Source organism: Rhodococcus sp. NPDC127527 (assembly GCF_042672245.1).
GTDB lineage: Bacteria > Actinomycetota > Actinomycetes > Mycobacteriales > Mycobacteriaceae > Rhodococcus_G.
In genome coordinates, this window is sequence record NZ_JBHXVP010000019.1 from 1 (window position 1) to 57,443 (window position 57,443).

The following is a 57,443-nucleotide window of genomic DNA, read 5'->3' on the forward strand; positions in this document are numbered from 1 at the left end:
GCGGCTCCGCCGCAGTGGTGCGGATGTGGAGTCCCCGGACTCCACATCCGCACCACTGCGCGAAGCGCCTACTTCTTGCGGACGACGAGGACGAGGTTCGAGACCAGCGCCTCGCGCAGCCACGGCAGCCGGACCATCCACCACGCCCACCTCGGGTGGTAGCGCGGGAAGGCGGCCAGCACGTCGCCTCCGGTCTGGGACTTCGCCCACCGCAGTCCGTCCGCCGCGCCGATCGCGAAAAGCGAGACCCCGTACCGGTTCTTGGGTTCGCGGCCGTTCTTGCGGGCGTACCGCCGAGCCGCGTACTCGCCGCCGAGGAAGTGCCACGGTCCGGTCTCGTGACCGCCGAAGGGCCCCCACCACAGCGTGTAGGAGAGCACCATCATCCCTCCCGGCTTGGTGACGCGGAGCATCTCCTCGGCCATCGTCCACGGCTCGGGGACGTGCTCGGCCACGTTGGAGGAGAAGCAGACGTCGACGCTGTCGTCGCGCAGCGGCAGCGCCATCCCGGACCCGCGGATGCCGCCGTGGCTGGGCAGGCCGGCCGCGTGCATCTCGGCCGGATCCGGCTCGACCGGCACGTACCGGGCACCGGCGCGGCGGAACGCGTCCGCGAAGTATCCCGGACCGCCGCCGACGTCGAGAACGGTCAGACCGTCCAGGCCCTGCCCCGTCATCCCCGCGTACAGGTCCTCGATCAGCTCCAGCGAGTCGCCGGCCAGCGCGCCGTAGAACCGGTCCGGGTCGGACTGCTCGTAGCGGAAGTCCGAGAGCAGTCCCACCGACCGTCGGAGGGTGGCCCGACGGGCGAAGATGCGGGTCACGGGGAGCGCGGTCACGGGAGGCAACCCTAGCGAGCGGCGTCGCGACCCCGCGCCGCGGCCGGAGGTAACGAAACCTCCGGAGGCCGCCAGCCGATATGGTGAGCAGCGGCCGCGCCGCGGTCGTGACATCCGACGGTCCAGGAGAAGTCGTGCGCGAGGTTCTGTTGCTGTGCTGGCGCGACACCGGGCACCCGCAGGGCGGCGGCAGCGAGCGCTATCTCGAGCAGGTCGGCGCCGGCCTCGCCGAGCGCGGCATCAAGGTCACCCTCCGCACCGCCCGTTATCCCGGCGCCCCGCGGGAGGAGACCGTCGACGGCATCCGGATCAGCCGCGGCGGCGGCCGGTTCACCGTCTACCCGCGCGCGCTGGCCGCGATCGCGGCGGGCCGGTTCGGCTTCGGACCGCTCAAGGGCATCTCGCCCGACGCCGTGATCGACACCCAGAACGGCATCCCGTTCTTCGCGCGGGTGGTCGCGGGCGCGCCGATCACCGTGCTGGTGCACCACTGCCACCGCGAGCAGTGGCCGGTCGCCGGACGACTGATCGGGCGCATCGGCTGGTGGGTCGAGTCGGTGCTGTCGCCGCGCGTGCACCGTCGCAACCAGTACCTGACCGTCTCGCTGCCGTCCGCCGAGGAACTGTCCGCCCTCGGCGTGGACACGGAGCGGGTCGCGGTGGTCCGCAACGGTGCCGACACCGTGCCGCCGACCGTCCGCTCCGGCGACGACGCCACCCGCACCGCGCACCCGAGCATCTGCGTGCTCTCGCGGCTGGTGCCGCACAAGCAGATCGAGGACGCCCTCGCCGCCGTCGCCGCGCTGCGGGCCCGCACCCCCGGGCTGCACCTCGACGTCATCGGCGGCGGCTGGTGGGAGGAGAACCTGCGCGGGCACGCCCACGATCTCGGGATCGCCGACGCGGTGACCTTCCACGGGCACGTCGACGAGGAGCGCAAGCACGAACTGCTCGCCCGCGCGTGGGTGCACGTGATGCCCTCCCGCAAGGAAGGCTGGGGCCTCGCGGTGATCGAGGCGGCCCTGCACGGCGTCCCGACCGTCGGCTACCGCAGCTCGCGGGGCCTGACCGACTCGATCGTCGACGGCGTGACCGGACTGGTCGTCGGCGGCGAGATCGCGGGCACCACCGACGAGGTGGGCGCGCTGACGGACGCGGTCGAGCTGTTGCTGGTGGACGCGGAGCGCCGCGCCGAGCTCGGCGAGAAGGCGCGCGGCCGGGCCGCGGAGTTCTCCTGGACGCAGACGGCGGCCGGGGTGCACACGGTGCTCGCCGAATCCGCTGCGGGCCGGTACGTCTCAGGCCTGATCGGACCGCTTCCGACGGTACCCGTCGACTACGCAGCCGAACGCGCCGCCGGCTAGCAGCGCGACCCACACCAGGTGCGCGGCAGTCGACGCGGCCCGTGCCGCGGACCGGTCCGGCCGCGGCACCAGCGCGCCGGGTACCCGGTACAGCGCCAAGTGTTCGTCGTCGAACACCGGTTCCAGCTGCGCGAGGGTGTGCTCGGCGAGGTCGAGCGGGCCTGCGCCGTCCCGTTCGACGAGCACCCAGCCGACGCCGAGGTCCGCCAGATACTGCGGGTCCATGCCGAAGAGCAGCATCGCCTCGACCCGTTCGGCGCGGTCGCCCTCGCCGCCGATCTCGATGTGGCCGGCGCCGGTGAAGGTCGGGTCGTGGTGCGACCCGACGAGCAGCCGGCCGGTCTGCGGCACGTCGAGCGGCAGCATCCGCGGCGCCGGATCGAGGACCGGCGCGGTCCCGGTGTACGGGAACCTGCGGAACGTCCCGCCGGGCAGCACCGCGACGTCGCCCGCCTGCCCGTCGAGCGCGGCCGCGACTCTCGTCCAGGACGTCGGGTAGTGCACCGGTCGCAGCGCCCCGCCGACGCCCCAGGCCAGGTCGGGCAGCGCGATCAGCAGCGCGAGGACCCCGACCGTCGCGGCGGCCGTCGATCGCGACGGTGCGGTCCCGGCGCTCGCCCGCAGCCCCGCACGATCGCGATTGCGCAGCGCCCCGACCCCGGCCGCCGCGGCCAGCGCGTAGAACGGGACCGCCAGCGCCACCCACTTCTGGGCGTCGCGCAGCAGCCCGGTACCGGGCACGTGCGTCACCGCCCACTCGCCCGCCTGCAACCCCCAGCCGGTGGCGCCCAGCGCGGGGAGCACGACGGCAAGGGCGGCGACGCCGGCCAGCGCGACGAGCACCGGGTTGCCGCGGCGTCGCCACAGCGCGGGCAGCCCGCACGCGACGATCGCCAGCACGACGAGGGTCCCGGCCAGCGCCCACCACGATGTCCGACTGCCCGGCACCGCCTCCGAGTTCCAGATCCCGCCGAGTCCGGCGAGGCTGCCGACGGTCCCGAGACCGGGTTCGGCGCGGGCGGCGAACGCGGCGACCCCGGACGGGTCCGAGCCCTGCGCCCCGGCGCCCGACAGTGCGGTGGCCGTCAGCCACGGCGCCGACGCGAGAAGGGCGAGGGTCGCCGTCACCGCCAGCCGCGACCAGCGCGCGCCGGCCCCGCCGGGCAGGGCAGCGAGGACCAGCGCAAGCGTCGCGGCGAGCAGGGCGCCGGTCGGGGTCAGGGCCGCCGCGGCCAGGGTCAGCGCGAGCGGACTCCACGACCATGGCCCGCGCGTGCGCCGCAGCCGCAGCACCGCCAGCACGGTCCACGGCAGCGCGGCGTAGCCGGTGAGCAGGCTCCAATGCCCCTGCAGCAGTCGCTCGGCGACGTACGGGTTCCACAGCGTCACCGTCGCCGCGAGCAGCTGCCCGCCGAGCCCGACCGTCGGGAGCAGCGCGGCCACCATCCGGGCCGCACCCCACCCGGCCAGCCACAACGCCGCCAGCAGGATCGCCTTGACCACCACCCCGCCGTCCACCACCGCGGACAGCGCCGCCAGCAGCGCGTCCTGCGGGACCGCGCGCGCTGCCGCGTCGGTCAGGCCCAGCGCCGAGTCGGTCATGTAGGACCGCGGGGTGCTCACGGCGTCGCGCAGCAGCAGGTGGCCGGGGCCGAGCAGCGGTCCGAGGATCAGTGTCGCCAACGCCAGGCTGTAGAGGGCGGGCACGGCCCGGTAGAGCCCCGCGGGCCGCGCGATCATGGCTCGACAGTAGTGGGTGCGATCATAGGCGGATGACGCCTCGGACCCCCGCCACCACCGCGGTGGCCGGGATGACGATGGTGACGATCGGTTCGATGACGGCGAACGCGGCCTCGTACCTGCTGGCGGTGCTGGCCGCGTGGTGGCTGCGGCCCGCCGGATACGGCGAGTTCGCGGCGCTGACGGCCTCGCAGTTGGTGCTCGCGGTGCCGGCGCTGGCCCTGCAGACCGTCGTGGCCCGTCAGGTGGTGCTCGGCGACGACCCCGCCGACCTGCGCCGGCTCGGCGCCCGCTGCGCGGTGATCGTCGCGGCACTCGCCGCGCTGCTCGTCGCGCCGATCGCGGCCCTCCTCGACACCGGTGTCGCGGCGACGGCGGCGGCGCTGCTGACCGCGCCGCTGCTGGTGCTGCTGTCCGGTGAGCAGGGCCTGCTGCAGGGCTCGGGCAGGTTCGCGGCCCTGTCGGTGGTGCTCGCCTCGGCCGGGATCGGCAAGGTGGCGCCCGCGGTCGCGGTGCTGGCCCTCGGCGGTGGGCCCGGCGCCGCGCTGACGGCGTCCGCCGTCGGGACCGGTGCGGTGGCGGTCGTGGCACGCCTCGTCACCGGGACCGGTCCGCGGCCGACGTCGGAGCGCCCCGCGGTCGGGGTGGCGGCGGTCCTGCGTGCCTCGCAGGTCCAGCTCGCGCTGATCGTGCTGTCCTCGGTGGACGTCCTGCTCGCGCGGGTGGTGCTCGACGACGAGTACGCAGGCCAGTACGCGCTCGGTGCCGTCGCCGCGAAGGTCGCGTTCTGGCTGCCCGCGGCGGTCGGAGTGGTGCTGTACCCGAAGATGGCGAACCCCGAACACTCCGCGGCGGCGGTCCGCTCCGCGCTCGGAGTCCTCGTCGGGGTCGGGGCGGTCACGGTCGTCGCGGCCGCCGTCGCGGCGCCGCTCGTGCCCGCGGTCCTGGGCGACGACTACGCGGCGGTGCAGGGACTGCTGTGGGTGTTCGCGCTGAACGGCGCGTGCCTGGCCGTGCTGCAGGGCGCGCTGCTGTCCGCGATCGCGCGCGAGCGCACCCGGTTGGCGGCGGTCGCCTGGGTGGGGCTGGCGGTCGAGGTGACGCTGATCCTCACGGTGGCGTCGAGCATGCGGCAACTGATCCTGATCACCGTGGCCTGTGCCGCGGCGACGGCGGCGGCGGTGAGTGTCGCCGCCCTGCGCGGTGTCACAGCGACACCCCGACCTCCGCGAGCCGACGGCGCAACCGCGCCTGGTGACCGCCCGGCCAGTAGACCCGACCGCAGTCCGGGCACCGACTGAACTCGGTCTGTTCGCGCGCGACCTGGGCGGGCACCTGCCCGGCCACCTGCTCGACGCCGACCGGCACGAGCATCCCGTTGCAACGTGCGCATCGAGTGAAAGGCATTGTCTGCGAATGTAACTGGAATCGATCGAGCACTTCGCGCAGTTGACGCCGGGGGTCGGTCTCGTGCACGAAGGCGCCGTGGGTGAGGGCGGCCCGGCCGAGCAGTCCGACGTCGCGGGTGAGCAGTGTCCGCGACTCGGCCAGCGAGATCGCCAGCAGTTCGTCGTCGTCGAGGTCGTTGCGGTAGCGGCAGTCGAATCCGAGCAGTCGCAGGTAGGACGCGAGCCGGCCGAGGTGCACGTCGAGGACGAAGCGGGGCTCGCGCAGCGGTCGCGGGCGCAGCCGGGTGACCCCGGTCAGGTCGAGCCGTTCGAACACCGGGTACACCGCGACCCGCTCGCCGCCGCGCAACCGACGGTCGAAGCCGACCGAGATGCCGTCCACGAGAACCAGGTCCACCTCGGTGTGCGGCACGCCCAACGACTCGATCCGGTCCTTGACCGAGGGCGTGCCGTCGAAGGAGTGCGGGAAGGTCCGCTTGCGCAGCGCGGGCGCCAGGAAGTCGTTCAGCTCCTCGTAGAAGCGGAACTCGCAGTGGTGCCGGGGTGCACGCATCGATCGACCGTTCCACCGCCAACGTACGCCTGCGGCGGGCAGACGAAAGGGCCCGCACTCGAGACGAGTGCGGGCCCTTTCGGTCGAAGCGTGGGTTACAGCCGGGTGGTCGGCGGATCCTGCTCGCGCGGGTCGACGGCGGGGAACTGCTCCGTCTGATCCGTGGTCCAGTCCTGCCGCGGGATCATCTCCGTCTCGGCGTCCTGGGAGTCGTAGCCGGAGTAGTTGCCCTTGTCGAGGTCGACGGCGGGCGCGTCCGGGGTGGTGGCGGGACCGTCCTCGGTGGCGGGCTGCTTCGGGCCGCGGCCGCGGGTCCCGAGGTAGATGCCCGCGATCAGTGCGATGACGCCGAGGATGCCCGCGACGATCGGCACGGTGCGGCCGAAGGTCGCCAGCTTGTCCTGGCCGTCCTTGGCCTGCTGGATCTGGTACTCGATGGTGTTCTCGTCGAACGGCAGGGTCGCCTTGAGCACCGTCACCTCGGGCTTGTCGGCCGTGCGGGCGTAGTACTGGTACAGCTTCTCCTGGCCCTTGACGACGACGCCGGTGACCGGGTCGACCCAGGTGTCGCGCTCGTTGGTGTACCACCGGCTCATCGTGACCGGGGCCTCGCCGCCCTCGACGCCCCAGGTGGCGGCGGGGAGGGTCAGCTTGTTCGTCGGCGAGGCGACCACCTTGGACAGGTCGACGGGCGCGATCTTCTGGTTGTAGTGGTACACCTTCATCCCGTTGATCTCGGTCTCCTCGACGAAGTCGATGTCCTGAGTCTTACGGGCGTTGATGTCGAAGTACGGGTAGGTCTTCTTCTCGGCGTCGAACGGCCACTTGTACTGCAGGCCGTCGCGCTCGACCTCGTCGGCGGGCTTGTTCGCGTCGGTCTGGATGGTGCTGACCCCGCCCGGGACCGGCATCGCGCTGACGCGGTCGTCCGTCACGGTGTCGACGGTCGCGGTGAGCAGGCCGGTGTCGCCCTGCTTGTCGGTGCGACGCAGCGTCTGACCGGCCTGCACGGTGATGTCGGTGGCGTTGGACGGGTCGACGACGGTGACATAGCGCTGCGCGACGAGCGGCACGTTGGTGTTGACGACGGCCTTGCCCGCGGCCAGCGACTTCGCGTCGAGGACGTCGCCGTTGCCGGTGGCGACGGTGGTGACCTCGAGATCCAGCGGTGTCTTCTTGAGCTTGCCCACCGTGTACGTCGGGATCAGCAGTGCGGCTGCCAGTAGGAATGCGCCGAGCCCCACCAGAATGCAGGCGAGTGTCCTGCTCGGCCCTGAGCGTTCCGCCATCTGTGAATCTCCTTCGTCTCCGATGAGCCGTCCCCGTGGCACGACTGTGCGCCGCGCCGAGCGCAGAGTGCCCGAATCGTGACACTCAGTGAGCCAGACAGTAACAGTGTCGGCGGTCCCGATGAGCTGGCACGCCGGATATCGGACGCCGTAAGGAAAGTCGGCTCCGTGCCGCGCTCCGGCCACCCAGGGGCACACTGGACGCCAAATGGATACCAATGCAACGCCCGCACCGCCGGTCGGACCGGTCCGGGGTTTCGTTCCAGCGCTCGACGGAATGCGTGGACTGGCCGCGATCGGCGTCGTGATCACCCACGTGGCCTTCCAGACCGGGTCGGGTTCGACCCCCGTGCTGGGCCGGGTGTGGGGGCGCTTCGACCTCGCGGTCGCGGTGTTCTTCGCGCTCTCGGGCTTCCTGCTGTGGCGACCGCACGCCGCCGCGGCCCGCGGGCTGGGCAGGTCACCGGCGACCGGGCGCTACTTCCTGCACCGGGCGGTGCGCATCCTGCCCGCGTACTGGGTGGTCGTGGTCGTGGTGCTGCTGTTCCTGCCCGCGGCGGGCACCGGCTGGCGGGTGTGGGCGGCGAACCTGGGCCTGGCGCAGGTGTTCGTGCCGCTCACCCTCACCGACGGCCTGACCCAGATGTGGAGCCTGTCGGTCGAGGTCGCGTTCTACGTGCTGCTGCCGCTGATCGCGCTGGCCCTGGCCCGGCTGCGCGGGCCCGCCGCCCGGTGGCGGATCCCGGTGCTGCTCGGCGCGGCCACCGCCAGCCTCGGCTGGGTGTTCGTTCCCGTACCCACGCCGGACGGCATCCATTCCGACAACTGGTTGCCCGGGTACCTGCCGTGGTTCGGCGCGGGCATGCTGCTCGCGGAGCTGGCCATGCTCCCGGACGGCCCGGTGCACCGGCTGGCCCGGCGCCGTGGCGTGATGGCCGCGATCGCCGTGACCGCCTTCGCGCTCGCGTGCACCGACCTGGCCGGTCCGGAGGGATTGGTGCGGGCCGCGCCGTGGCAGTACACGACGAAGATCCTGCTCGGTGCGGTGCTGGCGTTCGCCCTGCTCGCGCCGCTGGTCTTCGACTCCGGCCGGGCCCACCGGTGGATTGCGGGCCCGGTCGCCCTCGCGGTCGGTCGCTGGTCGTACGGAGTGTTCATCTGGCATCTCGTGGTGCTCTCGATCGTGTTCCCGGTCTTCGGCATCCTGCCGTTCCAAGGGCAGTTCCCGTTCGTGCTGGTGGTGACCGTCGTCCTGAGCCTGGCGGTGGCCTCGGCCAGCTACGCGCTGGTCGAGGAGCCGGCGCGGCTGGCGCTGAGCCGCCGGGAGAGCCGCCGTGCGGCGCGCACGGCCGGCCGCGACAACGGGACCGCGGCCAGCCCGACCGCGACCACCGCGACCAGCGCCGCGAACTGAACGGGTCCGGCGTGCCCGACGTACCCGCCGGGCGCGCGCCACGGCCCGGTGGAGAGCAGCGCGGCGCCGGTCACGGTGCCGAGGCCGGCAAGCCCGACCAGGGTCCGGGCGGCCGCGGCCGGTCCGCGGAGCCGTCGGACTGTCAGTGCGAGCGCGGTCACGCCGGCCGTGACCGCCACGCCGGGCCAGCCCGCGACCACCGTGGCCAGGGCCAGCACGCCGAGGTAGCCGGCGGTGGTGCTGCGCCAGGTGCGCGGGGCGGGGCCGAGCGGGGGTACCGCCGGCTCGGCGGGGCCTGACGGACGGCGCCTGCGCGGCCAGAGCGCGAGGGCGAACAGCGGGACCAGCGCCAGCAGTCCGCCCGCGATGCCCAGCCGGTACCAGCGGTCGGTCGGGAAGTCGAGGGTGACGGTGCCGTCGGTGCCCGCGGGGACGACCCAGCCCTGCTGCCATCCGTTGACCACCACCGGGGACAGTTCGGTGCCGTCGGGCGCGGTGGCGACCCAGCCGACGTTCTGCGACTCCGGGATCACCAGCAGCCGGTCGCGGTCGGCGGCGGTGAAGGCCAGCTCGCGGTGGTTGGCAGTCCAGGCGGTGGTGGGCACCGGCGTCTCGGGTCGGGCAGCCGCGGCCCGCGGGGACTCGGCGGCCGCCGTCGAGTCGAGGCGCAGGCCGTCGACGAAGAAGGCCGGTCCGGGGGAGACCAGCACGGACTGTTCGCCCGCGGGCAGGGCGGCGGCCGGGTCGCCGCACACGGTCGCGGGAACGGGTGCGCCGGAACGCAACTGCAGGGCCGTCGCAGTCACCGTGGTGCGTCGCACCTGGCCGGCGAAGGAGATCACCGGGCCGTCCGCGCAGCCGACGGTGACGGTCCGCTCGGTGACGGCCGCCGGGTCCGGTCCGGTGCCGGGCACCGGCACGTCCCGGCCGCCGGGTCCTGCGGTGAGCACGCCGATCTCGGCGAACCCGGTCGGCTGCGCCTGGGCGAAACCGAACGCGGTCTGGTCGAGCACGTCGTCCCAGGCGGTCACACTGAGCACGATGCGGTCGGTGACGGCGGGTTCGAGCCGCACCCGGTCGTCCCGGATCTCGCGGACCTGCGGTCCGGTACCCAGGTCCACGGCCACCGCGGTCGCCTTCGCGGGCAACGCGCCGAGGCTGGGCGTCAGGTCGAGGCCCGTCACCAGGACGGGGTGTGGAAGGTGCAGCGTGACAGTCGGTTTCGGGCCCTTGCCGGTGGTGCTGTCGGTGGCTGCGATCCAGCTGGTGCGGACGTCGCCGTCGGTCGCGGCGGCGGCCGAGCCGCGGACGTCGCCGACCTCGGACTCGCCGACGGACCGGACACGGGTCGGGTCGGCCAGCAGCGACTCCAGCGCCGGGCCCTGGCGCGAGCGCACCAGCAGTCGCGGGGTGACGGTGGTGTCGGCGGGCACCGACAGCGTCCGTTCGAACGAGCTCAGCTCCTCGGGCTGCATGGCCAGGCCGCGGCCGCAGCGCACTCGGTCGGCCGCGTCCACGCAGCCGGTGCGGCCGGGCAGTTCCTGACCGAGGTCCCAGGCGTCGACGGTCGCCCCCGCGGGAGTGGGCGGCAGCACGGTCCGGTGACGGATCGGCACGGTCACCGGGTGATCCCGGTCCGTGTAGTCCTCGACGGACACCTCGCTGATGCCGAACTGGGTTCCCACCGAACCGTCCTCGGTCCTGGTGGCGGTGATCTTGACCCAGTCGGTCTCACCGGGCGGCAGCGAGACGGTCAACAGGTCGCCCGGCTTGCCGACCCGAACCGCGGTGCTGCCGTTCGCGGTGGTGACCTCGAGCTGCTTGACCGGGACGCCGAGCGCGGCCGGGCTGGTCCGGAGGTGCAGCAGCCCGGCGCGGACGGGATGGTCGAAGTCGAGCCGGAGCCACTGCCCGAGTGCGCTCTCGAGGCCGTTGCTGAACCAGCCGGTGGCCTGGTCGTCGTCCACCACGGCGGCCGGGCCGCTGCCCGGTGCGGTCCCACCGAGCTGGGTGGCGTCCGCGGCGGAGCTGGACACGCTGATCCGGGCGCCGTCCCACACCCCGGTCACCAGCGGGGCGCCGTCGACCGGGTAGTCGGGCACCAGGTTGTAGGTGCGCCGCGGGTCGTCGGGTCCGCGCAGCGCGGAACTGTGGTTGTCGACCTGGCCGTAGTCGGTCTCCCGGTCGGTGGGGGTGTCGGTCACGGTGACGGAGCTGACCGGCAGTCCGGCGCGGGCGGCGTCGGCGGCGAGCAGCACCGGTCCGGCGGTCGGGGTGTCGCCCGGTTCGCGTCGGGAGTTCAAGCGCTGCAACGACTCCGGTCCGCCCTGCACGACGGGCACGGCGGCCATGTCGACGGTGAACGGGCCGGAGGCGACGGTGTCGTTCCGGTGTGGATCGCCGACGCGGTAGATCTCGACGGCGGGGTACCGGGGTCGCAGGTCGCCGTCGGCGACGAAGCCGTCCACGTGGCCCGGGCCGACGTCCTCGCCGAACTGCGCCACCCGGGACAGCCCGGGGGAGCCCTCCACCGCCTGGTGCACCAGCAGCGGTCGCGTCGAGCGGGACGTCTCGGGGTCCAGGTCGTTGCGCACCACGAGGTAGCTGATGCCCTGGCCCAGCAGGGTTTCGGCGAGCCCGTCGGACGGGCTGCCGTCGGCGATCAGGCGCTGCACCGAGTCGAGTGCCCGGATCGCGCCCGGCGGCACCAGCGGCACCGCGTCCCGCACCGCCCACGGGGTGGTCGCCAACGCCTGGAGGGGCTCGTCGCGGGTCAGGCCCCAGACCTGGGTGGCGAACGGCGCGCCGGGGACGACCAGCGCCCGCTGCGCGTCGGACCCGTCGGGCGAGGTGCCGCCCGCGTTCGCGCTCAGCCAGTCCGCCGCCTCGTGCCAGTAGCCCGGCACCGAGTCGTAGGCGCCGCGCGGCGCGAGCCGACCGGTCCAGGCCAGCGAGGTGGACAGGGTGAGCGCGACCAGGATCAGGCTGGTGACGGCCACCATCGGTTCGCGTTCGGGGTGCGCGAACGCGCTGCGCCAGCGGGCTGCCGGGACCGAGCCGGGCAGCGGGACCTTCGCGAGCAGGTGCGCGAGGCCGAGCGCGAGCGGGAGCCGGACCAGCGGTTCGAGCTTGTGCACATTGCGCAGCGGCGCGCCCCCGGAGTCGAGGAACACCCGCACGGTGTCGGCGAACGGGGAACCGAGTTCGCCGACATAGCCTGCCGCCAGTCCGGCGAGCCCGACGAACAGGACGAGCACCAGCCTGCCCTTGGCGGGCATGGAACGCATCGCCAGACCGGCCAGGCCCGCGGCGGCGATCAGCCCCGTCGCGACCACGGCGGCGGGCTGGGTCACCAGCACCGCGCCGGCGATGCGCTCGGGGGAGACGAACGGGGTCCAGCTGTCGGTGCCGCGCAGCACCTCGGTGAGGCTGGTCCACTGGGTGGTGACACCCGAGGACTCGATGTAGTCGAGGAACGGCGGGCTGACCTTGCCGAGCAGCAGCAGCGGCACGATCCACCAGACGACGGCGACCAGGCATAGCGGGATCCACCACGCGGTGAAGCGCCACCAGCGTCGGTTCGGCCGGTGGCTGGCCCACCACAGGCCGGCGACCAGGCAGGCGGCGCCGGTGGCGACTGCGTTGACGGCGCCCATCAGCGCCACCGCGACCGCGGACTGCGCCGCCAGGCGAGGCAGCTCCGCCACCCGTGAGTCCTTCCGGCCCCCCGGCGGGCCGAATGGACTCACCGGGCCGAGCGCCCGCACCACGGGTAGCAGTACCCACGGCGCCAGCATCATCGGCAGGGTCTCGGAGGAGATGGAGCCGAGGGTGGTCAGCACCCGCGGGGCCAGCGCGAACGCCAGTGCCGCGACGATGCGCGAGCTACGACTGCCGACACCGAGGGCTTCGGCGAGCCGGATCATGCCCCAGAAGCCGGCGATCAGCAGCAACGCCCACCAGACCCGCTGGGTGATCCACGGTGGAATGTGCGCGAGCTGGCCGAGGGCGAAGAACGCACCGTGCGGGAAGAAGTAGCCGTACGCCTGGTTCTGCACCTGGCCGAGGGGTGCCTGACTGGACCACTGGTGCGAGGCGCGGGCGAGGAACCCGAGTGGGTTCTGCGTGAGGTCGTACTTGGTGTCGGCGACGAGCAGTCCGGGGGACTGCAGGAACGCCAGTACGAAGGCGACGGCCGAGGAGCCGAACAGCCACCGCCGCGACAGCGGCGCGGTGTTCGGCACCCCGGACGTCGGGGACGAGCTGGAAGTCGTCTTCGAGGAGCTGTTAACGGCTGCCGTACTCAACCTGGTTCAGCAGGGAGGAATTGGCGTTGCCGCTGCGGTCGATCTCCGGACGGGTGTTGTCCGAGGCGGCAGCGGTGATCCCGAAGACGGTGCCGAGTCCGAGGACCGCGCCGATCACTGCACTTGCCACGCCGGGGACAAGGAACTTCATCTCGGATCTCCCATTTGTTTCTGCCTGGCTGAAAACGTTTCGCGTCAAGGTATCACCCGGGGTCCGCAGGGAGGGGCCGCTGGCGCTGTTTGGAGCGGCGTGGGCGTCTCGACCGACGGCGGTGGCCAGGCGGTCGGCTCCGGCGACGTCGATCTGCGCGGCCGCGCAGTGCCCGCCGGTCCCGCGCCGCCCGTCCTCGGACGGCATTCGAATTGAAATTCGAGTCGCTAATTGGGTCATGCAAGAGGCTTGACAAGCTGTGTGTTCATCGATAGAAGTGAATATGTACTAATCGAAGATCGCACCATCAGTTGGCGGCGGTTCCAGTCTCGTCGCCGCGCGGTCCGTCCTTTCGGAAGGGGCGGCCGGGGCGCAGTCACACGACCCGCGTCGGCAGCCGGAATCCGGCTGGTGCCGACGGGTCCGCGCTCCCGTTCCTCAACCTCACGTACCAGCAGGAGAGATGCCATGAAACGGACTGTCTACAACGCCGACCACGAGGCGTTCCGGGAGACCATCCGACAGTTCATCGCGAAGGAGGTGTCGCCGCACTACGCGGACTGGGAGGCTGCGAACCAGGTGCCGCGCGAGCTGTTCCTCGAGCTGGGCGCGCTGGGTGCGACTGGCTTCGACATCCCCGAGGAGTACGGCGGATCGGGCCCGACCAGCTTCAAATTCCAGGCGGTCATGCAGGAGGAAACCGCCCGTGCCGCGGTGAGCTTCGGCCACTACGGCGTCAGCATCGGCATCGTGCTGCCCTATCTGCTGCGGCTGGCGAACGAGGAGCAGAGAAAGCGCTGGCTGCCGGGTGTGGCGTCGGGCGAGACGATGCTGTGCATCGCGATGACCGAGCCGGGCACCGGGTCGGACCTGGCCGGCATCAAGACCGTTGCGCAGCTGTCCGAGGACGGTACCCATTACGTCCTCAACGGCGCGAAGACTTTCATCACCGGTGCCCGCAACTCCGAACTGTGTGTGGTTGCCGCCCGCACCGCCGCCCCGACCGAGGATCGGCGATTCGGTCTGAGCCTGTTGGTGGTGCCCATCGACAGTCCGGGCTTCGCATTCGGGCGCAAGCTCGACAAGATCGGTATGAAGGCGTCCGACACCAATGAACTGTCCTTCACCGATGTCGTGGTGCCGGTGGAGAATCTGCTCGGCGAGCAGGACAGGGGTTTCGACTACCTGGGCCAGAACCTGCCGCGCGAACGCCTGTCGATCGGTGTCGGTCAGACCGCGGCGGCCGCGGCGGCGGTCGAGTTCGCCCGCGAGTACGTGTCGGACCGGCACGTGTTCGGCAAACCCGTCGCGTCCTTCCAGAACACCAAGTTCGTGCTCGCCGAGTGCTCGACCGAGGTGACCGCGGCGCAGGCGCTGGTGGACAAGGGCCTGGAGCTGGACGAGTCCGGTGAGCTCACCGCGGCGGACGCGGCGGTGATCAAGCTGTTCTGCACCGAGACGGCGGGCCGGGTGATCGACAAGTGCCTGCAGCTGCACGGCGGTTACGGCTACATCCTCGAGTACCCGATCGCCCGCCTGTACGCGGACACCCGGGTCAGCCGGATCTACGGCGGCACCAGCGAGGTCATGAAGACGATCATCGCGAAGGACATCGGCCTCTAGTGATTCTGCATGGGGCGCAAGAGATTTCACTCGAACATCCGAAACGTACCAAGGAGCAACGATGAGTCGCAGAGTACTGGTGGCAGGCGTCGGCATGATCCCGTTCAGCAAGCCGGGCCGCAGCGAGGACTATTTCGAGATGGGGGCGAAGGCCGTTCGGGCCGCGCTCGACGATGCCGGCCTGGGTTACGACACGGTCCAGCAGGCGTACGCGGGCTACGTCTACGGTGATTCCACCAGCGGTCAGCGGGCCCTCTACTCGGTCGGCATGACCCGCATCCCGATCGTCAACGTCAACAACAACTGTGCGACCGGATCGTCCGCGCTGTGGCTGGCCCGCCAGGCCGTCGAGTCCGGCGCCGTCGAGTGCGCGCTGGCCGTGGGATTCGAGCAGATGCGCCCGGGCGCCCTGGTCAACCAGTGGGGCGATCGGCCCGCGCCGATGGGCCGTCACGCCGAGGTGCTCGACCGCACCTTCGGCGTGGACCGGGACAACCCGTCGATGGCCATGCAGTACTTCGGGGCCGCCGGGCGCGAGTACATCGAGCGGTACGGCATGGCACCGGAGACCCTGGCCAAGATCTCGGTCAAGTCCCGCCGGCACGCGGCGAACAACCCGTTCGCGGTGTTCCGGGACCCGGTCACCGAGGAGGAGGTGCTGGGTTCGCCCGCGCTGTACGGCCCGCTGACCCGCCTCCAGGCGTGCCCGCCCACCTGCGGGGCGGGTGCCGCGATCGTGTGCAGCGAGGACTTCGCCCGCGCGCACGGTCTCGCCCCGGGCGTGGCGATCGCCGCCCAGTCGCTGGTCACCGACTCGCCCGACGTATTCACCGAGGACGACATGCTCAAGGTCGTCGGTGCCGACATCACCCGCACCGCCGCCGCCGAGGTCTACGAGACGTCCGGGGTCGACCCCGCCGACATCCGGGTCGTCGAGCTGCACGACTGCTTCACCGTCAACGAGGTGCTCTGTTACGAGGCGCTCGGCCTGGTCGGGGAGGGCGGCGCCGAGAAGTTCATCCTCGACGGGGACAACACCTATGGCGGCCGGGTCGTGGTCAACCCCAGTGGCGGATTGCTGTCCAAGGGGCATCCACTCGGTGCCACCGGGCTGGCGCAGTGCGCCGAACTGGTGTGGCAGCTCCGCGGCGAGGCCGGGGCCCGGCAGGTGGACGGGGCGACCGTCGCCCTCCAGCACAACCTGGGTCTCGGCGGCGCCGGGGTCGTCACGCTGTATCAGAAGGTCTCGTAAAACTCACTGCACCAAAGCATTTCAGGCGCCGATTCGCGGCGTGACAGAAGAAAGGACACATCATGGGTCAATTGGACGGACGCGTCGCCATCGTCACCGGTGCGGGCGGCGGACTGGGACGCGAACACGCACTGCTGATGGCCGCCGAGGGTGCCGCCGTCGTCGTCAACGACCTGCGCGGTGCGCAGGCGGTGGCCGACGAGATCGTCGCCGCGGGTGGTTCGGCGGTCGCGGTGGAGGGCTCCGTGGCGGACATGGCCGTCGGCGAGCAGCTGACCGAGGCGGCGGTATCGACGTTCGGCACGCTGAACGCCGTGGTCAACAACGCGGGCGTGATCCGCGACGCAATGCTCTGGAACATGACCGAGGAGGAGTTCGACTCGGTGGTCGCGGTACACCTCAAGGGCGCCTTCTCGACCACCCGGGCCGCCGCCAGGTACTGGCGGGACCAGGCCAAGGCCGGTGTGCAGGACGTGCGGACCATCGTCAACACCAGCTCCGGCTCGGGCCTGCACGGCAACTACGGGCAGTGGAACTACTCCGCCGCGAAGGCGGGACTGGCAATCCAGGTGGTCAACGCGTCCCGGGAGCTGGAGCGTTTCGGGGTGCGGGCCAACGCCATCGCACCGGTCGCCCGGACGGAGCCGGTCAAGGCGACCCCCGGCCTGCAGGACATCGTCGGCGAGCCGGTCGACGCGGACGTGTTCGACCGCTACAACCCGGCCAACTGCGCGCCCCTGGTGGCATACCTGTCGAGCGCGGAGTGCGCGTTCACCGGCCAGGTGTTCGGGGTCTACGGCGGTTACGTCGGCCTGTACGGCGGCTACTCGATTTCTCACGAGGTCCGCGAGAACCGGCAGTGGGACGTCGCCGAACTGTCCAAGGTTCTCGGCGACGACTCGTTCCCCAAGTCGGTCGACACCCGGCGCGCGGGCATCCCGCCGGTCGAGGGAGCGACCAAGTGAGCTACCAGTTCCCGCTCGACTACAGCAAGATCCGCGAGTTCGCGCGCGCGGTGAAGGCGGAGAGCCCGGTCCATGACGGCGCGGACGCCGTCATCCCGCCGACGATGCTCACCAGCGCCCGGATGATCTGGGAGCCGGCCGATCAGTCAGGCTTCGCGAAACTGGGATTCGACCGTCGTCGCATCCTGCACGGCGAGGAGGAGTACGTCTTCCACGGTCCGCTTCCCCGCGCCGGTCGGACGCTCACCGCCGAGACCCGGATCGGCGAGACGTTCACCAAGCCCGGCAAGCGCGGCGGTGTGATGACCTTCGCGAAGATGATCACCGAATTCCGTGACGAGAGCGGAAATCTGGTCGCGGAACAGAACAGCACCATCATCGAGACCGGCAAGCCGGACGGATCCGAGGAGGGCAAATGACCACGACCACCAGCACGACGACAGTCGCGGTCGGCGACCAGGCGCCGCCCCGGACCTACCCGCCGCTGACGCGCACGGACTTCGTCAAGTACCAGGGTGCCTCGGGTGATTTCCATCCACTGCACCACGACGAGACCTTCGCGCGGGAGACCGGATTCCCCAGTGTGTTCTCCGTCGGCATGCTCCAGGCCGGCATGCTGGCCAGCTACGCCACCGAGTGGCTCGGCGTCGAGAACCTTCGTCGGTTCAAGATCCGCTTCGCTGAAAAGGTTTGGCCCGGTGACGAACTCACCTGCAGCGCGACCGTGGTCGAGGTATGGCAGGCCGCGGATGGACGTCGCGCCAGGGTCGAGGTGACGTGTGCGCGGCAGACCGGCGTCGCCGCGCTCGTCGGCGACGCGGAGTTCCTGCTGGACTGATGGCGAGGGTGCGATGCGGCCGACCGATCGATAGCGACTTTCGATCGGTCGGTTCGGCAATTGCTATTGGACTTCGTTCACGGAACACGGTTCCGTGGAATCGGAAACCTCCGACGTGGAGTGAGAGGAACTGTATGCACGAGTTGTTCCACGTGGACATGGTCGGCCCGGACGAGTTTCGCGGCATGTCCCGCGAGGGCTCGCCCGGCCGGGCATTCGGCGGCCAGGTCGCCGCGCAGGCGCTGGCCGCGGTGCAACGCACCATCCGGGACGGCCGGTCGGTGCACTCACTGCACGCCTACTTCCCGAGCCGGGGTCGCCCGGACCGCGAGGTCAGGTACGCGGTGCAGCGGATCAAGGACGGAAACTCCTACGATCTCCGCGCGGTCACCGCCTGGCAGGGGTCGGACGCCATCCTCACGATGACCGCATCGTTCAAGGTGCCGGAGAGCGATTCGCGCCGGCACACGGCGATGCCGAAGGTGCCCGAGCCGGAGCTCCTCGCCGATATCAGGGCCGTGTCGGATCGGACCTGGACGAACCTGAATGAATCCTCACCCGTCGGGCGGGCCGCCGAGATCCGGCCCGTTCCCGCGGAATCCCTGGCGGACGAACCCGGTGAGTCCCGACGTGCACTGTGGATCCGCTTCGCGGGGGATCCGTCGCCCGCGGGGCACGACTGCGCGCTCACCTTCCTGTCGGATCTGGCAATGGCCCGAACGGCGGTGGTCGGTCATTCGCCTTCGGCGGCGCAGGACCCCTCGACCGTGTTCTCGACCTCGCTCGATCACGCGATGTGGTTCCACCAACAGTGCCGTGCCGACCAGTGGATGCTCTACACCCAGCGCAGCCGGGTGTCCGGGGACGGGCGCGGACACACTTTCGGTGAAATCTGGAGCCGGCAGGGCGAATTGATCGCCACGACAACGCAGGAGATAGTCCTGCGTTCGCTCCGCGGATCGACACCGATCCCTGCCGGCGCGGGCTGAGCGGTTCAGATCCGGCCGCCGTGCGGCCGTCAGTGCGGCGCCACGCTCGGTTCGGCGGCGCCGACGGTACGCGCACGGTCCGAGACCGTCAGCAGAGCGGTACCGATCTCGGCCAGACGATCGGACAGATCTGCCCGGCGGCGGAGGCGCCCGGTGCGCGCGGCGTTCGCGATGACGTTGAGGGCGGCGCTGACGGCGATCTTCGCCTCGGCACCGTCGATGTCGGGCCGCAGGCCGGCGAGCACGCCGACCCACAGGTCCAGGTAGTCGCGATCCCGCTGCGCGCACGTTCTCCGAACGCCCTCCGGCAACTGGTCGAGCTCACTCGTCATCAGGCCGATGCGGTGGCCGTCCTCGAGGGCGAAGGTGATCTGGGATTCGAGCAGCAGGTCGAGTGCCTCGCGGTGGCCCGCGGCCCGGTCGAGCGCGGCCCTCGCGTCGGTGTCGCGTCGATCGAGACCGCGCGTGACCGCGGTGACGAGCAGGTCGTTCTTGGCCTCGAAATGGTTGTAGACGTTCGGTCCGGTGGTGCCGGCGGCCTCGCCGATGTCCTCGATGTTGACGGACTGGAATCCACGTTCGTCGAACAATCGGGTCGCCTCGCGCAACAACTGCTCGCGACGAGAAGCGTGGACAGTGACGCCCGCGTTCGCGACGGACCGTGACGGCTGGGTGACGCCGAGCGGGCACCGGGCGACATGTTCGGCCAGTCGCGCCAGCGTCGCCTCCAAGCGACGACGGGGGAGGGCGATCTTGTGTCCCGCCACGCTGCCGAACACGGCGAGAACCGAGAAGGCGAGAAGTTCGCCGTCCGGCTCGGTCAATTCCGGGCGGTTCGTCCGGATCAGATCGGCGACCTGCGCGGTGATCGTATTGAGTTGATGTCGAAACTCCTGACGCTGCACGGCGTTCAGATGCCGCGCCTCTCGCTGCCAGAGGGTCGCCAGCCCCCGGCGGGCCGAGACGGACTCGGACATCTCCGAGATCAGGGCATCGATGTCGCCTGCCGAGGCCACCGTCTGCTCGAGGGAGTCCAGGCCCATCCGCACCGTGCTCTCGAGCAGGTCGTTCTTGCTCCGAAAGTGCCGGTACAGGGCGGACGCGGTGATGCCCACCTCGGACGCCACGTCGGCGACGGACACGTTGTGGTAGCCCCGGTCACGGAAGAGTTCGCTGGCGGCGGTGACTATCTGTTGCCTGCGGTCCCGGGGCCTGCGCGCCACGGTCGTCTCCTTCGGTTGCGCGAGCGTGCGCACGTGGTCCCTGTGTGATCGAACCGCTCAATGCTAGTGGACATCGCCCGCGCGATGAGGAAGCCGCATGGGCCCTCGTAGGTGATCGATGGGCGTTGCCTATGGAGCGTGGCGCCATTCGCTCTTGGACAGTCGGGCCCGAACGCGGTTGCGTCGACCTCGGCGCAGGTACCCCGCGCCGAAATCGAGGAGGGATGCATGACGATGACACCGTCGTTGGAGGGACTCACCTGTCTGGTGACCGGTGGGGGCCGCGGAATCGGGCGTTCCGCGGCGCTCGCGCTCGCACGTGCCGGTGCCGCGGTCGCGGTGGCCGCCCGCACAGCCGACCAGGTCGAATCCGTCGTCCAGGAGATCCTGGACGAGGGGGGTCGGGCGATCGCGATATCGGCGGACGTCACCGACGCGGACCAGGTGGCAGCGATGGTCGCGCGCACCGTCGACGAGCTCGGCGGCCTGCACGTGCTGCTGTGCAACGCAGGCGGTGGCCTGACCTCGGGGCGTCTGGTGGACAGCCCACGGGACGAATGGGAGCGGACCATCGCCCTGAATCTGACCAGCGTCTTCCATTGTGCTCAGGCGGCGATACCGCCGATGTCCGCACAGGGAATGGGCAAGATCATCGTCGTCGGCTCGGGTACCGGCCACGCCCCCGGCCCCGGCGGGTCGGCGTACGCCGCAGCGAAAGCCGGTGTCGCACACCTGGTGCGGGTCCTCGCGCAGGAGGTGTGGCGGCACGGCATCGATGTCAACGAGATCGTGCCGGGTCCGGTCGCGACCGACCTGACCCGGGACGACTTTCGCCTCGGTGAGGTCCCTGCGCTGTCGAAGGCCGAGCGGGTGAAGCATCCGGACGAGGTTGCCGAGTTGATCGTCTGGCTGGCCGGCAGGCCCGTACAGGGGCCGACGGGGCAGACCTTCAGCCTTGCGCGCAGGCCGTTGTGAAAGTCGTTTCCCCGGAAGCGATGTGGATCACACCGATCGGTCCAGCCTATCCACAACATCACTGAGACGTTCTTGTTCGCCCCGACCGTCCGCGGTGTGATCACAGGGAGGCAAATTCTCTGCACTCGCGTGCATCTGCGGCGAGCGCTCGCAGCCGGACCGGTCGGATCGCCGCGTCGCCGCATTCACACAGAGCACCACCGGATCGTTGGGAGAACGAAGCATGGACTTCTCGTTGACTGTCGAAGAGCGCGACATCCAGATGTGGGTGCGCACCTTCGTCGACCGTGAGCTCAGGCCGCTGGAGGAGGAGACGCTGCGCAACGAACGCGCGGGCCGCGTCGGTGTCGAGCCCGAGACCATCCGGGCCTTGCAACTCAAGGCCAGGGAGGCCGGGTTCTGGGGCGTGCAGACGCCGGAGGAGCTCGGCGGAATGGGCCTGAGCGCGTTGATGGCAGCGCTGATCGAGATGGAACTCGGGCGCACCTTCATCCGATTCAGGTTCGGCGGCAGTGCCGACAACATCCTGTACGGATGCAACGACGATCAGCGCGCGCAGTACCTGCTACCCACAATCGAAGGCGATCGGATCTCGTGCTTCGCGCTAACCGAGCCGGGAGCGGGGTCGGACGCGACTGCGATCCGCACGTCGGCGCGGCGGGACGGCGACGACTGGGTGATCAACGGCGAGAAGGTGTTCATCACGCAGGGCAACGAGGCCGACTTTGCGATGGTCTTCGCGGTGACGGACCGGGATCGGGGTGCCAACGGTGGCATCACCTGCTTCCTGGTCGACCGGGACATGGGGTGGAAGTCCGAGCCGATCCACACCATGGGCGAGTGGGGACCGGCCTCGCTGGTGTTCGAGAACGTCCGGGTGCCGGCCGAAAATGTGCTCGGTGAAACGGGATTCGGCTTCGGCCTGGCGATGGAATGGATCGGAAAGGCCCGGTGGGGTGTGCCGGCGCGGGCGATCGGCGCCTGCGATCGGTTGATCCAGATGGGCGTGGACTACGCCAACACGCGGCAGACCTTCGGAAAGCCGATCGGGGACCGGCAGGCGATCCAGTGGATGCTTGCCGACTCCGCGGTGGAGGTCGATGCGGCCCGCCTGCTGACGCTCCGTGCGGCATGGGTCGGCGATCAGGGCAGGGATGCGCGGCACGAGAATTCGCAGGCCAAGCTCTACGGCGCCACCGTCGCGAACGAGGTCGTCGACCGCGTCCTGCAGATTCACGGCGGCATGGGCTACACCCGCGAGTTGCCGATCGAACGGTGGTACCGGGAGCTGCGTCTGGCCAGGATCTACGACGGGACGGACGAGATCCAGCGGAAGACCATCGCACGGAACCTCCTTCGCGGGCACGTCGTGATGGGCGAGCTGGCATGATCACGGCACCCGTCTACGAGCTGGCCTTCGACGAATACCTCGACCGGATCCGCCGGTTCACCGACGAGGAACTGATCGCCCGCGAGCCGGAGATGGTGTCCAAGGGCGAGGTGCCGCCGGACCTCGTCGAGAAGATGGCGTCGCTCGGGCTGTTCGGGATCACCTTGCCCAGACGCTGGGCGGGCCTGGAATGGTCGGTCGAGCAGCAGGTGCTGCTCACGTTCGAGTTCACCCGGGCGTCCTGCGTGTACCGCTCGCGGTTCTCGACCACCATCGGGCTGTCGTCGCAGATCCTGCTCGACCACGGCAGCGATGCCCAGCGTGAACGCCATCTGGCGCCGATGGCGCGAGGGGAGTGCGTCACCGCGTTCGCGCTCACCGAGCAGGACGCGGGCTCGGACGCAGGCGCGGTGCGAACGACCGCCGTGCGCGACGGCGACAACTATGTCATCACCGGCGCCAAGCGGTACATCACCAACGGCGCGTGGGCGGACCTACTCGTGGTCTTCGCCCGCACCGGAGGTGCAGGCGCTTCGGGCGTGTCCGCCTTCCTGGTACCGACCGACACGCCCGGAGTCAGCGCGAGCCTGCCCGAGCGGATGAACGGGCACGCCGAGGCGCCGGTCGCCGAGCTACGGTTCGACCAGGTCGTCGTGCCGGCGACCGCGTTGGTCGGCGGGCTCGAGGGGACGGGCCTTCGGTTGGCGATGCGCGGAATCAACCATGCGCGGATCCACGTCGCCGCGACGGCGGTCGGGCAGGCGACCCGGATCCTGGACGAGGCTGCACGCCATGCCGCCACCCGAACCCAGTTCGGCCGCCCCATCGGCGAATTCGGCAGCATCGAGGCGATGCTCGGATCGAGCTACGCAGAGCTGGAGGCCGGCCGAGCGCTCGTACTCGACTGTGCCCGTGCATTTCACGGGCAGTCGATTCCCCGGCATCGCATCGCGGCCGCCAAGTACTACTGCACGGAGATGGCGAGCCGGGTGGCCGACCGGGCGGTGCAGATCCTCGGCGGCGAGGGGATCGTCGGAGACAGCCCGGTTCCGCGGATGTGGCGCGACGTCCGGGCCCTCCGGATCTACGAGGGGGCATCGCAAATTCACGAGCGCAACCTGGGGCGACACGTCCGCGATACGGCAACGAGGGCCGACGGCTGCGGCCCTGCTGCGGCCACCGAGACAGAACGGAAACTCTGATGGACTTCGACACGATTCACCTCGAGATCGCGGACGGCATCGCCGTGATCACCCTGCACCGACCCGACAAGCTCAACGCCTTCACCCGGCAGATGAGCGCCGAGATCATCGCGGCGTTCGACGCGACGGACGCCGACGACGACGTCAAGGCCGTCATCGTCACCGGCTCGGGCCGCGCGTTCTGCGCCGGCGCCGATCTGTCCGGCGGAGGTGCGCGATTCGACTACGGCGATTACGGGGACGAGGTCCCGCGCGACGGCGGCGGCATGGCGACCCTGCGGATCTTTGACTCCACGAAGCCCGTGATCGCCGCGATCAACGGCCCCGCGGTGGGCGTCGGCACCACGCTGACGCTGCCGATGGACATTCGACTGGCGTCCGAGGACGCGCGCTTCGCGATGCCGTTCACCCGCCGTGGTGTGGTCCCGGAGAGCTGTTCGAGTTGGTTCCTGCCGCGGATGGTCGGGGTGCAGCGTTCGCTCGAGTGGTTGTACACCGGGCGGATGTTCTCGGCGGCGGAGGCGCTGGAGGCCGGCCTGGTCTCGGCGGTCCACCCGAAGGATCGACTCCTCGACGAGGCGCGCGCGATCGCTGCCGAGATCATCGACAACACAGCCCCGGTGTCGGTCGCGCTGACGCGACAGCTGATCTGGCGGATGCTCGGGGCCGCGCATCCGATGGAGGCACACATCGCCGAATCGCGTGGCATGGCGGTGCAGGGCGGAAGTAGCGACGCGCACGAGGGCATCACGTCCTTCATGGACAAGCGGCCGGCGAAGTTCGTGCGGACCGTGGGATCCGACCTGCCCGCCATCTTCCCGGGCTGGCACCAGCCGGAGTTCTGGTGAGTCGGGTCGCCGACAACGCCGACCGGAACCGTCGCACCAGCGGTACCCGGACCATCACAGAGAGCGGGAATAGTCATGCTGCGCACTAGATTCACCGAACTCTTCGGAATCGAACACCCGATCGTGCAGGGCGGGATGCAGTGGGTGGGGCGAGCCGAGCTCGTGGCCGCCACCGCGAACGCCGGTGCGCTGGGGTTCCTCACGGCCTTGACCCAGCCGACCCCCGAGGCGCTCGCCGCGGAAATCGCGCGTTGCCGCGAGATGACGGATCGCCCCTTCGGCGTCAATCTCACGATCCTGCCGGCGATCACCCCACCTCCGTATGCGGAGTACCGCGACGCGATCATCGAATCCGGAGTGCGCATCGTGGAGACGGCGGGCAACAACCCCGTCGAGCACATGCCGGCGTTCAAGGCGGCCGGGGTGAAGGTGCTGCACAAGTGCACGAGTGTGCGACACGCTCTCAAGGCGGAGGCATTGGGTGTCGACGCCCTGAGTATCGACGGATTCGAGTGCGCGGGCCATCCCGGCGAGGACGACGTTCCGGGCCTGATCCTGATTCCGGCCGCCGCACGAGCGCTGCGGATCCCCTTCATTGCGTCGGGCGGGTTCGCGGACGGCCGTGGGCTCGTTGCCGCGCTCGCCCTGGGCGCGGACGGCATCAACATGGGTACCCGTTTCATGTGCACAGTCGAGTCGCCGGTGCACGATCGGGTCAAGCAACGGGTGGTCGACGCCACGGAGCTCGACACCGAGCTGATCTTCCGGCCGCTGCGCAACACCTCCCGGGTGGCAAGCAATGCGGTCAGCCGTGAGGTGGTGCAGATCCTCTCTGCGGGAGGGGAGTTCGCCGACGTACGGGACCTCGTTGCGGGGGCTCGGGGAAGGCGGGTACACGAGGAGGGCGACCTCGACCTCGGTATCTGGGCGAGCGGCCTGTCTCAGGGGCTGATCCACGACATTCCCACGGTTGCGGAGATGGTCGCCCGGATCGTTCGCGACGCGGAGGACCTCGTCCGGGATCGACTGACTCGACTGTGCGCCGACCCGGTCGGTGCACACGCCGACTCATGATCGGCGTCAGCCTGTCTCGTTCGATCCAAGGCAAGTTGCTATTTACTTAATGGTGTATCATTGCAGCGTGAGTCCATCATTGGAATCGATCTGCATGCCGATACTCGTTCGGGTTGCCGGTTTCGGTCGCAGCCCGTCGGCAGGTGGACTCGGACACGGTCTCGCCGACCGTGCGCTGGGCGAGTCGGGTTGAGTCGCGGCCGTCCCGAAAAGTGTCCGCACTCGATCCGTATCACCTCTCTCGGAGGCTCCATGTCGCTCGATCAATCATCCGAGACGGCGCCACCGGCGACGTCCGACCTCGTAAAGGTTGGACGTCGCGCCTGGCTGGTAGTCGCGCTGATCTTCCTGTTCCTGTTCTTCAACTTCGCCGACAAGGCCGTCGTGGGCCTGGCAGGCATCGAAATGATCAAAGATCTCGGGATCACGAAGCAACAGTTCGGGCTCGTGCAGAGCAGCTTCTTCTGGCTGTTCGCCGTCGGCTCGATCCTGGGAGGACTGCTCATCGGCAGGATCCCGGCGCGCTGGCTGTTGGCGGCCACCGCCACGATCTGGGTGCTCGCCATCGTCCCCATGATCTGGAGCACGAGCTTCACGGTCCTCGTCGTGACCCGGATCGTCCTCGGCTTCGCCGAGGGGCCGTCGGCCGCCATGGCGATGTCGGTGACGCACAGTTGGTTCCCGGAGAACAAGCGCGCGCTGCCCAGCTCCATCATCGTGGCGGGCACCAGTGTCGGCCCACTCGTCGCGGCACCGGTGATCACCGCCCTCATCGTCAATCACTCGTGGCACATGGCGTTCGCCGTCACCGCGATCGCGGGCGCGGTGTGGGTGGTGCTCTGGCTGATCTTCGGCCGTGAGGGCTCGGAGGGGGACGCGCACTCCGATCGCCGTTCGGCGGGTGCCGACGAGGCCGGAGCGGTCCGGCTGCCGTACCGCCGGCTGTTGACCACGGGCACGGTGCTCGGTACGTGTGTGCTGTTCTTCGCCACCTACACCAACGCGGCCGTGAAGGTCAGCTGGCTGCCCCTGTACCTGCGAGAAGGTCTGGGGTACAGCGCCACGACCGCGGGCAACCTCATCACCCTGCCCTACCTGGCCGCGGCGGTGATGATGGTGGTGGCGGGCACGGCATCGCGCATGATGACCCGCCGTGGGGTGAGCAACCGTATCGCCCGGGGCGGATTCGCCGCCGCGCTCGTCGCTGTCGGGGGGCTGAGCACGATCTGGTTCTCGACGCTCGACCGCGGCGTACTCCAGATCGTGCTGGTCTCGGTCGGGGCGTCCTTCGTCGCGGCCGCCAACGGCGTCGCCTGGACCGCGGTGTCCGACCTGGTGCCCCACTCGCAGCGCGGACCGGTTTTCGGGTACATCGTCGCGGTCTACAGCGTGGGCGGCATCATCGGACCGCTCGTGCTGGGCAAGCTCGTCGGCAACGCCGCCGCCGCACCGCTCGAGGGCTACTCGCGTGGATTCCTCTGGCTCGGTTCGTTGCTCATCGTGTGCGCGGTGATCGCGTTCGTGACGATCCGTCCCGAACGTGACCTCGCGTCGATCGTGGCGCGCACCGCGGACACCGACTCGGACGCCGCCCGGAGCGCCTCCTGAGCATGCCCCGACGTCAGTCGCTGCTGCGGTCGCGGAGGTGCTCGACCGCCATGTCGAGAAACGCGGCGGCCGACGGCGACAGGTGACCGGACCGGCGCACCAGGCCGTAGGGCAGCAGGATGGGTGGGTCGAGATCCCGTACGACCGCACCGGTGCGGACCGCGTGGTCCACCTGCCCCTCCGGGCTGAACGCCATGCCTATGCCCCGCAGGACGAGTGAGCAGTGCGTCGATCTGTGCGCCGTGACTACGCCCAGGCGGGTATGCATTCCGGCGCGGCGAAGGGCCTTCTCGACCGCATCCCTGCCGTGCGCGCCGAGGGGAGCCGCCGTGATCGGAAGGTCGGGTAGCTGCGCGATCGGGAGTGGGTCGGACAGGGTGGTGCCGATTCCGGGGGGCATGACCAGCTTCATCCGCTCGACGCCGAGACGGACGAGCTCGAGCCGTCCTCGAACCGCCTCCCTGCGGATGTCCTCCTCGTCTTGGAACGGGAGAAATCCCAACTCGCTCCGGCCTTCTCGTACCTGGCGCAGGATGTCGGATTCCATCGCCGGTGTCTCGATGCCGATGAAGACATCGGGGTAGCGACGGCGGAACTCGCCCACCGCGGGAACGATGAAGTCGAGCGGGCTGCCCATCGCGGCGATGTCCAGGCGTCCGGTGCGGATGCCCGCGACCTCCGCGACCGATGCGCGCGCCGTCGCCACGTCCCGGATCAACTGGCGCGCGGGGCCGACGAGTGCCTCGCCGGCCGCAGTCAGGACCACCCCGTGACCCACCCGGTGGAACAACGGGGTCTTGAGCTCGCGCTCGAGGCCGCGGATGGTTTGCGACAGCGACGGCTGCGAAATGTGGAGTGCGGCAGCGGCGCGCACGAGTCCGCCGTGCTCGACGACCGAGAGGAACTGGGCCAGCTGTCTGAACTCCATCGCGCCTCCCGAGCACCCGGCGACTTCGGACCTGGATCCACTGTAATTCTGCCTGCTCCGATGATCATCGGGAGCGGGGCTCGTCGGATGAGTCAGGGGCGGGCTTCTTCGGTGCGCCTGCTATATCGTCGGGGTATGGATGCCCGACAGCTGCGCTATTTCCTCAGCGTAGTGGATCACGGTGGCATGACCCGAGCAGGGGAGGCGCTCTACGTCGCCCAGCCGTCGTTGTCGCAGGCGATACGGGCACTCGAGCGCGAACTGGACGTCGAACTCTTCCATCGACTTGGCCGCGGGCTCGAATTGTCCCCCGCCGGTAGGGCTCTGGTCGGTCCCGCCCGGCAGGTTCTCAGCGGAGTTCTGGAGACCTCGGATGCGGTACGGCGCGTCCAGCAGTTGGAGGAAGGGCGGCTCGACATCGCTGTGACCAGCGACCTCGCCGTCGAACCGCTGGCCGACTTCATCCGCGTCTTCCGCGACCTGCACCCTGGGGTGTGGATCAATGTGCTGCGAGCGTCGGACTCCGACGAGGCCACCGAACTGGTCAAACGTGCGACGTGCGAGATCGCATTGTGTTCCTTGCCCGTTCGGGTCGCCAGCGGGACGCAGGCCCTCCCGTTGGGACAGCACATGTTGGCACTTGCGGTGCCACCCGGGAGCCCGCTGTACGGCCGCGACTGTGTCCCGTTGGCGGGACTCGAGGAGATCGACCTGGTGGCGGGACCGCTCGGGGACGTTGTTCGGGACCTGCTCGAGGACGCCTGCCGGGCCGCGGGTGTGGACGTGCGGGTAGCCGTCGAAATCGGGATGTTGCCCGTCCATCCGCGCCTGGTGGCCAACGGTGCAGGCGCCGCGATTCTGCCGCCCGCGCAGGCCCGGGAGGCGGTCGAGCTCGGAGCGCACCTGTGCCGGATCGATCCTCCGATGGTCCAGGAGTTCGGCTTCGTGCACAGGAAGGACAGCCTCGACGCGGCGTCGCAGGCCTTCATGATGATCGCGCGTCGGTGCGCTGCGCAGCCGTAGTCGTTGTGCGCCCGCGGTCAGGCCGGCATCGAGCCGGTCTGACCGCGGGCGTGGATCTGTGTTGGCCGAGGTCCGCCGGGATCAGGCGGTGACGTCGGCGTTGTCCCGAGAGGCCTTGGCGGCCAGGCGCTTGACCTCCTTGTCGGGGTTGATGAGGAGGAACGCGATGATCGCCCCGACGATCAGCATGATGCCCAGGCCGAGGAAGCCGCGCGAGTAGCCCTCCAGCGGCGATTCACCGGCGTTGTCGACCAGCTTGCCCAGGATGAGCGGTGCGACGATCCCGCCCAGGCTGTACGCCGCAATGATGCACGCGAACACCGTTCCGCGCTGCTTGGCGGGTACCACGTCCGACACCGCCGCCCACGCGACCCCGTTCGAGGCGGCGACCAGCGACGCGCCCACCGAGATCAGCACGATCTGCAACGGTCCGCGGTCGATCATCGAGAATGCGATCGTGCTCAGGCCGCCGACGACGATGAGCCCGGAGGCGAAGCCGCCGCGGGCGACGCGGTTGCTCAGACCCCGCTTGGTCATCATGCGCGAGGCCAGTCCGGCGAGGACCATCATGATCCCGGTCGTCAGGTACGGCAGCGTGATCAGCTTTGCCGCGGTGGTCGCGTCGTAGCCGAGGCCCTCGCGCAGGTACAGCGGCAGCCAACTGATCTTCACCGCGGAGTTGCTGTAGGTGACGAAGAACAGCACACAGGTGCCGACAACGGTGCCCGACAGCAGCAGCCGCCGGTAGGGGACGTGTTCGGGGAGAACGGAATCGGTCATCGACGCCTGACCGGCGTGGGGATCGCCCGCTTCCTCCTTGCCCTCCTTGCCCAGCATCAGCCACAGGACCACCCAGCAAACTCCGGCCGCGGCGGTGACCGCGAAGGCCGCGTGCCATGAGTGATGGAGCACCAGGGCGGTGATCACCGGTGCCGCGACGAGCGGTCCCGCGGAGGTGCCCGCGGTGATGATCGAACTCGGCAGTGCCCGCTTGTCGGCGGTGAACCAGCTGTGCGCGACCGCGAGAGCCATTGCCGCGGTGGGTCCCTCGGCGAATCCGAGCAGCACTCGGGTGGCGACGAGAACGGTGAAACTGCTGCTCCAGATCATCGGGATCAGCGCGATCACCCACAGCGACGCGGTGCCGGCCAGCAGCCAGCGCGCCGGGATCCGGCCGACGAGTAGGCCACCCACGATGGCGCCGACCGCGTACATCCAGAAGAAGCTGCTCTGGACGATGCCGAACTGTTCCTTCGTGAGCCCGAGATCCTTGATCATCTCGACCCCGGCCAGCCCCACCACCGCCTTGTCGGCGAAGTTCATGAATGTGAAGAGGAAGAGCAGCCCCACGATCATCCACGCTGTGCGGGACTTCGGGACCGACCGCCGGGTGCCCGTGGGCGCCTCTGGTGGAGTGGTTGCGACGGACATCGGGTGCCTTTCTGACGGGGTAAGGATGTGTGTGGACACGATCAGGAACTGCTGCCGGTGAGCGAGTCCCGGAGCGCGGACTTGAGGACCTTGCCGGTCGGCGACAGCGGCAGGTCGTCGACGAAATGGACCTCGCGGATGCGTTGATAGGGCGCGACACGGTCACCGACGTGATGCAGGAGTTCCGTCGCGAGCTCGGTGCCGGACCGCGACTTCGGGTGCACCACGACGAAGGCGACCGGGATCTCGTCCAGGCCGGCACGCGGCACGCCGACCACGGCGGAGCGTGCGACCGCCGGGTGCCCGCCCAGAACCTGCTCCAGATGAGCCGGATAGACGTTGTAGCCCTTGTAGATGATCATGTCCTTGGCACGGCCGACGATGAAGAGATTGCCCTGCTCGTCGAACCGACCCAGGTCGCCGGTTCGCAGCCAGCCGTCGGCGAACTGTTCGCCGGTCTTCTCCGCATCGCGGTGGTAGCCGTCGGTGACCTGTGGGCCGCGGACACAGATTTCGCCGACATCTCCGGTGCGGGACAACGGGATTCCGCTCTCGTCGCGCAGCTCGATCTCGGTGTCGGACACCGGGACGCCCGCGCTGTCCGCGGGTGACGCCGACAGGGCAGCCGGAGGTTGCATGGTGACGGTGCAGGTGGCCTCGCTCAATCCGTACACCTGGATCACCTCGGCGGACGGGAACGCCGTGCGGAGTCGGTCCATCGTGCCGGTGTCGATCGGCGCGCCGCCGCAGGCGATCGAGATGACGGAGGACAGGTCCCGTTCGGTGACCGTCGGGCATTCGAGGAGCGCGTGGTAAAACGCGGCGGAGCCGCCGAGTCGTGTCACCCCGTAGCGTTCGATGTCCGCGAGGTAGCGCTCCGGGGAGAACCGGCCCTCGACGACGGTCGTGATGCCGAGCAGGGTGTTGCTGCACTGCCCGACCAGGCCCAGGCCGTGGAAGTAGGGCGCCACCTGGGCGGACGCGCCGTGGCCGAGCAGTTCGGTGCGCTCGTGCCGGACATCGGGTACCTGTTCGAGTGTGAATTCCCCACTGGCGTCGCGGGCGGGGATCACGCTGGCGCGCCGCAGCGCGCTCTGCAGGACATTGCTCACCAGATTGCGGTGCAGCACCCGAACGCCCTTGGACTGGCCCGTCGTGCCGCCGGTCAACTGCAGGTGCGCGACCGACCCGGGGTCGACAGGGGCGCCGTGCAGCGGATCCGCCGACAGCAGCTCGGACCAGGAGACCGTCTCCGCCGTACCCCGACCCGATTCGGGATCGGGTGCGGCGGCCGTGGGAGGGATGGTGGTGACCATCCGCAGGCTCGGCGGGCGGTGGGCCGCCACGACACCGACACAACTCGGATGGGTGATCACTGCGGTGGCGCCGAAATGCTCGAGCTGGCGGCGCAGCGCGTCTCCGGGCTGCGCCGGATTGACCGGGCACGCCGTCGCGCCGGCACACAGCACGCCGAAGTAGGCGACCGGGAACCACAGTGAGTTCGGCATGTGCAGGGCGACGAGATCGCCCGGGCGCACCCCCTGCTCGCGCAGCCCGCCGGCGAGTCGCCGGGCGTGGTCGTGCAGGTCGGCGAAGGAGAGCGTGAGGTCGCCGTCACGCAGCGCGGTGCGATCGGCGTAGGCGCGCGCGGCGAACTCGAGGATCGAGTCGAAGCCGATCCGGGGGTAGTCCAGATGCTGTGGCAGGTACTGGGAAGAGTCCATTTCCGAACGGTCCGGAACTGGCATCGGTCCTCCTCGTTCAACCGGGCGCCCGGGGCTCCCGGCATGGTTGGGGGATGTGGGTGGCGCCTCGAGGCGCCCGCGGTTCGATGTGATCGGGGTAACACCGCTGTGCGGTAGGCCAAAGATACGGCCACTCGCGCGAAAACTGAAGACCCATTCACGTACTTTCTTGAGATTTCGAGAATCGGCTGCCGCGGCAGGGGTCGAGGTTTCGGGGTCCGCATGACCGGTTGTCGAGGAAAGTGCAGGTTGGGCGCTACATCGGCGGCGGATCTTGGCCTGCTTCGGGTGCGGTCGGGAGGTTGGGGCGGGGCGGTGGAGGGGTGCGCGACCGACGTGTGCGGCACTTGCCCAACCCGTAAGTAAATTTCGCCAAGCTCATATTTGGGTTCGATGTGGGGCTGCGCCACGAGGTGCGGGGCTGATGTGCGTTCGAAGGCCGGCGCGGAGGGCGGAAGCGCCGCCGGGCTCGGGTCGAGTCTCTTGGAGATGAACGAGAGACCACTTCTGTGTTCGCTCAGAACCTTGACATGATCTGCGAATATCGCGTAGTAAATAAATCGCGACTTGCCATACGTGACGTTCTCTTGCGGCGGTGTCGCCCGGGTGGCGGCACGGCATGCGTGGGTTGCGGCTGCGTGTGTGGGTGGGTATCGGGTCTGCCCGTGCCCGTCGCCTGTGAACTCGATGATCAGTTGGGAGAATGATGAGCCTGTCCGAGGTCTACAAGAATTACGAGCACCTGGCGTTCGAGCGCACCGATGGGGTGCTCACGGTGCGGTTGAACCGGCCGGAGGTGTACAACGCGGTCAATCGGCAGTTGCACTCGGAGTTGTCGCGGGTGTTCGCCGATATCCGTGCGGATCGGGAGACCCGGGCGGTGGTCGTCACGGGTGCGGGCAAGGCGTTCTCGGGTGGTGGTGACCTGTCGAACATTGCGACGGGTTCGGGCGAGAGGCTGGACAACACGTTTGTCGAGGCCCGCAAGATCGTGATGGATCTGCTGGAGTTGCCGCAGCCGATCGTCTCGGCGGTCAACGGTCCGGCGATGGGTCTGGGTGCGACGTTGGCGTTGCTGTGCGATGTCGTGTTCGCCGGTGAGAGTGCGAAGTTCGCGGATCCGCATGTGCGGGTGGGTGTGGGTGCGGGTGACGGTGGCATCGTGATCTGGCCGTGGTTGGTCGGGATCAACCGGGCGAAGCAGTATCTGATGACGGGTGATGCGATGTCGGCGGTGAAGGCGGAGCGGCTCGGGTTGGTGAACGAGGTCGTGGCGGATGGCGAGTTGCTTGCTGCTGCACAGGAGTTCGCGGCTCGGTTGGCCGGTGGCTCGCAGCGGGCGATCCGGGGTACGAAGGCGGTGCTGAACAGCATCCTGCGGGACAACGCGAACCTGGTTCTGGATCCGAGTCTGATGATGGAGAAGGAGTGCTTCGCGTCGAACGACCACGTCGCGCCGATCGCCGCGTTCCTCGAGCGCAAGACCGCGAAGGCGAGCTAGCGGCGTGGGCAGGCTCACGGGTCGCGTCGGCCTGGTGACCGGCGCCGCCGGCGGACTCGGCAGTGCCATGGCGAAGCGTCTCGCCCGCGAGGGTGCGCACGTGGTCGTCACCGACGTGCGAGAACCGGAGGCGCGCAAGGTCGCCGACGAGATCACCGCCACCGGCGGACGGGCCGTCGCTCTCGCTCACGATGTCACCGATCCGGATGCCTGGCAGCACGTGATCGGCACGGCGGAAACGGAATTCGGCGGTCTCGGAATCCTGGTCAACAATGCCGGCATCGGCAACTTCGCCGGCATCGAGGAGATCACGATCAAGGAGTACGAGAAGGTCATCGCCGTCTCCCAGACCAGTGTCTTCCTCGGACTGAAGTCCGCCGCCGCCGCGCTGAAGGCGTCGGGTCACGGATCGGTGATCAACATCAGCTCGATCTGCGGCGTCACCGGAACCACCGGCCGCTCGATCAGTTATCACGCGGCCAAGGGTGCCGTCGGTCAGATGACGAAGAACACCGCAATCCGCTGGGCGACACAGGGTGTGCGCGTCAACTCGGTCCACCCGGGATATATCGGCACCGAGCCGGTGCTGGCCAAGAGCGAGGAGGTGCTCTCGGCGCTCGTTGCGAGCACCCCGATGGGTCGCCTCGGTGAACCGGACGAGATCGCCTCGGTGGTCGCGTTCCTCGCGAGCGACGACTCCTCGTTCGTGACCGGGACCGAGATCCACGTCGACGGCGGGTTCCTGGCCCGCTGACCAGCGGACCACCGAATCCCGTTGCCATTTCACCGAGAAGGAGTACCCCCCATGGGCAAACTGGACAACCGGACCGCGATCGTCTCCGGTTCGGGGCGCGGGATCGGGCGTGAGATCGCGCTGAAGCTGGCCGCCGACGGCGCCCGGGTCGTGGTGAACGATCTCGATGCCGGCCCGGCCGAGGACACCGTGGCAGCGATCCGGGCGATCGGCGGCGAGGCGGTGGCCTGCATCGGCAGCGTCACCGAGAACGATTTCGCCCAGCGCTTCGTCGACACCGCGCTCGAGGCGTACCGCGGGCTGGACATCGTCGTCAACAACGCCGGCTACTACTGGAACGACCCCATCGAGGACATGGGCGACGAGCAATGGGACGCCATCCTCGATGTGAACCTCCGGGCGCCGTTCCGGATCTTGCGCGCGGCGCAGCCCGTCTTCCGGAACAACGCGGTCGAGTACCACCGCAAGGTGGTCAACATCTCGTCGAACGCGGGCCTGGTCGGCATCGAAGGCCAGGCCAATTACAGCTCGGCGAAGGCGGGCGTCATCGGATTGACGCGGGCCCTCGCGAGGGAGTGGGGTCGCTACCGCGTCAACGTGAATGCGGTTGCCTTCGGATGGATCTCGACCCGACTGACCGAGCCCGAGGCGGTGGGCGAGTCGCCGCTCATCGATATCGGCGGGCGCCGGGTATCGGTCGGGTTGCGCGAGGGCAGAGCGGAAGCACTCGTGAAGACCATTCCACTGGGGCGGGCGGGCACCGCAAGGGAAGCCGCCGGCGCGGTGTACCTGCTGTGCACCCCGGAATCCGACTACATCAGCGGTCAGTGCCTGGCGTGCGACGCCGGCCGCAACTGATCCGCGACATCAACCACGAGGAGCCATCATGAAGCGCACGATCTACAACGAGGACCACGAGGCCTTCCGGAAGACCATCCGGGAGTTCATCGCCCGAGAGGTCAGCCCGGTCTTCGCCGACTGGGAGAAGCAGGGCTGCGTGCCGCGCGAGTTCCACCACAAGTGGGGTGAACTCGGGATCGCCGGATTCGACATCCCGGAGGAGTACGGCGGCGCCGGCGACGTCAGCTACCGGTACAACGCGATCATCACCGAGGAGGTGTTCGCGGCCGGGGTGAACTTCGGCAACTGGAACATGTCCAGCGGCATCATCCTGCCGTACATCCTCGACCTGGCGACCGAGGAGCAGAAGCAGCGCTGGTTGCCCAGCATCGCCGCCGGCGAGCAGCTCGCCATCGCGATGACCGAGCCCGGGGCGGGATCGGACCTCGCGGGCATCAAGACCTCGGCGCGGCGCGAGGGTGACCACTTCGTGCTCAACGGCGCCAAGACGTTCATCTCCAACGCGTCGGTCGCCACCCGCATGATCGTGGTGTGCCGCACCGCCCCGCCGAGCGCCGAGAACCGCCGCACGGGCCTGACCCTGCTGGTGATGGACACCGACACCCCGGGCTTCCAGGTGCACCGGCGCCTGGAGAAGATCGGGCTCAAGACCAGCGACACCTGCGAGATCTCGTTCGTCGACGTGAAGATCCCGGCCGAGAACCTGCTCGGCGAAGAGGGCCAGGCGTTCTCGTACCTCGGCCGAAACCTCCCGCGCGAGCGTCTCGGGCTCGCCGTGCAGACCTGTGCCCAGGCGGCCGCCGCGATCAACTTCGCCAAGGAGTACGTGCGGGACCGGGAGATCTTCGGCAAAACGGTCGCCAGCTTCCAGAACACCAAGTTCGTGCTCGCGGAGTGCGCGACCGAACAGGCCGCGGCCCAGGCGCTCGTCGACCACGCGATCGAGCTCGAGGACGCCGGAGAGCTGACGCCCGCGGATGCCGCGATGGCCAAGGTGTTCTGCACCGAGATGGCGGGCCGGGTGATCGACAAGTGCCTGCAGCTGCACGGCGGTTACGGTTACGTCCTCGAGTACCCGATCGCCAGGCTCTACGCGGACACCCGGATCTCCCGGATCGTCGGCGGCACGACCGAGGTCATGAAGACCATCATCGCCAAGTCGATGGGCCTGTAGGTGAGAAGTCGGCGGACCCGGGTGTTGCGATGAGCGAGGTGATGGATCGCGCCGCGATCTATGTCGACGGTGCCTGGGTCGACTCCACCGGCACCGGCCGGATCGAGGTCGTCGACCCGGCCACCGAGGAGGCCATCGCGGTGGTCGCCGCGGGTACCGCCGACGACGTCGATCGGGCCGCGGCCGCGGCCCGATCGGCGTTCCCGTACTGGTCGGCGCGTAGCGGCGCCGAGCGGGGTCGGTACCTGTGGGCGGCGCACGACGTGCTGCTGTCCCGTCGCCGCGAGTTCGCGGAACTGGTGTCCCGTGAGATGGGCATGCCGGTCGATGCGGCCGACGAGATCCAGATCGGCATGCCGCTCGCGCACCTGGCGGCATTCGCCGAGTTGGCGCAGACCTACCCCTTCGACGAGGGCACGGTCGACGCCATGTCGATCGTGAAGGAACCGATCGGGGTGGTCGGTGCGATCACCCCGTGGAACTATCCGCTGCACCAGGTCGTACTCAAGATCGGTGCCGCGCTCGCGGCCGGCTGCACGGTCGTGATCAAGCCGTCCGAGGTTGCGCCGCTGGCGGTGTGCGCCTTCGTCGAGATCCTGCACGAGGTCGGTGTGCCGCCAGGCGTCGTCAACCTCGTCAGCGGACTCGGTCCGGTTGTCGGAGAGGCGATCTCGGGCCACCCCGAGATCGATATGATCTCCTTCACAGGCTCGACGACGGCGGGCAAGCGGGTTGCGGTGACGGCGGCGGGCACGGTCAAGAAGGTGGCGCTCGAGCTCGGCGGCAAGTCGGCCTTCGTGATCCTCGACGACGCCGACCTGGAGCGTGCGGTGCCGTTCGGGGTGGCCAGGTGCCTGCGCAACTCGGGCCAGACCTGCTCGGCGCTGACCCGAATGCTGGTGCCGGAGGCGATGATCGAGGCTGCCGCCCGCATCGCGGTCGCGCAGGCTCGCAGCCATCCGACGGGTGACCCCGCCGACCCGGACACGGTGTTGGGACCGCTGGTCAGTGCTGCCCAACGGGATTCGGTACTGCGCCACATCGACGCCGGTCTCGAGGATGGCGCCACACTCGCCCTCGACGGGCGAGGTGTCGTGCACGGCACCGGGTACTTCGTCGGGGCGACGGTCTTCTCCGATGTCACCGCCGACATGACGATCGCCCGCGAGGAGATCTTCGGACCCGTGCTCGTGATCATGGGATATCGGGACGAGGAGGAGGCGGTGCGACTGGCCAACGACACCGACTACGGGCTCGCCGCCGCGGTGTGGTCGGGTGATCCACTGCGTGCCGAGGCGGTCGCGCGCCGGCTCCGAGCCGGTCAGGTCTTCGTCAACGGCGCTGTCCCCAGCGCCCGTGCGCCGTTCGGCGGCTACAAGCAGTCCGGGATCGGCCGTGAGGGCGGCGTGTACGGCCTGGAGGAGTTCCTCGAGATCAAGGCGATCCTGCGGTGATGACGCGTGACGAACGGGAGTTGCTGCGACTGGCCCTGATCTGGCAGCCCTACGGTGGTCCGCCGGAGGAGACGGTCTTCGAGCGGTTCGGGGTCGGCCGCTCGACCTTCGACAAACGGGTGAGGGCGGTCGCTCGCCGACTGGCCGTCCGGTGACGCCCGATCTCTCCGATATATTCCGACCACGGGTTTCTGCGGCGCGCAGATAGACTCGCCGGTATCGAAGTGGCTGAGGGGGCATGGGACGACGTGGCACGCAGGCCCCCCAACCGCAAGGAACAGATCAGTGCCGTCGCGAGCGAGATGTTCCTTGCCCGCGGCTACCACAACGTCTCGGTCACAGACGTGGCCGACGCGCTCGACATCACCCCGTCGGCGCTGTACCACCACTTTCGGAACAAGCAGGACCTGCTGTTCCACGTGGTGTGGAGCGGTCTCGAGAGGGTCGACTCAACGGTGCTGCGGTGCGATGACCTCGATGAGGCGATGGCGGCGCTGTCCTCGACGATCGTGCGGTCCACCGGTCTGGCGACCGTGTGGGAGCGCGAGGCGAGGAACCTCGAGGGCGCGCAGCGCGAGGAGATCCGCGAACGAGAGTCGCAGGTCATCTCCCATCTGGTGCCCCTGATCGTCGCGCGGCGACGGGAACTGGGACCGGGGGCGGGCGAGCTGGCCGCCCGAGCCGTGTTCGGTTCGCTCGGTGGTTTCCGGCGTCGGTACAGCCTCACGCGCCGCCGGGACGAGGCGATCATGGTGCGGCTGGGGGAGCTGATCGTCGCGGCGGACGTCTCGATGCTGGGGGAACCGGCGGCCGTCGGCGCCGAGATAGGCCAGGACGCCGCGGAGGCGGGCGGCGCACAGATCTCGCGCCGGGAACAGCTGCTCGAGGTCGGTACCCGGCTGTTCGACGAGTACGGGTATCAGTCGGTGACGATGAGTGACATCGGCAAGGCCGCGGGGATCGTCGCCTCCGCCGTTTACCGGCATTACAGTGCCAAGGAAGACCTGCTCGTCGCGGCCGCGACCCGGGGTCGCGAGCGGTTGCGGGCAGGCGCGGACCGCGCGCTGGCCACCGCCGTCGATCCGTGCGACGCGGTCGAACGGCTCGTCCGTTCGCACGTCGCGGTGTCCATGCAGAACCCGCACCTGATCGGGATCATCGCCAACGAGCGTGCGCAGCTCCCGCCGAAGGAGCGAACCGCGATGCGCCGGTTCCAAACCGACTACCTCGATGCCTGGCTGCAGACGATCGCGGCGGCGGCACCCGACCGGGATCCCGCCGAATCGCGCATCCGGGTCGCCGCAGTGCACTCGATGATCTACTTCGTCGTCCACGCCAGGGCCGGCCGGCCGCCGTGGCCGGGCCTGGACGAGTGGCTGACCCGGCTGGGAGTGTCCGCACTCCTGGACCGCTGACCGCGACGGCACCTCCCCAGCGAGTTCGCCCACGAACGATCTGTGACGGCACCCTGCTCGGATCCCGAGGCAGGGTCTCCCGACGTACCCGGACGCGGATCGTGACAAAACGCACATTGGGCAAGTCGGCATTTACATACTTTGCTATAGTCGCAGATAGTTACCGCTACACGGATTTGAAATGATGTCGTCGGCATTTCTCTGTGAAGCGGGCCGTCGGCGCTGTTGCCGCGGGACCCGGTCTGGCCGTCTCGGTGTGGAACCGGCGCCGCGCACGCAGCAGGTCCCTCCAGTCAGGAGCAACGCGCATGAACAACGCAGCCGCCATCGGTGATGGCATCTACCGGATCGCGGTGCCCATCACGGGCAGCCCGCTCGGTCACACCTGGGTGTACGCGATGGAGTCCCCGCGTGGTGTCGTGCTGGTGGACGCCGGCTGGGACGACGACGCTGCGTGGGATGCGCTGTCGGCGGGTCTCGGGGAGATCGGCCACGGTGTGGCTGACGTGGAGGGCGTCGTCCTCACTCACTTCCATCCCGACCATGTCGGACTCTGCGGCAGGGTGCGCGAGGTGTCCGGGGCGTGGATCGCGATGCACGAGTCCGATCGGGTGCATTTCGACGAGATGGTGGTCCCCCGGGACGCGGACTGGGCTGCCGCGGAGATGCGGACGCTGCGCCTCGCGGGTGCGTCTGCGTCCGATCTCGCGCAGTTCGAGCGCGACGTGCGGCGCACGCCGCCGGCTCGCCCCCAGTCGGCCCCCGACCGGACGCTGGTCGACGACGAGGTCATCGCGCTCGCCGGGCGTCGGCTCCGGGCCGTGCACACGCCGGGGCACACGCCCGGGCACGTGTGCTTCTACCTCGAGGACGTCGACGTCATGTTCACCGGAGATCACGTGCTGCAGAAGACGAGTCCGCATGTCGGCAGCTTCACGGTGCCGTTGGCGGAGCGCGATGACCTGGGCGCGTTCATGGGCTCGCTGGGCCGGGTCGGATCGATGGGGGTGACGCGCGGACTCGGTGCGCACGGCGCCGTGATCGACGACGTCGCCGGCCGAGCCGCGGCGCTCATCGACCATCACGAGGAACAGCTCGACCATTTGTACGCGGCCTTCGGCGACGACCCGATCACGTTGTGGCAGATCGCGAATCTGATGCGGTGGTACAAGCCGTGGGCCGAGCTGCCGTGGACCGGCAAGAGCCTCGCGCTCTCGGAGGCGGCCGCGCACCTGCGCCACCTGGTCGCGCGCGGGCTGGTCGCGCCGGAGCCCGGCGGCGGTGCAGCGCTTTTCCGGCGGCTCCCGTCATCGGATTCCCTTTTTCTGCAACAGGAATGCGCAGCGGATCCGCTCCGGGCATGAAGTGTCTGCGGCGGTTGCCGTCGGCGCGAGAGTTTCCCCAGTTCCACTGTGAACACCTCATCGAAGGGATGTTTTGTGACGATTTCGACGGAACGCGCTGCCCGGCACGACGGCGTGGAGGTCGCCTCGGTGCTGAGCTCGTACACCGACGGCGTGCTCACGATCACGCTCAACCGGCCTCATCGACGGAACGCCCTGCCGCGTGCCGGTTTCGAAGCTCTGGGTGCGGCTCTGCGGTCCGCCGAACGTGATCCCGACGTCCGGGTGATCGTGCTCCGGGGTGCGGACGGCCACTTCTGCAGCGGGGCCGATCTCGAGTCGGCGGGTGGCTCCGGGCATCCGCTCGACGGCATGCGCAGCGTCAATGCGACCGCGCGAACGCTCGCCGAGATGCCCAAGCCGGTCATCGCGTGCGTCGAGGGCTATGCGGTGGGTGCGGGCTGTAACCTCGCCTTGCTCTGTGATCTGGTGATCGCCACTCCGACAGCGAAGTTCAGCCAGATATTCGCCAAGCGAGGCGTGTCCGTCGACTTCGGCGGATCCTGGATCCTGCCGCGGCTGGTCGGACTCCAGCAGGCCAAGCGTCTGGTCATGCTCGCCGAGACGATCGAGGCCGACGAGGCGCTCGAGCTGGGTCTGGTCACCTGGGTCAAGGAGTCCGAGGAGATCGATGCCTTCGTCGGCGACGTCGCGCGGCGCCTCGCGGAGGGTCCGCCCGTGGCGCTCGCCCTGTCGAAGTCGCTGCTCGATCAGGGTTCGGGCCGGACGTTGGGGGAGGCGCTCGACGGCGAGGCGCACGCGTTCACGATCAACTTCGCCACCGATGCCCCGAACGCGATCGCCGCGTTCGTGGAGAAGCGCTCCGCGACCTTCGACGGTGGGTGGCAGGTGCCGTAATCGGTATCCGGTGAATTCCACTCCTGCCCAATAGTTTCGATGCACCGTGCGGTGCATCTCGCTGTCCGGATCGGTCAGGCGGCCGGGAGGGCCGAAGCCGATCTTCGTCGGGCCCGAGCAGCCGCTAACAGAAATCGTGAACCACATCATTCTACGATTGATCCTTGACATGAGCTGCGGATATTGAGTACTAAATAAATGACGACTTGCCGTGTGTGACGTACTCTTGCGGCGGCACGGCATGCGTGGGTTGCGGCTCCGTGTGTGGATGGGTGCTGGTTCGCGGTGCCCGTCGCCTGTGAACTCGATGATCAGTTGGGAGAATGATGAGCCTGTCCGAGGTCTACAAGAATTACGAGCACCTGGCGTTCGAGCGCACCGATGGGGTGCTCACGGTGCGGTTGAACCGGCCGGAGGTGTACAACGCGGTCAATCGGCAGTTGCACTCGGAGTTGTCGCGGGTGTTCGCCGATATCCGTGCGGATCGGGAGACCCGGGCGGTGGTCGTCACGGGTGCGGGCAAGGCGTTCTCGGGTGGTGGTGACCTGTCGAACATTGCGACGGGTTCGGGCGAGAGGCTGGACAACACGTTTGTCGAGGCCCGCAAGATCGTGATGGATCTGCTGGAGTTGCCGCAGCCGATCGTCTCGGCGGTCAACGGTCCGGCGATGGGTCTGGGTGCGACGTTGGCGTTGCTGTGCGATGTCGTGTTCGCCGGTGAGAGTGCGAAGTTCGCGGATCCGCATGTGCGGGTGGGTGTGGGTGCGGGTGACGGTGGCATCGTGATCTGGCCGTGGTTGGTCGGGATCAACCGGGCGAAGCAGTATCTGATGACGGGTGATGCGATGTCGGCGGTGAAGGCGGAGCGGCTCGGGTTGGTGAACGAGGTCGTGGCGGATGGCGAGTTGCTTGCTGCTGCACAGGAGTTCGCGGCTCGGTTGGCCGGTGGCTCGCAGCGGGCGATCCGGGGTACGAAGGCGGTGCTGAACAGCATCCTGCGGGACAACGCGAACCTGGTTCTGGATCCGAGTCTGATGATGGAGAAGGAGTGCTTCGCGTCGAACGACCACGTCGCGCCGATCGCCGCGTTCCTCGAGCGCAAGACCGCGAAGGCGAGCTAGCCGCGTGCCCCGCGAGATCAACGACAAGGAGCCATCATGAAGCGCACGATCTACAACGAGGACCACGAGGCCTTCCGGAAGACGATCCGGGAGTTCATCGCCCGCGAGGTCGTTCCGGTCTTCCCCGAGTGGGAGAAGCAGGGCTATGTCCCGCGCGAGTTCCTTCCCAAGTTCGCTGAGCTGGGCATCGCCGGGTTTGGGATCCCGGAGGAGTACGGCGGCGCCGGCGACGTGAGCTTCCGTTTAACGCGGTTCTCACCGAGGAGGTGTTCGCGGCCGGGGTGAACTTCGGCAACTGGAACATGTCCAGCGGCATCATCCTGCCGTTCATTCTCGACCTGGGGACCGAGGAGCAGAAGAGCCGCTGGTTGCCCAGCATTGCCGCCGGCGAGCAGCTCGCCATCGCGATGACCGAGCCCGGGGCGGGTTCGGACCTGGCGGGGATCAAGACGTCGGCGCGGCGCGAGGGTGACCACTTCGTGCTCAACGGTGCCAAGACGTTCATCTCCAACGCGTCGGTGGCCACCCGCATGATCGTGGTGTGCCGCACCGCGCCGGCGAGCGCCGAGGACCGCCGCGCCGGGCTGACGATGTTGGTGATGGACACCGATTCCGCTGGCTTCGAGGTCAACCGGCGGTTGGAGAAGATCGGGCTCAAGACCAGCGACACGTGCGAGATCTCGTTCACCGACGTGAGGATCCCGGTCGAGAACGTGCTCGGCGAGGAGGGGCAGGCGTTCTCGTACCTCGGCCGCTATCTGCCGCGCGACCGCCTGACGCTCGCCGTGCAGACCTGTGCCCAGGCGGCCGCCGCGATCAACTTCGCGAAGGAGTACGTGCGGGACCGGGAGATCTTCGGCAAAACGGTCGCCAGCTTCCAGAACACCAAGTTCGTGCTTGCGGAGTGCGCGACCGAACAGGCCGCGGCCCAGGCGCTCGTGGACAAGGCGCTCGAGTTGGAGGAGGCGGGCGAGCTGACGCCGGCGGATGCTGCGATGGCCAAGGTGTTCTGCACCGAGATGGCGGGCCGGGTGATCGACAAGTGCCTGCAGCTGCACGGCGGCTACGGCTACGTCCTCGAGTACCCGATCGCCAGGCTCTACGCGGACACCCGGATCTCCCGGATCGTCGGCGGCACAAGCGAGGTCATGAAGACCATCATCGCCAAGTCGATGGGCCTGTAGGCGAGACGGGGCGGCCCCTGCGGCGACCATCTCGGTGGTCGATTGTACGACTCACCCGCGCCGAACCCGTCAGGCGTCGTTCGCCGGACTCACAGGTGCCCGGGGTACCGCAGCAGCGGGGTGGTGAGCTCGATCAGACGTTCGCGCAGGTCTGGGCGTGCCCGTGCCGCCCGCATTCGCACGAGGCTGTTCACCACCATGAACACAGTGTCGATGACGATCTTCGCGGCTTCGGGCCCGAGGTCGGGTTGGCACTCGCGCAGCAGCCGCTTCCAGACGTTGAAGTAGTCCCGCTGGGAGCGCTGCGAGTGCTTGCGCTCCTTGTCGGGGAGTTCATCGCGTTCGCTGGTCAGGATCCCGATCAGACGGCTGTGGTCGAGAGCGAAGTCGATGTGCGAACGTAGCAGCAGGTCCAGTGTTTCCTCGGGTGCGCCGCCCTGCTGCAGGGCCGACGCCATCCCGGAGTGCATCCGCTCGTCCCCGCGCATGAGGGCAGTCGAGAGGATCTCCTCCTTGGTGGGAAAGTGCTTGTACACACTGGATCCGGTGATGCCGACCGCGGCGCCGATGTCATCCATCCGGACCGATTGGAAGCCGCGCTCGTCGAACAGTCGGGTGGCGTGCTTGATCAGTTGTTCCCGTCGGGGCAGCTCGACTCCCGCGTAGGCCTCTGCGGGAGTCGACTGTTCGGTGGTGGCCGGGGCCTCGGTCAACTCGCAGTGCACCAGGGTCGACAGTAGTTCGTAACGGAGCCGGAGGAATTCGCCCTTGGGCAGCGTGATGCGATGCAGGCCGAAGGAGCCGAACGCCGCTATGAGTGCCCACGTGAGAAGTTCGGTGTTGGCCTCGTCCAGATCCGGTCGCTCACCGGCGACGAGCACACGGACGAGGGCGGCGTTCTCGATCAGGCGTTGCCGCAGCAACGCGCGCTGGTCGTCGGGAAGGTGGCGTGACTCGCGCTGCCACAGCGCGGGCAGACCTCGCCGCTCCAGCGCGATGACTCCGGTCGCGCGCAGGTACTCGTCCATGTCCTCGGAGGCCCGGACGGACGAGTCCATCACCTCGAGTCCGGCGAGGACCGCCTGCAGCAGCAGGTCCCCCTTGCTGCTGAAGTGCCGGTAGAGCGCGCCGGCCGTGATGTCCACCTCAGCTGCGACGTCCGCCATCGACACGTTGTGGTAGCCGCGATCGCGGAAGAGCCGCGAGGCGGCGACCACGATCGACTGCTTGCGGTCACGAGGCCGACGGGCGCGCGGCTTGGCCGCCGCTGACTGAGTCACGGAATCCCTCCCTTGTCAAAGCATCTGCCAGGCACCCCGAGGACTCGAAGTGAATACCCGTCGCCAACGCGGTGTTCGATGGATAGGCCAATTCACCATCATATACGCCGTTCTATGTGAACAGTGACCCGCAACGATCGGTGAATGCTCAGGAAGGGGGCGCGGGTCCAGTGGCAGACGGCCCGGCGCCGGTCCGCGGTCGTAGCAGGTTATCCCCGGATCGCTCCGTCGATCCGGATGGTCTCGCCGTTGATCATCGGGTTGCCGACGATGGCCAGGGCGAGCTGGGCGAACTCCGCGGACCTGCCGAGTCGGGCGGGATGCGGGACCCGGTCGGGCACGCGGCGGACGCGTTCCTCGGAGAGGAGTCCGAGGAGCGGAGTGTCGAACACGCCCGGTGCGATCGTGGCGACGCGGATGAGCCGGCTCGCCAGGTCGCGGGCGGCGACGAGCGTCAGTCCGGTGACGCCCGCCTTGGCCGCGGAATAGGACGCCTGCCCGATTCGACCTTCGAACGCGGCGATCGACGAGGTCATCACGACGACGCCGCGTTCGCCGTCGACCGGCTCGTTCCGGGCCATCCGGGTGGCTGCCAGGCGCAGCACGTTGAAGGTGCCGACGAGGTTCCGCTCGACATCGTCGGTGAACAGCTCCAGGTCGCCGGCCGCGCCGTTCTTGTCGACCACCCGGACGCCGTGGCCGCCACCGGCGCAATGGATCACCGCCCCGAGCGGCGCCGACTGCTCCACCACGTCGAGCGCGTTCTCGACCGCCTCGGTGTCGAGGATGTCGGCCGGCGCGAAGGTCGCGAGTGCGCCCAGTTCCTTGGCGGCGATCTCTCCGTCGGAGTGGGGGAGATCGAGGATGACGGTGGGTACGCCACGCGAGACGAGTGCTTCCGCGCTAGCGCGCCCGAGACCGGAGGCGCCGCCGGTCACCAGTGCGGATCGATCGGTCAGGATCATGCTCGTGTCTCCCGCACGTCGTTGTGCCGCACCGCTACCGGCCCCGGGCTTCGCGCCGGATGACTTCCTGACCGCGCGGATCGATGATGCGATCGAACTGCTTCAGGTTGTGTGCGTGTCCCAGGTTGTGCAGGGCGAGAGCGGAATCGAGGGCGACGGACTGGCCCTGGGCATCGAGGCTGCGGTTGACCGCCTCCTTCGCCAGGCGCAGGCCGAAGGCCGGTCGGGCGGCGATCCGCTGGGCTAGCGCCAGTCCCGCGGCGTCGAGTTCGGATCGCGGCACCACCTTGTTGACCATGCCGGCCGCGTGGGCCTCGTGGGCGTCGATGGCACCGCCGGTGAACAGTAGCTCCTTGGCCCGTCGGGCACCGAGTTCCCAAGCATGAGTGAAGTATTCACCGCCGTTGACCCCGAAGATGGTGACCGGGTCCGAGAAGGTGGCGTCGTCGGACGCGATGATGATGTCCATCGGCCACAGCAGCATCAGCCCGCCCCCGATGGCGCGTCCCTGTGCCAGCGCGACCGTGGGCTTGGGGATGTCGCGCCAGCGCTTGCACAGCCCGAGATAGGCCTCGCATTCGAAGGCGTAGTGGCCGGCGGCGCCGGGCTCGTCGAGGCCGGACGCGATGGTCGCGGTGGGCGCGCAAGGGAGCACCGCGCCGCCGCCGATCTCGTGCCCGGACGAGAAGTTCGCGCCGTCCGCGGCGAGAATGATCACCTTCACCGCGGGATCGTGTCCGGCCTCCGTCAGCGCCGCATCCAGTTCGTAGAGCATGGTCGGGTTCTGCGCGTTGTGCTTCTCGGGTCGGGACAGGACGATTCGCGCTACGCCCTCGGCGGGGTCCTCGCGACGAATGGTCGGTGTCGCAATTGCTGTGAGTTCCGAACTCGTCATGACACTCCTGGTCTTCCGTGGTTACTCGGGGACATTCGTGGCGCCGCGGGCATCCGGGCGCCGATCCTGCACCGAGGCCGCAATGAATTCTTTTGTGGTGCAGAGGATCGAGACCCAACGCGCCCATGTCATGCGGTGGCAGCGGGTGATGTCACCGCCACCGGGACACGTGCCCGCGCGGCGGATGATGCCCGTGCACCCGACGTGCCCGTAGCTGGTCCGCGGTCACCTCGAAGTAAATCACCGTCAGCCTAGCGAGGCAATAGCTGCATCCCTGTGGCCCGGGGGATTGTGGGATAAGAAGTGAATCCGGTCGGGCCAGATTGGCGGCCTTGTGGCGCGTCGAGGGGTGGTGCATACTCGCGGCAGGTCGCAACAACAATCCCAGTAGCTCCACTTCCACACTGGTGAAGGGACTTTCATGACTGCCACAGATACCGCGCCGACGAGCGCGGGAACACGAGTCGTCGAGGCGGTGGCGCGGTGAACCTCGACAATGCTTCCGCCGTCGTGACCGGCGGCGCATCCGGGCTCGGCCTGGCCACCGCCGAGGCGTTCGTCGCGCGTGGTGTGCCCACCGTCATCGTCGACCTCCCGAACTCCGCGGGGCGGGAGGCGGCATCGGCGCTCGGTGAGGCGGCGGTGTTCGTGCCGGCGGACGTGCGCGACTCCGAGGCGCTCGATGCGGCGCTGGCCCGGGCCGAGGGGTTCGCTCCGCTACGCGCGGTGGTGCACTGCGCCGGACGCGGTGGCGCGGAGCGGATCGTCGGACTCGACGGCAGGCCGGGGGATCTGGACAAGTTCCGAGACACCGTTGCGATCAACCTCGTGGGCAGCTTCAACGTGCTTCGGCTCGCTGCCGCGCGGATGGCGCGTTCCGCACCCGTCGAGGGCGAGCGCGGCGTCGTCGTGATGACCTCCTCGGACTCGGCCTTCGAGGGGAATGTCGGCCAGGCGGCGTACGCCTCGGCCAAGGCCGGCATCGTTGGGCTCACGCTGGTCGCGGCCCGCGACGTCGCGGCCAGGTGTGTCCGGGTCGTCACGATCGCCCCGGGCATCTTCGAGACCCCGATCCTCGCCGGGGTCCCGGAGCGAGTGCGCCGGCGTGTTGCATCCGAGGTTCCGTTTCCGTCACGTCTCGGCGCGCCGGAGGAGTTCGCGCGGTTGGCCCTGGCCGTCGTCGACAACCCCATGATCAACGGGGAGACGATTCGCATCGACGGAGCCCTGCGGATGAGCTATCCCTGAGTGGATGCAGCCGCGAGAACGGTGAGCCCACCGTTCTCGCGGCTGTCAGGTCGCGGTCGGTCGGTCGTCAGACCGCCATGTCCTTGGCGATGATCGTCTTGAGCACCTCGCTGGTACCGCCGTAGATGCGGTTGACGCGAGTGTCGGCGTACAGGCGGGCGATCGGGTACTCACGGATGTAGCCGTAGCCGCCGTGCAGCTGCAGGCACTTGTCGATGACCCGGCCGGCGACCTCGGTGCAGAACAGCTTGATCCGGGCCGCGTCCGCCGCGGTGAGTTCGCCGGTGTCCTCGAGCTCGAGGCCCTTGTCCACCATCGCCTGTGCCGCCGTCACCTCGGTCTTGCATTCGGCCAGAACGAACTTCGTGTTCTGGAACGAGGCGACCGGCTTGCCGAACACGGTGCGCTCCTTGGTGTACGCGACGGCGAATTCGATAGCGGCGGTCGCCCGGGAGACGCCCTCGACACCCATCGAGAGCCGCTCGCGGGGCAGGTTCTGACCGAGGTAGGAGAATCCGGCCCCTTCCTCCCCGAGCAGGTTCTCAACCGGAACCCGGATGTCCGTGAACGTGAGCTCGTTGGTGTCGCTCGCCAGGTGGCCGATCTTGTCGAGTTTGCGCCCATACGTGAATCCCTCACTGTCCGTAGGGACCACGAGCAGGCTCAGGCCGGCGCGGCGGTCCTCGGCGGTGGCCGCCGACGTGCGGGCCGCGACGACGCACAGCTCGGAGTTGCGGGCCCCGGAGATGAAGGTCTTCGAGCCGTTGAGGACGTAGTGCGTGCCGTCCTCGGACAGCGTTGCCGTGGTGCGGATTCCGGCCAGGTCCGATCCGGTGCCCGGCTCGGTCATGGCGATGCACAGCAGGATGTCGCCGGCGGCAATGCCGGGGAACCACCGCGCGCGCTGTTCGTCATTCGCGAGGTTGAGCAGGTAGGGGAGCACCACGCCCTGGCTGATGCCGTAGTTGTACATCGCCACCGCGGAGAGCGCGGATTCCTCCGCGATGATGGCCTGATACTTGTAACTGACGTCGCCGGCCCCGCCGAACTCCTCGGGGATGTCGAAGCCGGTCACGCCCAGGCCTGCGAGCTTGCGGAACAGCTCGCGCGGGGGATATCCGACCTCTTCCCACTCGGCGAAGTACGGGGTGACCTCCTTCGCGATGAAATCGCGGATGGTGGCCCGGTAGGCCTCGTGGTCCTCGTTGTAGATGGTGCGCTTCATGCGATTCTCATTCCGGTTGGGAGACCTGCGTGGTGGCCGCGGCCGTGTGGGCGGTGCGTAGATCCCGCTTGAGGATCTTTCCCGCCGCCGACATCGGGAGGGTCTCGACGAATTCGATGCTGCGGGGGATCTTGTACCCCGCGATGTGCTTCCTGGCGTGGGTCTGGATCTCCTCGGCGGTGGCGTGGGCGCCGGGCTGGAGGACGATGACGGCGTGGACGCGTTCGCCCCATCTCTCGTCGGGCACTCCGATGACCGCACAGGAGGAGACACCGGGATATGTGGCGATGGTGTTCTCGACCTCGGCGGAGTAGACGTTCTCGCCGCCGGTGATGATCATGTCCTTGATCCGGTCGACGACGAAGAGGTAGCCGTCCTTGTCGAGGTAGCCGAGATCGCCGGTGTGCATCCAGCCGCCACGCAGCGCGTCGGCGGTCTCCTCGGGCTTGTTCCAGTACCCCATCATGACGTGGTCGCCGCGGGTGACGACCTCGCCGACCTCGCCGACGGGCACGACGTTGTCGTCCGGGTCGTGGATCTCCAGTTCCACGTGGGCGACGGTGCGTCCGGTTGCCTTCTGCTCGGGGCCCTCCGCGGGGTCGAGGATGGTCAGCACCGCCGTTTCGGTCATGCCGTAGCCCTGCCCGAATCCGGCCGATGGGAACGCCTTCATGGCTCGTTGTCGGAGCCCGTCGGAAAAGGCGGACCCGCCGCAGGTGATGCGACGGAGGCTGGTGAGGTCGTACGAGTCGATGTTCGGGTCGTCGCAGATGATCTGCATCATCGAGGGGATCAGGATGCACGTGGTCACCTGGTACCGCTGGACGGCGTCGAGGAAGCCCGTGGCCGTGAACGAGGGCAGGAACACGTGTGTGCCGCCCAGGATGTTCTGGGTGTGCCAGCTGGTGATCGCGGCGATGTGGAACAGCGGGGCGGTGTGCAGGTTGACCCCGCCGGCGATGGCCGCGAGGTTGACGACGTGCGTCCCCAGCAGCGACGTGAACAGGCCACGGTGGCTGATCATGACGCCCTTGGGCTCTCCGGTGGTGCCGCCGGTGTAGAGCAGCAGTGCCAGGGTGTCGCCGCCCCGTCGAACGTCGGGCACCGGTGCCGTGTCCGCGATGAGTTTCTCGTAGTCGAGCATGCCGTCCGGCGTGGGCTCGTCGCCGCAGTACACTACCGCGTGCAGCTGCGGACAGTGCGCGCGCAGCTGCACGGCCGCGGACACGTGCGCGTCGTCGACGATCAGCACCTCGGTACCGGAATCGTTGATCGCATAAGCGATTTCGGGGACACTCCACCGCGTGTTGATCGGAAGCGCCGCGGCTCCCGTCCACCAGGAGCCCAGGAAGCACTCGTGGTGCCGGTCGGAGTTGAGTGCGAGCAATCCGACGCGGTCACCCTCGCGCACCCCGATGCCGCGCAGGGCGCCGGCCAGACGGGCCACACGGTCGGCCACCTCGGTCGTGGTCCGGATCCGGTCGCCGCAGATTGTCATGATCCCGTTCGGCCGCTGCTGAAGTGAGCGGTGCAAGGGGAGTGTGAGGTACACGGGGTGCTCCTGAAGTGAGGGGTGCAGATGCTGACGATGCTCCAAGACGAACTCAGGGGGTCCGCCGGCCCGGCGGGTCAACGCGTCGCCGGGCCGGCGGGGTCCGGGATCAGTGCGTGCCGGCGTCGACGACCAGGCACTGACCGCTGACGTAGTTCGCGTCCTGGGTGCACAGCAGGTAGGCGGCACCGGCCGCCTCCGACGGGGTGCCCGGCCGGCCGAGCGGGATGCGGGTCGAGGCGCTGTCGGCGATCTTCTGGTTGATGCCGACGGGGAGCTTGCGCCCCTCGACCTCGATGAAGGCGTCCTCGCCGGCCACGGCCTCGGTCATCCTGGTGAGGATCCAGCCGTAGGCGACGGCGTTCACGTTGACCTTGTACCGGCCCCACTCGCGGGCCAGGGACTTGGTCAGGCCGATCACGCCGGCCTTCGCGGAGGAGTAGTTGGCCTGTCCCGCACCGCCCTTGGTCCCGGACACCGAGGACACGTTGACGACCTTGCGGTGGTGGTCGACCGGGTTGGTCTTGAAGTACGGCTGCGCCGCGCGCAGGATCTGGAACGGGGCCTTGAGGTGCACCTCGAGGATGGCGTCCCACTGCTCGTCGCTCATCTTCTGGATGACGCTGTCCCAGGTGTACCCGGCGTTGTTGACGATGATGTCGAGGCCGCCGAAGTTGTCGATCGAGGTCTGCACGAACCGGTCGGCGAAGCCCTCCTCGACGACGGACCCCGCGCACACGACCGCGGTGCCGCCCGCGGCACGGATGGCCGCCGCGGTCTCCTCGGCCGTGTCCTTGTCCAGGTCGTTGATGACGACGCTCGCGCCCTCGGACGCCAACTTCATGGCGATCTCCCGGCCGATTCCGCGGCCCGATCCGGAGACGATTGCCGACCTACCGTCCAGAGTTCCCATTGATTTCTCCTTGCTACTGGTTGATGGTGACGACGGCGGAGCCCCGCAGGGTCACGGTGCCGTCGGGAAGGGTTGTGGTCAGATCGAGGTGGGCCTGCGAGCCCTCGACGCGCACCACGGTGCCGTGGCAGGTCGGTTCGGCGTTGACCGGCGTCACCGCGGCGAAACGTACTGAGTACGAAACGATCTGGTGCTGGGGTACCCAGTCGGTGAGCAGGCGGCCGAGGTATGCCATCGAGAGCATGCCGTGCGCGAACACGTCGTCGATGCCGACCTCTCGGCAGGCGTCGATGTCGATGTGTGCGGGGTTGTGGTCACCGGATGCGCCGGCGTAGAGCGCGAGGGTGGTCCGGCTGACCCGGGGCAGCTCGAGTGTGCGGGTGTCACCGATGTTCATGCCGACACGCTCCCAACTACCTCGCGCAGTACAACGGTACTGCGCAGCGTCGCGACGAGCTCGCCGTCACGGGTCGCCTCGGCGGTGCGCACCAGGAATTCGAGGGCGCCACCCTTCTTGTCGTAGACGTCGGTGACCGCGGTGGAGAAGGTCACCGTGTCGCCCGCGTACACCGGCTGGTGGTACTCGAAGGCCTGCTCGGCGTGCAGGATGGTCACCGGGTCGATCCCGAGCTCCTCGAGGAACGCGAACGGGTTCGGCACCTCCGCGTTCAGGCAGAGCAGGAATGTCGGGGGCACCGGCAGGTCGCGATGGCCCGCCGCGTTCGCGGCGGCGAGGTCGGAGTAGACGGGGTCCAGCTGGCCGGTGGCCTTGGCGAAGAAGCGCAGCCGGCCGCGCTCGACGAACACGGTGTGCTCGGGCGAGCGCCTGCCGATGATCGATCGATCGAGCCTCACGTCACGACACCTTCTCGTAGAGGGTCACGACGCCTGCGCCGCCGAGGCCGAGGTTGTGCTGCAGGGCCAGGGTGGCGCCCTCGACCTGCCGGGCGTTCGCCTCGCCGCGCAGCTGCCAGACCAGTTCGGCGCACTGCGCGAGCCCGGTCGCGCCGAGAGGGTGGCCCTTCGACATCAGGCCGCCGGACGGGTTGACGACGACCCGGCCGCCGTAGGTGTTGTCGCCGGCGAGGACGAACTTCTCCGACTCGCCCTCGTCCACCAGGCCGAGGGCCTCGTAGCAGAGCACCTCGTTGACGGTGAAGCAGTCGTGCAGCTCGACCACCGCGATGTCGCGGGGGTCGACGCCCGCCGCCTCGTACACCTGGCGCGAGGCCTCGGTGGTCAGGCCGGCGCCGACGGCCTGGATCATGCTCTTCTCGAACGAGGACGGCCGGTCGGTGGTCATCGCCTGCGCGGCGATCGCGACATCCGTGCGCAGACCGTGCTTGCGCGCGAACTCCTCGCTGCACACGATCGCAGCGGCCGCGCCGCAGGTGGGCGGGCAGGCCTGCAGGCGCGTGACCGGGCCGAACAGGTGCGGCGAGTCCAGCACCTGCTGCTCGGTGATCGGGTCGCGGAACACCGAGTACGGGTTGTTCGCGGCGTGCGTGCGGGACTTGACGGCGACCTTCGCGAACACCGACGGGTCGGCGCCGTACTTGTCGAGGTACTCCAGTCCGGCGCCGCCGAACAGCTGCGCCGTCATCGGAATCGAGTTGTCGACCCCGTGCAGCTCGTTGAGCATCGTCACCGAGCGGCCCATGGGGCTGGGGCGATCGGGCCACACCGAGGCCAGGGCGCCGGGGCGCATCTGCTCGAAGCCGATCGCGATCACGCACTCGGCCGCGCCCGAGGCGACCGCCTGCCGGGCCAGCCACAACGCGGTCGACCCGGTGGCGCAGTTGTTGTTGACGTTGACCACCGGGATGCCCGTGAGCCCGACGTTGTAGAGCGCGCGCTGCCCGCTGCACGAGTCGCCGTAGACGTACCCGATGTACGCCTGCTGGACGAGCTCGTACGCGATCCCGGCGTCCTCCAGGGCCGCGCGTGCTGCGCCCTCGCCCATGACGTCGTAGTCGTCGCTCTTGCCCGGTTTGGTGAACGGCACCATCCCGACTCCGACGACGTGAACCCTGTTTCCCATCGACACTCCTTGATCAGAATCGTGTGAATGGGTTTTGAGTTTTTCTGGCATTTGCCCACTTGTCAAGTGTCAATTGGGGCTAGCTTCGAGGGCAGTCTCGTGTACATAATGCGAACAGGGGCGGGTCGGGAAGGGCCCGATTCCGGTAACCTTCGAGGAGATTCCATGCGTGATGCAGTCATCGTCGACGCCGTCCGGGCACCGGTCGGCAAGCGCAACGGCGCACTGTCGCGGACGCACGCCGCGTCGCTGTCCGCGCACGTGCTCAATGCGCTCGTCGACAGGACCGGTCTGGACCCCGCGGTCGTGGACGACGTGATCTGGGGATGCGTGGAGACCCTCGGCATGCAGTCGCAGTGCATCGCCCGTTCGGCGGTGCTGTCGGCAGGCTGGCCCGAGCACGTGCCCGGTGTCACCGTCGACCGGCAGTGCGGTTCGTCCCAGCAGGCCGTCCACCAGGCCGCGGCCGGGGTGATCGCCGGTCAGTACGACATCGCCGTCGCAGGCGGCGTCGAGCTGATGAGCGCCGTCCCGCTCGGCACGGCGGCCACCATCGGCGACTTCGGTGATCCGTACGCGCCGATGGCCCGGGAGCGCTACCGCGGCACCAACTACGCGAAGGGCGGCGGCCCGCAGGCGATCGCCGACGAGTACGGCCTCACCCGCACGGACATGGACCAGCACGCACTCGACTCGCATGCGCGCGCCGCCGCCGCGATCGACGAGGGCCGCTTCAAGGGCCAGATCGCGCCCGTCCCGGTCGTGGACGAGTCCGGCGCGCAGCGGCTGTTCGACACCGACGAGGGTGTCCGGCGCGGCGGCACCCTCGAGTCGCTCGGCGGGCTGCGGCCTGCCTTCGCCGCGGACGGCACCATCACCGCCGCCACCTCCTCGCAGATCTCCGACGGCTCGGCCGCCATCCTGGTCACCACGAGCGAGATCGCCCGCGCGAACGGGTGGGTGCCGATGGCGCGCATCCACACCGCGGTGGTGACGGGAACCGACCCGATCACGAACCTCAAGGGCGCGATCCCGGCGACGGCGAAGGCGCTGGCGAAGTCGGGGTTGTCGTTGTCGGACATCGGGACGTTCGAGATCAACGAGGCGTTCGCGTCGGTGTCGTTGTCGTGGTTGCGGGAGACGGGTGCCGACTACGACCTGCTCAACCCGTACGGTGGCGCGATGGCGATCGGTCACCCCGTCGGTGGGTCGGGTGCCCGGTTGATGACGACGCTGGTGCACCGGATGCGCGACGAGGGCATCCGGTACGGGCTCCAGTCGATGTGTGAGGGCGGCGGAATGGCGAACGCCACCATTCTCGAACTGCTCTGACATCCCGTGCGCCGATCTCGGTGCCGGCCGGCCAGGGACGGTCGGCCGACACCGAGATCGGCGCGGGCCCCCTTCGACGAGCTCCGAGACGAGGACGACACGTGCACACACCGCAGCAGGCACCGCGACGGGGCGTTTCGACAGCCCGCTCCGCCAACGAACGGACGTTCCTCGGCGGGTTGGGTGCCGCCCTCGTCGTCCAGGCGACCGCGGTCGCGTTCACCGAATTCGTCGACGTCGGCCACTCCGCGGTCGAGTGCGCTGTTGCGGCGCTTGCAGTCTCGCTGCCGTTGATCGTGTACCGCCGGTGGGTCGATGCGGAGCGGAGCGCCTGCAGCACCGCGCGCCCGACCTGACCGGTCGCGGCACCCCCGCCGAACGTCACGTACGTGCGTCGTCGCGGTACACCGAGCCCATGCCCGCGGTCGGACGGGTCTCGGAGTCGCCGAAGAGCGCGCTCGCGCCCGCGTGAATCTCCTCCGGCGTGAACGGCGCGCCGGTCTTCGCGACGGTGCCCGCCCGCACCCATCCCTGAATCCACTCGACCCCATCGGCACCCGTGACGAACACCTGCCCCGTCACCCCTCGTGACAGGTGGCTGGCCAGATAGCCGACCATCGGCGAATTATTCTCGGGCGCAGTGAGATCAAAGTCAGATCCAGGAGTGGGCCGCGAATAGCCCGGGTTGGATACGGTCATCCGCGTGCGGGCGCGCGGGCAGATCGCGTTGGCGCGCACGCCGAATTGCTCCAGGTCGCGCGCGATCACCACCGCCATGGTCGCGATCGCGGCCTTGCTCGTGGCATAGCCGAGGTACCCGGCGCTGCCGGCCAGGCCGGCTCGCGAACTGGTCAGGATGACGCTCGCATCGACCGACCCGCCCGTGCTCGCGCTGCGGTCGCGCCAGTACCGGGACGCGTCGCGGCACGGCAGGAAATGGCCGCGCAGGTTCACGCTCTGGATCAGATCCCAATCCGCGGTAGACATTTCGTGGATCGGGCGCTCACGGATGATGCCCGCATTGCACACCAGGATGTCGAGACCGCCGAAGCTCTCGATGGCCTGGTCGATCAGAGCCGCCGAGCCGGCCTCGTCCGCGACGTCACCGTAGTTCGGTTCGCATTGCCCGCCTGCGTGGCGGATCTCCTGGCACACGTCGTCGGCCGGTCCGTCCGTGCGACCGGCTCCGTCGCGGGCGACCCCGAGATCGTTGACGATCACCCGGGCGCCGAGGGCGGCCAGGTGGAGCGCGTGCGCCCGGCCGACGCCCCGCCCGGCCCCTGTCACGACGGCGACCTTGCCGTCCAAGAGTGTGTTCATGGTGGTAACTCCTCGAGTGGCTCTGGCGTGTGATGTACGCAGAAGTTCGCGAGAACAGCAGGCGCGATGTGGATTTCGACGATGCGCCTCGGCCGTACCGTTCGGCGTGCTGTGATCACGAGGACTACTGCGAGTGTGCGGTGACTGTCACTGTAGCGACGGGCGACCGGTCTGCGCCGCCGCGATGGCCCAAGTTTCTGTGATAGCGATATCCGATGGGCTGCATTGCAAACACCTATTCGACCGATGGCTTCTGTGATGGATTTCATAGTGCGAGAGCAACTCTCATTCTCAGCGTGCGTTCAGCCGTGTCTCTGACCCAGAAAGCGCAGCTTCATGAATCTTCAGTTCTCGAGCGACGAGCTCGAATTCCGTTCGCAGATGCGAACCTTCTTCACCACCGAGATCCCGGCCGAGATCCGCGAACGAGCCCGGCTCGCCGTGACCATCGACGAGCGCGATCGCGTTGCCACGCAGCGGATCCTCAACGCGCACGGACTCGCGGTCCCGCACTGGCCGGTCGAGTGGGGCGGGCGGGACTGGTCGCCGGTGCAGCGACACATCTGGCTCGACGAGATGCAGCTGGCGACCGTCCCCGAGCCGATGCCGGCCAACACCGCCATGGTGGGTCCGGTGATCGCGTCCTTCGGCTCGCAGGAGCAGAAGGAGCGCTTCCTTCCCGCCACCGCGAACATCGACATCTATTGGTGCCAAGGATTTTCCGAGCCGGATGCGGGATCGGACCTGGCATCGCTGAAGACCCGGGC

The 57,443-nt window shown here is 69.0% G+C and carries 49 protein-coding genes and 2 pseudogenes (1 of these 51 running past the window's edge); 31 read left to right on the forward strand and 20 right to left on the reverse strand.

Annotated elements, in window-relative coordinates:
* Positions 1–68: 68 nt before the first annotated feature.
* Positions 69–824 carry a class I SAM-dependent methyltransferase gene (locus tag ACFVH2_RS22850; RefSeq protein ID WP_378426440.1) on the reverse strand — a complete coding sequence of 252 codons (756 nt, stop codon included), beginning with the start codon at positions 822–824 and terminating at the stop codon, positions 69–71.
* Between the two features lie 149 nt (positions 825–973).
* Between ACFVH2_RS22850 and ACFVH2_RS22855 the strand changes: the two genes are divergently transcribed.
* Positions 974–2,203, forward strand: a complete 1,230-nt coding sequence (locus tag ACFVH2_RS22855; RefSeq protein ID WP_378426410.1) for a glycosyltransferase family 4 protein — start codon at positions 974–976, stop codon at positions 2,201–2,203.
* On the opposite strand, the gene ACFVH2_RS22860 is transcribed toward ACFVH2_RS22855, so the two are convergent.
* Positions 2,138–3,943 (reverse strand): hypothetical protein, encoded by a 1,806-nt coding sequence (locus ACFVH2_RS22860; RefSeq protein ID WP_378426408.1) that lies wholly within the window; start codon positions 3,941–3,943, stop codon positions 2,138–2,140. The genes ACFVH2_RS22855 and ACFVH2_RS22860 overlap by 66 nt on opposite strands.
* A gap of 32 nt (positions 3,944–3,975) precedes the next feature.
* On the opposite strand from ACFVH2_RS22860, the gene ACFVH2_RS22865 reads away from it, so the two are divergent.
* Positions 3,976–5,244: a polysaccharide biosynthesis protein gene (locus ACFVH2_RS22865; protein ID WP_378426406.1), complete on the forward strand. Its 1,269-nt coding sequence runs from the start codon at positions 3,976–3,978 to the stop codon at positions 5,242–5,244.
* Here ACFVH2_RS22865 and ACFVH2_RS22870 read toward each other — a convergent pair.
* Positions 5,150–5,905, reverse strand: a complete 756-nt coding sequence (locus ACFVH2_RS22870) for a Mut7-C RNAse domain-containing protein (protein ID WP_378426405.1) — start codon at positions 5,903–5,905, stop codon at positions 5,150–5,152. The two genes, ACFVH2_RS22865 and ACFVH2_RS22870, sit on opposite strands and share 95 nt — an antisense overlap.
* A gap of 95 nt (positions 5,906–6,000) precedes the next feature.
* Positions 6,001–7,194, reverse strand: coding sequence for a DUF3068 domain-containing protein (locus tag ACFVH2_RS22875; protein WP_378426403.1), 1,194 nt, complete (start codon positions 7,192–7,194; stop codon positions 6,001–6,003).
* Between the two features lie 208 nt (positions 7,195–7,402).
* Here ACFVH2_RS22875 and ACFVH2_RS22880 point away from each other — a divergent pair.
* Positions 7,403–8,449: pseudogene (locus tag ACFVH2_RS22880) on the forward strand (acyltransferase family protein); the annotation flags it as partial.
* Between the two features lie 23 nt (positions 8,450–8,472).
* Here ACFVH2_RS22880 and ACFVH2_RS22885 read toward each other — a convergent pair.
* Positions 8,473–12,852: an alpha-(1->3)-arabinofuranosyltransferase family protein gene (locus ACFVH2_RS22885; RefSeq protein WP_378426401.1), complete on the reverse strand. Its 4,380-nt coding sequence runs from the start codon at positions 12,850–12,852 to the stop codon at positions 8,473–8,475.
* 43 nt (positions 12,853–12,895) lie between these two features.
* Positions 12,896–13,066 (reverse strand): DUF2613 domain-containing protein, encoded by a 171-nt coding sequence (locus ACFVH2_RS22890; protein ID WP_378426399.1) that lies wholly within the window; start codon positions 13,064–13,066, stop codon positions 12,896–12,898.
* 468 nt (positions 13,067–13,534) lie between these two features.
* On the opposite strand from ACFVH2_RS22890, the gene ACFVH2_RS22895 reads away from it, so the two are divergent.
* The 6 genes from ACFVH2_RS22895 to ACFVH2_RS22920 all read left to right on the forward strand — a co-directional run bounded on the left by ACFVH2_RS22895 (position 13,535) and on the right by ACFVH2_RS22920 (position 18,733).
* Positions 13,535–14,689, forward strand: coding sequence for an acyl-CoA dehydrogenase family protein (locus tag ACFVH2_RS22895; RefSeq protein WP_378426397.1), 1,155 nt, complete (start codon positions 13,535–13,537; stop codon positions 14,687–14,689).
* Positions 14,690–14,750: 61 nt separating this feature from the next.
* Positions 14,751–15,941: a lipid-transfer protein gene (locus ACFVH2_RS22900; protein WP_378426396.1), complete on the forward strand. Its 1,191-nt coding sequence runs from the start codon at positions 14,751–14,753 to the stop codon at positions 15,939–15,941.
* Positions 15,942–16,003: 62 nt separating this feature from the next.
* Positions 16,004–16,906 carry an SDR family NAD(P)-dependent oxidoreductase gene (locus tag ACFVH2_RS22905; protein WP_378426394.1) on the forward strand — a complete coding sequence of 301 codons (903 nt, stop codon included), beginning with the start codon at positions 16,004–16,006 and terminating at the stop codon, positions 16,904–16,906.
* Positions 16,903–17,325: a MaoC family dehydratase N-terminal domain-containing protein gene (locus ACFVH2_RS22910; protein ID WP_378426392.1), complete on the forward strand. Its 423-nt coding sequence runs from the start codon at positions 16,903–16,905 to the stop codon at positions 17,323–17,325. Before ACFVH2_RS22905 ends, ACFVH2_RS22910 begins: the two co-directional genes overlap by 4 nt.
* Positions 17,322–17,744 (forward strand): MaoC/PaaZ C-terminal domain-containing protein, encoded by a 423-nt coding sequence (locus tag ACFVH2_RS22915; protein WP_378426391.1) that lies wholly within the window; start codon positions 17,322–17,324, stop codon positions 17,742–17,744. Before ACFVH2_RS22910 ends, ACFVH2_RS22915 begins: the two co-directional genes overlap by 4 nt.
* Positions 17,745–17,878: 134 nt before the next feature.
* On the forward strand, positions 17,879–18,733 hold the full coding sequence (locus tag ACFVH2_RS22920) for an acyl-CoA thioesterase (protein WP_378426389.1): 855 nt from the start codon (positions 17,879–17,881) through the stop codon (positions 18,731–18,733).
* 29 nt (positions 18,734–18,762) lie between these two features.
* Here the strand turns inward: ACFVH2_RS22920 and ACFVH2_RS22925 are convergent, their stop codons facing one another.
* Positions 18,763–19,956, reverse strand: a complete 1,194-nt coding sequence (locus ACFVH2_RS22925) for a TetR/AcrR family transcriptional regulator (protein ID WP_378426387.1) — start codon at positions 19,954–19,956, stop codon at positions 18,763–18,765.
* 228 nt (positions 19,957–20,184) lie between these two features.
* On the opposite strand from ACFVH2_RS22925, the gene ACFVH2_RS22930 reads away from it, so the two are divergent.
* From ACFVH2_RS22930 to ACFVH2_RS22955, 6 genes are all read left to right on the forward strand, one after another.
* On the forward strand, positions 20,185–20,931 hold the full coding sequence (locus tag ACFVH2_RS22930) for an SDR family NAD(P)-dependent oxidoreductase (RefSeq protein ID WP_378426386.1): 747 nt from the start codon (positions 20,185–20,187) through the stop codon (positions 20,929–20,931).
* 223 nt (positions 20,932–21,154) lie between these two features.
* Positions 21,155–22,321, forward strand: coding sequence for an acyl-CoA dehydrogenase family protein (locus ACFVH2_RS22935; protein WP_378426384.1), 1,167 nt, complete (start codon positions 21,155–21,157; stop codon positions 22,319–22,321).
* The gene (locus ACFVH2_RS22940) at positions 22,318–23,523 is read left to right on the forward strand and encodes an acyl-CoA dehydrogenase family protein (RefSeq protein ID WP_378426383.1); all 1,206 of its coding nucleotides are present in this window, start codon (positions 22,318–22,320) and stop codon (positions 23,521–23,523) included. The genes ACFVH2_RS22935 and ACFVH2_RS22940 overlap by 4 nt, the downstream gene beginning before the upstream one ends.
* A complete protein-coding gene (locus ACFVH2_RS22945) occupies positions 23,523–24,371 on the forward strand; it encodes a crotonase/enoyl-CoA hydratase family protein (RefSeq protein WP_378426381.1) in 849 nt (282 codons plus the stop codon). Before ACFVH2_RS22940 ends, ACFVH2_RS22945 begins: the two co-directional genes overlap by 1 nt.
* A 75-nt stretch (positions 24,372–24,446) precedes the next feature.
* A complete protein-coding gene (locus ACFVH2_RS22950; protein ID WP_378426379.1) occupies positions 24,447–25,445 on the forward strand; it encodes an NAD(P)H-dependent flavin oxidoreductase in 999 nt (332 codons plus the stop codon).
* Between the two features lie 252 nt (positions 25,446–25,697).
* Positions 25,698–27,053 carry an MFS transporter gene (locus ACFVH2_RS22955; protein ID WP_378426378.1) on the forward strand — a complete coding sequence of 452 codons (1,356 nt, stop codon included), beginning with the start codon at positions 25,698–25,700 and terminating at the stop codon, positions 27,051–27,053.
* A gap of 13 nt (positions 27,054–27,066) precedes the next feature.
* On the opposite strand, the gene ACFVH2_RS22960 is transcribed toward ACFVH2_RS22955, so the two are convergent.
* A complete protein-coding gene (locus ACFVH2_RS22960; protein WP_378426376.1) occupies positions 27,067–27,981 on the reverse strand; it encodes a LysR family transcriptional regulator in 915 nt (304 codons plus the stop codon).
* A gap of 135 nt (positions 27,982–28,116) precedes the next feature.
* On the opposite strand from ACFVH2_RS22960, the gene ACFVH2_RS22965 reads away from it, so the two are divergent.
* The gene (locus ACFVH2_RS22965; protein WP_378475729.1) at positions 28,117–29,004 is read left to right on the forward strand and encodes a LysR family transcriptional regulator; all 888 of its coding nucleotides are present in this window, start codon (positions 28,117–28,119) and stop codon (positions 29,002–29,004) included.
* 81 nt (positions 29,005–29,085) lie between these two features.
* Here the strand turns inward: ACFVH2_RS22965 and ACFVH2_RS22970 are convergent, their stop codons facing one another.
* Both ACFVH2_RS22970 and ACFVH2_RS22975 read right to left on the reverse strand, forming a co-directional pair.
* Complete coding sequence (locus tag ACFVH2_RS22970) at positions 29,086–30,435, reverse strand: MFS transporter (protein WP_378426372.1); 1,350 nt, start codon at positions 30,433–30,435, stop codon at positions 29,086–29,088.
* A gap of 41 nt (positions 30,436–30,476) precedes the next feature.
* A complete protein-coding gene (locus ACFVH2_RS22975) occupies positions 30,477–32,159 on the reverse strand; it encodes a class I adenylate-forming enzyme family protein (protein ID WP_378426370.1) in 1,683 nt (560 codons plus the stop codon).
* 727 nt (positions 32,160–32,886) lie between these two features.
* Between ACFVH2_RS22975 and ACFVH2_RS22980 the strand changes: the two genes are divergently transcribed.
* From ACFVH2_RS22980 to ACFVH2_RS23030, 11 genes and pseudogenes are all read left to right on the forward strand, one after another.
* Positions 32,887–33,681, forward strand: a complete 795-nt coding sequence (locus ACFVH2_RS22980) for an enoyl-CoA hydratase/isomerase family protein (RefSeq protein WP_378426356.1) — start codon at positions 32,887–32,889, stop codon at positions 33,679–33,681.
* 4 nt (positions 33,682–33,685) lie between these two features.
* Entirely contained in the window at positions 33,686–34,435 is a 750-nt protein-coding gene (locus ACFVH2_RS22985; RefSeq protein WP_378426368.1) for an SDR family NAD(P)-dependent oxidoreductase, read from the forward strand.
* 51 nt (positions 34,436–34,486) lie between these two features.
* Positions 34,487–35,293, forward strand: coding sequence for an SDR family NAD(P)-dependent oxidoreductase (locus tag ACFVH2_RS22990; RefSeq protein ID WP_378426366.1), 807 nt, complete (start codon positions 34,487–34,489; stop codon positions 35,291–35,293).
* Between the two features lie 28 nt (positions 35,294–35,321).
* A complete protein-coding gene (locus tag ACFVH2_RS22995; RefSeq protein ID WP_378426364.1) occupies positions 35,322–36,470 on the forward strand; it encodes an acyl-CoA dehydrogenase family protein in 1,149 nt (382 codons plus the stop codon).
* Positions 36,471–36,499: 29 nt separating this feature from the next.
* Positions 36,500–37,924 (forward strand): aldehyde dehydrogenase family protein, encoded by a 1,425-nt coding sequence (locus ACFVH2_RS23000; RefSeq protein WP_378426363.1) that lies wholly within the window; start codon positions 36,500–36,502, stop codon positions 37,922–37,924.
* A complete protein-coding gene (locus ACFVH2_RS23005; RefSeq protein ID WP_378426362.1) occupies positions 37,924–38,079 on the forward strand; it encodes a hypothetical protein in 156 nt (51 codons plus the stop codon). The genes ACFVH2_RS23000 and ACFVH2_RS23005 overlap by 1 nt, the downstream gene beginning before the upstream one ends.
* Before the next feature lie 69 nt (positions 38,080–38,148).
* Positions 38,149–39,339 carry a TetR/AcrR family transcriptional regulator gene (locus ACFVH2_RS23010; protein WP_378426360.1) on the forward strand — a complete coding sequence of 397 codons (1,191 nt, stop codon included), beginning with the start codon at positions 38,149–38,151 and terminating at the stop codon, positions 39,337–39,339.
* A 308-nt stretch (positions 39,340–39,647) separates the two neighbouring features.
* On the forward strand, positions 39,648–40,703 hold the full coding sequence (locus ACFVH2_RS23015) for an MBL fold metallo-hydrolase (RefSeq protein WP_378426358.1): 1,056 nt from the start codon (positions 39,648–39,650) through the stop codon (positions 40,701–40,703).
* An 81-nt stretch (positions 40,704–40,784) separates the two neighbouring features.
* Positions 40,785–41,600, forward strand: coding sequence for an enoyl-CoA hydratase/isomerase family protein (locus tag ACFVH2_RS23020; protein WP_378426438.1), 816 nt, complete (start codon positions 40,785–40,787; stop codon positions 41,598–41,600).
* A gap of 326 nt (positions 41,601–41,926) precedes the next feature.
* Entirely contained in the window at positions 41,927–42,721 is a 795-nt protein-coding gene (locus ACFVH2_RS23025; RefSeq protein ID WP_378426356.1) for an enoyl-CoA hydratase/isomerase family protein, read from the forward strand.
* Between the two features lie 36 nt (positions 42,722–42,757).
* Positions 42,758–43,905 (forward strand): annotated as a pseudogene (locus ACFVH2_RS23030) (acyl-CoA dehydrogenase family protein).
* Between the two features lie 89 nt (positions 43,906–43,994).
* Here ACFVH2_RS23030 and ACFVH2_RS23035 read toward each other — a convergent pair.
* From ACFVH2_RS23035 to ACFVH2_RS23045, 3 genes are all read right to left on the reverse strand, one after another.
* Positions 43,995–45,185, reverse strand: a complete 1,191-nt coding sequence (locus ACFVH2_RS23035; protein WP_378426354.1) for a TetR/AcrR family transcriptional regulator — start codon at positions 45,183–45,185, stop codon at positions 43,995–43,997.
* Positions 45,186–45,394: 209 nt separating this feature from the next.
* The gene (locus ACFVH2_RS23040) at positions 45,395–46,150 is read right to left on the reverse strand and encodes an SDR family NAD(P)-dependent oxidoreductase (protein WP_378426352.1); all 756 of its coding nucleotides are present in this window, start codon (positions 46,148–46,150) and stop codon (positions 45,395–45,397) included.
* 34 nt (positions 46,151–46,184) lie between these two features.
* The gene (locus ACFVH2_RS23045; protein WP_378426350.1) at positions 46,185–47,045 is read right to left on the reverse strand and encodes an enoyl-CoA hydratase; all 861 of its coding nucleotides are present in this window, start codon (positions 47,043–47,045) and stop codon (positions 46,185–46,187) included.
* A 483-nt stretch (positions 47,046–47,528) separates the two neighbouring features.
* On the opposite strand from ACFVH2_RS23045, the gene ACFVH2_RS23050 reads away from it, so the two are divergent.
* On the forward strand, positions 47,529–48,293 hold the full coding sequence (locus ACFVH2_RS23050) for an SDR family NAD(P)-dependent oxidoreductase (protein WP_378426348.1): 765 nt from the start codon (positions 47,529–47,531) through the stop codon (positions 48,291–48,293).
* A gap of 67 nt (positions 48,294–48,360) precedes the next feature.
* Here the strand turns inward: ACFVH2_RS23050 and ACFVH2_RS23055 are convergent, their stop codons facing one another.
* The 6 genes from ACFVH2_RS23055 to ACFVH2_RS23080 form a co-directional block, all read right to left on the reverse strand.
* Positions 48,361–49,518: an acyl-CoA dehydrogenase family protein gene (locus ACFVH2_RS23055; RefSeq protein ID WP_378426346.1), complete on the reverse strand. Its 1,158-nt coding sequence runs from the start codon at positions 49,516–49,518 to the stop codon at positions 48,361–48,363.
* Positions 49,519–49,525: 7 nt separating this feature from the next.
* The gene (locus tag ACFVH2_RS23060; protein WP_378426344.1) at positions 49,526–51,070 is read right to left on the reverse strand and encodes a long-chain-fatty-acid--CoA ligase; all 1,545 of its coding nucleotides are present in this window, start codon (positions 51,068–51,070) and stop codon (positions 49,526–49,528) included.
* 109 nt (positions 51,071–51,179) lie between these two features.
* Entirely contained in the window at positions 51,180–51,983 is an 804-nt protein-coding gene (locus tag ACFVH2_RS23065) for an SDR family NAD(P)-dependent oxidoreductase (protein WP_378426342.1), read from the reverse strand.
* 13 nt (positions 51,984–51,996) lie between these two features.
* Positions 51,997–52,380, reverse strand: a complete 384-nt coding sequence (locus ACFVH2_RS23070) for a MaoC/PaaZ C-terminal domain-containing protein (protein ID WP_378426340.1) — start codon at positions 52,378–52,380, stop codon at positions 51,997–51,999.
* Positions 52,377–52,838 (reverse strand): MaoC family dehydratase N-terminal domain-containing protein, encoded by a 462-nt coding sequence (locus ACFVH2_RS23075; protein ID WP_378426338.1) that lies wholly within the window; start codon positions 52,836–52,838, stop codon positions 52,377–52,379. Before ACFVH2_RS23075 ends, ACFVH2_RS23070 begins: the two co-directional genes overlap by 4 nt.
* Before the next feature lies 1 nt (position 52,839).
* Positions 52,840–54,024 (reverse strand): lipid-transfer protein, encoded by a 1,185-nt coding sequence (locus ACFVH2_RS23080; protein WP_378426336.1) that lies wholly within the window; start codon positions 54,022–54,024, stop codon positions 52,840–52,842.
* A 165-nt stretch (positions 54,025–54,189) separates the two neighbouring features.
* Here ACFVH2_RS23080 and ACFVH2_RS23085 point away from each other — a divergent pair, with 165 nt between their 5' ends.
* Positions 54,190–55,356 carry a thiolase family protein gene (locus tag ACFVH2_RS23085; protein WP_378426335.1) on the forward strand — a complete coding sequence of 389 codons (1,167 nt, stop codon included), beginning with the start codon at positions 54,190–54,192 and terminating at the stop codon, positions 55,354–55,356.
* 101 nt (positions 55,357–55,457) lie between these two features.
* Complete coding sequence (locus tag ACFVH2_RS23090) at positions 55,458–55,712, forward strand: hypothetical protein (protein WP_378426333.1); 255 nt, start codon at positions 55,458–55,460, stop codon at positions 55,710–55,712.
* A gap of 25 nt (positions 55,713–55,737) precedes the next feature.
* On the opposite strand, the gene ACFVH2_RS23095 is transcribed toward ACFVH2_RS23090, so the two are convergent.
* On the reverse strand, positions 55,738–56,676 hold the full coding sequence (locus ACFVH2_RS23095; RefSeq protein ID WP_378426332.1) for an SDR family NAD(P)-dependent oxidoreductase: 939 nt from the start codon (positions 56,674–56,676) through the stop codon (positions 55,738–55,740).
* Positions 56,677–57,012: 336 nt separating this feature from the next.
* On the opposite strand from ACFVH2_RS23095, the gene ACFVH2_RS23100 reads away from it, so the two are divergent.
* Positions 57,013–57,443: the 5' end (the start) of an acyl-CoA dehydrogenase family protein gene (locus ACFVH2_RS23100; RefSeq protein ID WP_378426331.1), read on the forward strand. It continues 739 nt past the right edge of the window; only the first 431 of its 1,170 coding nucleotides appear in the window; it begins with the start codon at positions 57,013–57,015; its stop codon lies beyond the right edge, outside the window.

Excerpts from the sequence above, each read along its gene's own strand:
- ACFVH2_RS23095 (WP_378426332.1), bottom strand. The coding sequence starts at position 56,676 with ATGAACACACTCTTGGACGGCAAGGTCGCCGTCGTGACAGGGGCCGGG.
- ACFVH2_RS22895 (WP_378426397.1), top strand. The coding sequence starts at position 13,535 with ATGAAACGGACTGTCTACAACGCCGACCACGAGGCGTTCCGGGAGACC.
- ACFVH2_RS22865 (WP_378426406.1), top strand. The coding sequence starts at position 3,976 with ATGACGCCTCGGACCCCCGCCACCACCGCGGTGGCCGGGATGACGATG.
- ACFVH2_RS22875 (WP_378426403.1), bottom strand. The coding sequence starts at position 7,194 with ATGGCGGAACGCTCAGGGCCGAGCAGGACACTCGCCTGCATTCTGGTG.
- ACFVH2_RS22945 (WP_378426381.1), top strand. The coding sequence starts at position 23,523 with ATGGACTTCGACACGATTCACCTCGAGATCGCGGACGGCATCGCCGTG.
- ACFVH2_RS22870 (WP_378426405.1), bottom strand. The coding sequence starts at position 5,905 with ATGCGTGCACCCCGGCACCACTGCGAGTTCCGCTTCTACGAGGAGCTG.
- ACFVH2_RS22860 (WP_378426408.1), bottom strand. The coding sequence starts at position 3,943 with ATGATCGCGCGGCCCGCGGGGCTCTACCGGGCCGTGCCCGCCCTCTAC.
- ACFVH2_RS23070 (WP_378426340.1), bottom strand. The coding sequence starts at position 52,380 with ATGAACATCGGTGACACCCGCACACTCGAGCTGCCCCGGGTCAGCCGG.
- ACFVH2_RS22965 (WP_378475729.1), top strand. The coding sequence starts at position 28,117 with ATGGATGCCCGACAGCTGCGCTATTTCCTCAGCGTAGTGGATCACGGT.
- ACFVH2_RS23040 (WP_378426352.1), bottom strand. The coding sequence starts at position 46,150 with ATGATCCTGACCGATCGATCCGCACTGGTGACCGGCGGCGCCTCCGGT.
- ACFVH2_RS23065 (WP_378426342.1), bottom strand. The coding sequence starts at position 51,983 with ATGGGAACTCTGGACGGTAGGTCGGCAATCGTCTCCGGATCGGGCCGC.
- ACFVH2_RS23080 (WP_378426336.1), bottom strand. The coding sequence starts at position 54,024 with ATGGGAAACAGGGTTCACGTCGTCGGAGTCGGGATGGTGCCGTTCACC.
- ACFVH2_RS23005 (WP_378426362.1), top strand. The coding sequence starts at position 37,924 with ATGACGCGTGACGAACGGGAGTTGCTGCGACTGGCCCTGATCTGGCAG.
- ACFVH2_RS23025 (WP_378426356.1), top strand. The coding sequence starts at position 41,927 with ATGAGCCTGTCCGAGGTCTACAAGAATTACGAGCACCTGGCGTTCGAG.
- ACFVH2_RS22990 (WP_378426366.1), top strand. The coding sequence starts at position 34,487 with ATGGGCAAACTGGACAACCGGACCGCGATCGTCTCCGGTTCGGGGCGC.
- ACFVH2_RS23000 (WP_378426363.1), top strand. The coding sequence starts at position 36,500 with ATGAGCGAGGTGATGGATCGCGCCGCGATCTATGTCGACGGTGCCTGG.
- ACFVH2_RS22940 (WP_378426383.1), top strand. The coding sequence starts at position 22,318 with ATGATCACGGCACCCGTCTACGAGCTGGCCTTCGACGAATACCTCGAC.
- ACFVH2_RS23085 (WP_378426335.1), top strand. The coding sequence starts at position 54,190 with ATGCGTGATGCAGTCATCGTCGACGCCGTCCGGGCACCGGTCGGCAAG.
- ACFVH2_RS23045 (WP_378426350.1), bottom strand. The coding sequence starts at position 47,045 with ATGACGAGTTCGGAACTCACAGCAATTGCGACACCGACCATTCGTCGC.
- ACFVH2_RS22975 (WP_378426370.1), bottom strand. The coding sequence starts at position 32,159 with ATGGACTCTTCCCAGTACCTGCCACAGCATCTGGACTACCCCCGGATC.
- ACFVH2_RS22890 (WP_378426399.1), bottom strand. The coding sequence starts at position 13,066 with ATGAAGTTCCTTGTCCCCGGCGTGGCAAGTGCAGTGATCGGCGCGGTC.
- ACFVH2_RS22995 (WP_378426364.1), top strand. The coding sequence starts at position 35,322 with ATGAAGCGCACGATCTACAACGAGGACCACGAGGCCTTCCGGAAGACC.
- ACFVH2_RS22930 (WP_378426386.1), top strand. The coding sequence starts at position 20,185 with ATGACGATGACACCGTCGTTGGAGGGACTCACCTGTCTGGTGACCGGT.
- ACFVH2_RS22915 (WP_378426391.1), top strand. The coding sequence starts at position 17,322 with ATGACCACGACCACCAGCACGACGACAGTCGCGGTCGGCGACCAGGCG.
- ACFVH2_RS22970 (WP_378426372.1), bottom strand. The coding sequence starts at position 30,435 with ATGTCCGTCGCAACCACTCCACCAGAGGCGCCCACGGGCACCCGGCGG.
- ACFVH2_RS22950 (WP_378426379.1), top strand. The coding sequence starts at position 24,447 with ATGCTGCGCACTAGATTCACCGAACTCTTCGGAATCGAACACCCGATC.
- ACFVH2_RS22980 (WP_378426356.1), top strand. The coding sequence starts at position 32,887 with ATGAGCCTGTCCGAGGTCTACAAGAATTACGAGCACCTGGCGTTCGAG.
- ACFVH2_RS22960 (WP_378426376.1), bottom strand. The coding sequence starts at position 27,981 with ATGGAGTTCAGACAGCTGGCCCAGTTCCTCTCGGTCGTCGAGCACGGC.
- ACFVH2_RS22905 (WP_378426394.1), top strand. The coding sequence starts at position 16,004 with ATGGGTCAATTGGACGGACGCGTCGCCATCGTCACCGGTGCGGGCGGC.
- ACFVH2_RS22955 (WP_378426378.1), top strand. The coding sequence starts at position 25,698 with ATGTCGCTCGATCAATCATCCGAGACGGCGCCACCGGCGACGTCCGAC.
- ACFVH2_RS22900 (WP_378426396.1), top strand. The coding sequence starts at position 14,751 with ATGAGTCGCAGAGTACTGGTGGCAGGCGTCGGCATGATCCCGTTCAGC.
- ACFVH2_RS22935 (WP_378426384.1), top strand. The coding sequence starts at position 21,155 with ATGGACTTCTCGTTGACTGTCGAAGAGCGCGACATCCAGATGTGGGTG.
- ACFVH2_RS23055 (WP_378426346.1), bottom strand. The coding sequence starts at position 49,518 with ATGAAGCGCACCATCTACAACGAGGACCACGAGGCCTACCGGGCCACC.
- ACFVH2_RS22920 (WP_378426389.1), top strand. The coding sequence starts at position 17,879 with ATGCACGAGTTGTTCCACGTGGACATGGTCGGCCCGGACGAGTTTCGC.
- ACFVH2_RS23015 (WP_378426358.1), top strand. The coding sequence starts at position 39,648 with ATGAACAACGCAGCCGCCATCGGTGATGGCATCTACCGGATCGCGGTG.